Annotated in this window: 49 protein-coding genes; 46 read left to right on the forward strand and 3 right to left on the reverse strand. The window is 65.5% G+C overall.

Annotated elements, in window-relative coordinates; all coding sequences use genetic code 11:
• Positions 1 to 372: 372 nt before the first annotated feature.
• The 19 genes from B2246_RS22480 to B2246_RS22570 all read left to right on the forward strand — a co-directional run bounded on the left by B2246_RS22480 (position 373) and on the right by B2246_RS22570 (position 23,365).
• A complete protein-coding gene (locus tag B2246_RS22480; protein WP_286881256.1) occupies positions 373 to 834 on the forward strand; it encodes a TadE/TadG family type IV pilus assembly protein in 462 nt (153 codons plus the stop codon).
• Positions 835 to 908: 74 nt separating this feature from the next.
• Positions 909 to 1,868 carry a Flp pilus assembly protein CpaB gene (cpaB, locus tag B2246_RS22485; RefSeq protein ID WP_286881255.1) on the forward strand — a complete coding sequence of 320 codons (960 nt, stop codon included), beginning with the start codon at positions 909 to 911 and terminating at the stop codon, positions 1,866 to 1,868.
• Between the two features lie 13 nt (positions 1,869 to 1,881).
• Positions 1,882 to 3,303 carry a type II and III secretion system protein family protein gene (locus tag B2246_RS22490; protein WP_286881253.1) on the forward strand — a complete coding sequence of 474 codons (1,422 nt, stop codon included), beginning with the start codon at positions 1,882 to 1,884 and terminating at the stop codon, positions 3,301 to 3,303.
• An 11-nt stretch (positions 3,304 to 3,314) separates the two neighbouring features.
• Complete coding sequence (locus B2246_RS22495) at positions 3,315 to 4,553, forward strand: pilus assembly protein (protein ID WP_286881252.1); 1,239 nt, start codon at positions 3,315 to 3,317, stop codon at positions 4,551 to 4,553.
• Between the two features lies 1 nt (position 4,554).
• On the forward strand, positions 4,555 to 5,871 hold the full coding sequence (locus B2246_RS22500; RefSeq protein WP_008648144.1) for a CpaF family protein: 1,317 nt from the start codon (positions 4,555 to 4,557) through the stop codon (positions 5,869 to 5,871).
• Positions 5,864 to 6,790: a type II secretion system F family protein gene (locus B2246_RS22505; RefSeq protein WP_286881259.1), complete on the forward strand. Its 927-nt coding sequence runs from the start codon at positions 5,864 to 5,866 to the stop codon at positions 6,788 to 6,790. The genes B2246_RS22500 and B2246_RS22505 overlap by 8 nt, the downstream gene beginning before the upstream one ends.
• Before the next feature lie 9 nt (positions 6,791 to 6,799).
• Positions 6,800 to 7,894 carry a type II secretion system F family protein gene (locus B2246_RS22510; protein ID WP_035880676.1) on the forward strand — a complete coding sequence of 365 codons (1,095 nt, stop codon included), beginning with the start codon at positions 6,800 to 6,802 and terminating at the stop codon, positions 7,892 to 7,894.
• Positions 7,895 to 8,716 (forward strand): tetratricopeptide repeat protein, encoded by an 822-nt coding sequence (locus tag B2246_RS22515; protein WP_035880678.1) that lies wholly within the window; start codon positions 7,895 to 7,897, stop codon positions 8,714 to 8,716. It abuts the gene before it with no gap.
• A complete protein-coding gene (locus tag B2246_RS22520; RefSeq protein ID WP_286881251.1) occupies positions 8,713 to 9,081 on the forward strand; it encodes a DUF3613 domain-containing protein in 369 nt (122 codons plus the stop codon). Before B2246_RS22515 ends, B2246_RS22520 begins: the two co-directional genes overlap by 4 nt.
• A gap of 8 nt (positions 9,082 to 9,089) precedes the next feature.
• Positions 9,090 to 10,817, forward strand: a complete 1,728-nt coding sequence (locus B2246_RS22525) for a TadG family pilus assembly protein (protein WP_008646425.1) — start codon at positions 9,090 to 9,092, stop codon at positions 10,815 to 10,817.
• 11 nt (positions 10,818 to 10,828) lie between these two features.
• Positions 10,829 to 12,190, forward strand: coding sequence for a sigma 54-interacting transcriptional regulator (locus B2246_RS22530; RefSeq protein ID WP_286881250.1), 1,362 nt, complete (start codon positions 10,829 to 10,831; stop codon positions 12,188 to 12,190).
• Positions 12,191 to 12,286: 96 nt separating this feature from the next.
• A complete protein-coding gene (locus B2246_RS22535; RefSeq protein ID WP_286881249.1) occupies positions 12,287 to 13,432 on the forward strand; it encodes an exonuclease SbcCD subunit D in 1,146 nt (381 codons plus the stop codon).
• Positions 13,429 to 16,482 carry an AAA family ATPase gene (locus tag B2246_RS22540; RefSeq protein ID WP_286881248.1) on the forward strand — a complete coding sequence of 1,018 codons (3,054 nt, stop codon included), beginning with the start codon at positions 13,429 to 13,431 and terminating at the stop codon, positions 16,480 to 16,482. Before B2246_RS22535 ends, B2246_RS22540 begins: the two co-directional genes overlap by 4 nt.
• A gap of 250 nt (positions 16,483 to 16,732) precedes the next feature.
• Positions 16,733 to 18,169 (forward strand): M20/M25/M40 family metallo-hydrolase, encoded by a 1,437-nt coding sequence (locus tag B2246_RS22545; RefSeq protein ID WP_008645346.1) that lies wholly within the window; start codon positions 16,733 to 16,735, stop codon positions 18,167 to 18,169.
• Positions 18,170 to 18,669: 500 nt separating this feature from the next.
• The gene (locus tag B2246_RS22550) at positions 18,670 to 19,359 is read left to right on the forward strand and encodes a 3-oxoacid CoA-transferase subunit A (protein WP_008645347.1); all 690 of its coding nucleotides are present in this window, start codon (positions 18,670 to 18,672) and stop codon (positions 19,357 to 19,359) included.
• A gap of 28 nt (positions 19,360 to 19,387) precedes the next feature.
• The gene (locus tag B2246_RS22555; protein ID WP_008645348.1) at positions 19,388 to 20,035 is read left to right on the forward strand and encodes a 3-oxoacid CoA-transferase subunit B; all 648 of its coding nucleotides are present in this window, start codon (positions 19,388 to 19,390) and stop codon (positions 20,033 to 20,035) included.
• Positions 20,036 to 20,063: 28 nt separating this feature from the next.
• Positions 20,064 to 21,266, forward strand: a complete 1,203-nt coding sequence (pcaF, locus tag B2246_RS22560) for a 3-oxoadipyl-CoA thiolase (RefSeq protein ID WP_008645349.1) — start codon at positions 20,064 to 20,066, stop codon at positions 21,264 to 21,266.
• Positions 21,267 to 21,525: 259 nt separating this feature from the next.
• A complete protein-coding gene (locus B2246_RS22565; RefSeq protein WP_008645350.1) occupies positions 21,526 to 22,257 on the forward strand; it encodes an SDR family NAD(P)-dependent oxidoreductase in 732 nt (243 codons plus the stop codon).
• 103 nt (positions 22,258 to 22,360) lie between these two features.
• A complete protein-coding gene (locus B2246_RS22570) occupies positions 22,361 to 23,365 on the forward strand; it encodes a Bug family tripartite tricarboxylate transporter substrate binding protein (RefSeq protein ID WP_008645351.1) in 1,005 nt (334 codons plus the stop codon).
• Between the two features lie 195 nt (positions 23,366 to 23,560).
• On the opposite strand, the gene B2246_RS22575 is transcribed toward B2246_RS22570, so the two are convergent.
• Complete coding sequence (locus tag B2246_RS22575) at positions 23,561 to 23,770, reverse strand: hypothetical protein (protein WP_008645352.1); 210 nt, start codon at positions 23,768 to 23,770, stop codon at positions 23,561 to 23,563.
• Positions 23,771 to 24,094: 324 nt separating this feature from the next.
• Here B2246_RS22575 and B2246_RS22580 point away from each other — a divergent pair, with 324 nt between their 5' ends.
• Positions 24,095 to 24,664: a PadR family transcriptional regulator gene (locus B2246_RS22580; protein WP_035880765.1), complete on the forward strand. Its 570-nt coding sequence runs from the start codon at positions 24,095 to 24,097 to the stop codon at positions 24,662 to 24,664.
• Positions 24,665 to 24,697: 33 nt separating this feature from the next.
• On the opposite strand, the gene B2246_RS22585 is transcribed toward B2246_RS22580, so the two are convergent.
• Positions 24,698 to 25,687: an NAD(P)H-dependent flavin oxidoreductase gene (locus B2246_RS22585; RefSeq protein WP_008645355.1), complete on the reverse strand. Its 990-nt coding sequence runs from the start codon at positions 25,685 to 25,687 to the stop codon at positions 24,698 to 24,700.
• A gap of 180 nt (positions 25,688 to 25,867) precedes the next feature.
• Between B2246_RS22585 and B2246_RS22590 the strand changes: the two genes are divergently transcribed.
• Positions 25,868 to 26,944 carry a tyrosine-type recombinase/integrase gene (locus B2246_RS22590; protein ID WP_035880699.1) on the forward strand — a complete coding sequence of 359 codons (1,077 nt, stop codon included), beginning with the start codon at positions 25,868 to 25,870 and terminating at the stop codon, positions 26,942 to 26,944.
• A gap of 92 nt (positions 26,945 to 27,036) precedes the next feature.
• The gene (gene galE / locus B2246_RS22595; RefSeq protein ID WP_186426724.1) at positions 27,037 to 28,056 is read left to right on the forward strand and encodes a UDP-glucose 4-epimerase GalE; all 1,020 of its coding nucleotides are present in this window, start codon (positions 27,037 to 27,039) and stop codon (positions 28,054 to 28,056) included.
• Positions 28,057 to 28,256: 200 nt separating this feature from the next.
• Here the strand turns inward: galE and B2246_RS22600 are convergent, their stop codons facing one another.
• Positions 28,257 to 28,565, reverse strand: a complete 309-nt coding sequence (locus tag B2246_RS22600) for an H-NS family nucleoid-associated regulatory protein (protein ID WP_008645358.1) — start codon at positions 28,563 to 28,565, stop codon at positions 28,257 to 28,259.
• Between the two features lie 550 nt (positions 28,566 to 29,115).
• Here B2246_RS22600 and B2246_RS22605 point away from each other — a divergent pair.
• The 24 genes from B2246_RS22605 to B2246_RS22720 all read left to right on the forward strand — a co-directional run bounded on the left by B2246_RS22605 (position 29,116) and on the right by B2246_RS22720 (position 57,656).
• Entirely contained in the window at positions 29,116 to 30,921 is a 1,806-nt protein-coding gene (locus tag B2246_RS22605; RefSeq protein ID WP_035880703.1) for a methyl-accepting chemotaxis protein, read from the forward strand.
• Positions 30,922 to 31,057: 136 nt separating this feature from the next.
• Entirely contained in the window at positions 31,058 to 33,040 is a 1,983-nt protein-coding gene (locus tag B2246_RS22610) for an EAL domain-containing protein (RefSeq protein WP_035880704.1), read from the forward strand.
• 159 nt (positions 33,041 to 33,199) lie between these two features.
• Positions 33,200 to 33,583, forward strand: a complete 384-nt coding sequence (locus B2246_RS22615) for a response regulator (RefSeq protein ID WP_008645726.1) — start codon at positions 33,200 to 33,202, stop codon at positions 33,581 to 33,583.
• A 150-nt stretch (positions 33,584 to 33,733) separates the two neighbouring features.
• Positions 33,734 to 34,222: a chemotaxis protein CheW gene (locus B2246_RS22620; protein ID WP_008645727.1), complete on the forward strand. Its 489-nt coding sequence runs from the start codon at positions 33,734 to 33,736 to the stop codon at positions 34,220 to 34,222.
• 118 nt (positions 34,223 to 34,340) lie between these two features.
• A complete protein-coding gene (locus B2246_RS22625) occupies positions 34,341 to 35,999 on the forward strand; it encodes a methyl-accepting chemotaxis protein (protein ID WP_286881237.1) in 1,659 nt (552 codons plus the stop codon).
• Between the two features lie 38 nt (positions 36,000 to 36,037).
• On the forward strand, positions 36,038 to 37,879 hold the full coding sequence (locus B2246_RS22630) for a methyl-accepting chemotaxis protein (protein ID WP_186426725.1): 1,842 nt from the start codon (positions 36,038 to 36,040) through the stop codon (positions 37,877 to 37,879).
• A 108-nt stretch (positions 37,880 to 37,987) separates the two neighbouring features.
• Positions 37,988 to 38,740: a DUF4088 domain-containing protein gene (locus tag B2246_RS22635; RefSeq protein ID WP_011518207.1), complete on the forward strand. Its 753-nt coding sequence runs from the start codon at positions 37,988 to 37,990 to the stop codon at positions 38,738 to 38,740.
• A 399-nt stretch (positions 38,741 to 39,139) separates the two neighbouring features.
• Entirely contained in the window at positions 39,140 to 39,457 is a 318-nt protein-coding gene (gene flhD / locus B2246_RS22640) for a flagellar transcriptional regulator FlhD (RefSeq protein ID WP_008647543.1), read from the forward strand.
• On the forward strand, positions 39,454 to 40,059 hold the full coding sequence (gene flhC / locus B2246_RS22645) for a flagellar transcriptional regulator FlhC (protein ID WP_008647544.1): 606 nt from the start codon (positions 39,454 to 39,456) through the stop codon (positions 40,057 to 40,059). Before flhD ends, flhC begins: the two co-directional genes overlap by 4 nt.
• 122 nt (positions 40,060 to 40,181) lie before the next feature.
• The gene (gene motA, locus B2246_RS22650; RefSeq protein WP_008647547.1) at positions 40,182 to 41,045 is read left to right on the forward strand and encodes a flagellar motor stator protein MotA; all 864 of its coding nucleotides are present in this window, start codon (positions 40,182 to 40,184) and stop codon (positions 41,043 to 41,045) included.
• A gap of 13 nt (positions 41,046 to 41,058) precedes the next feature.
• Positions 41,059 to 42,051 (forward strand): flagellar motor protein MotB, encoded by a 993-nt coding sequence (gene motB / locus B2246_RS22655; RefSeq protein ID WP_186426726.1) that lies wholly within the window; start codon positions 41,059 to 41,061, stop codon positions 42,049 to 42,051.
• A gap of 60 nt (positions 42,052 to 42,111) precedes the next feature.
• Entirely contained in the window at positions 42,112 to 44,121 is a 2,010-nt protein-coding gene (gene cheA / locus B2246_RS22660; RefSeq protein ID WP_035880711.1) for a chemotaxis protein CheA, read from the forward strand.
• 24 nt (positions 44,122 to 44,145) lie between these two features.
• The gene (locus B2246_RS22665) at positions 44,146 to 44,640 is read left to right on the forward strand and encodes a chemotaxis protein CheW (protein WP_008641041.1); all 495 of its coding nucleotides are present in this window, start codon (positions 44,146 to 44,148) and stop codon (positions 44,638 to 44,640) included.
• Between the two features lie 63 nt (positions 44,641 to 44,703).
• On the forward strand, positions 44,704 to 45,615 hold the full coding sequence (locus tag B2246_RS22670) for a CheR family methyltransferase (protein WP_011518212.1): 912 nt from the start codon (positions 44,704 to 44,706) through the stop codon (positions 45,613 to 45,615).
• Positions 45,612 to 46,274, forward strand: coding sequence for a chemoreceptor glutamine deamidase CheD (gene cheD / locus B2246_RS22675; protein ID WP_369799849.1), 663 nt, complete (start codon positions 45,612 to 45,614; stop codon positions 46,272 to 46,274). Before B2246_RS22670 ends, cheD begins: the two co-directional genes overlap by 4 nt.
• Before the next feature lie 67 nt (positions 46,275 to 46,341).
• Positions 46,342 to 47,415, forward strand: coding sequence for a protein-glutamate methylesterase/protein-glutamine glutaminase (locus B2246_RS22680; protein ID WP_008641055.1), 1,074 nt, complete (start codon positions 46,342 to 46,344; stop codon positions 47,413 to 47,415).
• 72 nt (positions 47,416 to 47,487) lie between these two features.
• Positions 47,488 to 47,874, forward strand: coding sequence for a chemotaxis response regulator CheY (gene cheY, locus B2246_RS22685; protein WP_008641058.1), 387 nt, complete (start codon positions 47,488 to 47,490; stop codon positions 47,872 to 47,874).
• Between the two features lie 12 nt (positions 47,875 to 47,886).
• On the forward strand, positions 47,887 to 48,522 hold the full coding sequence (gene cheZ, locus B2246_RS22690; RefSeq protein WP_011518216.1) for a protein phosphatase CheZ: 636 nt from the start codon (positions 47,887 to 47,889) through the stop codon (positions 48,520 to 48,522).
• A gap of 123 nt (positions 48,523 to 48,645) precedes the next feature.
• On the forward strand, positions 48,646 to 49,992 hold the full coding sequence (locus B2246_RS22695; protein ID WP_286881224.1) for a M20/M25/M40 family metallo-hydrolase: 1,347 nt from the start codon (positions 48,646 to 48,648) through the stop codon (positions 49,990 to 49,992).
• 112 nt (positions 49,993 to 50,104) lie between these two features.
• Complete coding sequence (locus B2246_RS22700; RefSeq protein WP_286881222.1) at positions 50,105 to 50,836, forward strand: YceH family protein; 732 nt, start codon at positions 50,105 to 50,107, stop codon at positions 50,834 to 50,836.
• Between the two features lie 278 nt (positions 50,837 to 51,114).
• The gene (gene flhB / locus B2246_RS22705) at positions 51,115 to 52,257 is read left to right on the forward strand and encodes a flagellar biosynthesis protein FlhB (RefSeq protein ID WP_035880719.1); all 1,143 of its coding nucleotides are present in this window, start codon (positions 51,115 to 51,117) and stop codon (positions 52,255 to 52,257) included.
• Positions 52,254 to 54,341, forward strand: coding sequence for a flagellar biosynthesis protein FlhA (gene flhA / locus B2246_RS22710; protein WP_286881220.1), 2,088 nt, complete (start codon positions 52,254 to 52,256; stop codon positions 54,339 to 54,341). The genes flhB and flhA overlap by 4 nt, the downstream gene beginning before the upstream one ends.
• 9 nt (positions 54,342 to 54,350) lie before the next feature.
• On the forward strand, positions 54,351 to 56,828 hold the full coding sequence (flhF, locus tag B2246_RS22715; RefSeq protein WP_286881218.1) for a flagellar biosynthesis protein FlhF: 2,478 nt from the start codon (positions 54,351 to 54,353) through the stop codon (positions 56,826 to 56,828).
• A 12-nt stretch (positions 56,829 to 56,840) separates the two neighbouring features.
• Complete coding sequence (locus B2246_RS22720; protein ID WP_286881216.1) at positions 56,841 to 57,656, forward strand: MinD/ParA family ATP-binding protein; 816 nt, start codon at positions 56,841 to 56,843, stop codon at positions 57,654 to 57,656.
• The last annotated feature ends 15 nt before the right edge of the window (positions 57,657 to 57,671 follow it).

The raw sequence follows: 57,671 nt of genomic DNA on the forward strand, positions 1-57,671 counted from the left end.
TCGTGGAACAGGGGCAAGGTCAGTTGGCCCCTGACGCAATAACGCCATTGCCGCCGCTGGCCGGTTGACCAGCGGAATCCGACTTATCGAATCGCACGTATATACCGTGCCAGCCTGAATGCTGGCCGCGGCGGGACGCTTGCGCCCTGACGGCGCGGTTCGGTGCCTGGCCTCTGACGAGGATGAAGTGGTAGCGCCGCACTGGCCGCGGGTCGTACATGGACGGCTGGGGAATAAGTAGCAGGAGTGGTGCCAAGTCGCGCAATGCAGCACGAGAAGAACGGCCGCGGCCGGTGCCGGCAGTCATGCCGGTACCGGTCCCGTGGCCCCTTGGCGCCGGCATGCTGGCGTGCAGAAAATACCGGGTGAAGCATGCACTTAACGGGGAATGCGTACCGGCGTCGCGCGAAAGGCATCGCGGCGCTTGAGTTCGCCATTGTTGCACCGTTGCTCCTGACGCTCGTGCTGGGTATCACGTACTACGGCACGGTGTTCGTCTTGCAGCAGGCGCTGACGCTCGCGGCCGAAGAAGGCGCGCGGGCTGCCTTGCGTTATCCGCTCACCTCGACCGGAGGCACCACCGCCTCCACGCTTGATCTTCGCGTTGCCGCCGCCGCGCAGACCGCGCGCGCGATGCTGCCGACGTCGATGTCCTCGCTGATCTCGTCCGCGAACGTCGCCCAGCCCGTGACGTGCGCGTCCCCGTCCGGCACGCAGTGCGTGCAGGTGACGCTGAGCCTGCCAACCCGATCGATCCTGCCATCGGTGCCAATGGTTCCTGTGCCGGCCGTGCTGACCGGTTCGGCGATGGTCCAGCTATCTCCCGACATCTGAGCCCAGAGATCTGACATCCCCATGAACGACGGCCCGCATTTCATCCATCGACGCAACCCGAGACAAGGCTTGGCATGAGCAGCAAACAGATACGGATCGTGGCGATTGTCCTGCTCGTGCTCGCCGGTTTGCTGGCATTGCTGGCGCTGCAGGCGGCACGCCACACGGCCGCGCCGGCACCCGCGCAGGGCGTGGTGGCCACGCACGCCGTGGTCGTGACCACGCGCGCGGTGCCGGCAGGCAAGCCGCTGCCGGCGGACGCACTCCAGGTCCTGCAGTTGCCGATCGAACCGGGTGGCGCGTACCAGGACGTCGCACGTGTTGCCGGCCAGGTGCCGCTGGTCAACCTTGGCGCCAACGTGCCGGTGCTTGAAAGCGAATTGCTGGCCGGGCTGGCCCGTCAGATTCCCGATGGCGAGCGCGCGATGGCGGTGGCCGTGGATGAAGTGATCGGCGTCGGCAATCAGGTACAGCCTGGCGACTTTGTCGATGTCTTCGTGGTCCTGCGGCGCGATAGCCAGGAGATTCCTGAAAGCCAGACGCGGATGTTGTTGTCGCGCCTGCGCGTGCTGGCGTACGGCAACGGTGCGGTGAATGAAGCGCCGAAGCAGCAGGGCGAGCAGATGATGGCACGCCGCGAAGGCGCGAAAACGGCGGTGCTGTCGGTGCCGCTGGAGCAGGTTGGCACGTTGGTCATGGCGCAGCAGGCTGGCCGCCTGATGCTCGCGCTACGTAATCCGACTGACGAGGCGATGCCCAGCGATGGCATGTTCGCGGACCCGCCGGGGGTGCTGCAGGCCCGCGCGGGCGTGCCACCCGAAGCCCAGCGCGCGCCGGTGGACAAGGCTGTGGCGGGTGTGAGCCTCGCCGGGCTGGTCGGCGAACCGCGCGCGCCCCAAACGCCCGCGCCAGCGATGCGGCCTGCCGTGCTTCCCGCAGGACTCCCGGGGATGGTAGCCACCGCACGACGCGATCCCCAGAGCGAAGGCAATGGCGTGGAAATGATCCGCGCCGGCAAGCGAGCGATCGAATAACGGACGACACGGTATGCCGAAAAAGTTGAAACACCGTGTTCTGGCGCGACTGGTCGCGCTGACGATGCTGGCGCTGGCCGCGGCGCCGCTATCGCAAACGGATGCACAAGCAGCGACACAAGCGGCGACACAAGCGATGTCGCAGCCGTCAGGTTCCTTCGACACCGCAGGCTCGCGCACGTTGCGCCTGCTCGCTGGTGCGCAACAGGAAATCCGGCCCGGACAGGCGCTGGAGCGCGTGGCGGTGGGCAACCCCGAGGTGGCCGATGCGCTGCTGCTCAAACATCGGGGTGGTCCTGCTACGGTGCTCGTGGTGGCCCGCAAGCCCGGCGTCACCGACCTCAAGATCTGGAGCCGCGATGTTGCGCCGGTCAGCTACACGGTGCGCGTGGATGCGGTGCGGCCCGATCCCGGTGGCGCCAGCGTTGATCTTTCTTCCGCCGGGGCTTCGATCAGCGGCGAGTCTCCTGATGCCCCAGCCGCCGCGCATACGCTGATGGCGGCGCGCGCCGCCGTCTCCAGTGCGGATGGCAAGAGCGCAGGCGTTGTAGTCGATCGCTCGACGGTGCCGGTCTCCGGCACGGTGCAGGTCGACGTCAAGGTGGTGGAGATCAGCAAGACCGTTCTCAAGGAAATCGGCCTGAACTTCTATCGCGACAACGGCGGCTTCGCATTTGGCACCTTCAGCCCGTCGTCGCTGACCAAGGCCACGTTCACGCCGGGCGTTGGCACTGTGGTGGACTCGGTGTCGCCAATCAGCAGCGCTTTCAACCTGATCGCCGGCTCGGTGTCCAAGGGCATCTTCGCCAACCTGAGCCTGATGGAAGCCAACGGCCTGGTCCGCGTGCTGGCCGAGCCGAGCCTGGTGGCGTTGTCCGGGCAGAGCGCGAGCTTCCTGGCTGGCGGAGAGATTCCGATTCCGGTGCCGCAGGCGCTGGGGACCACGACGATCCAGTACAAGCCGTTCGGTATCGGGCTTACGGTATCGCCGACGGTGATGTCGCGTGAGCGCATCGCGCTCAAGGTGGCGCCCGAGGCCAGCGATCTCGATCCTTCGCGTGGCATCGTACTGAACGGCGCCACGGTGCCGGCCATCGTCACGCGGCGCGCCGACACCACGATCGAACTCGGTGACGGCGAGAGCTTCGTGATCGGCGGCCTGGTGAGCCGCAACACGGTCAGCAATGTCAGCAAGGTCCCGTTCCTGGGCGATCTGCCGGTGATCGGCAGCTTCTTCAAGAACCTGAACTTCCATCAGGAAGATCGCGAACTGATGATCGTGGTCACGCCGCACCTGATCAAGCCCCTGGCCAAGGATTCTCCCGCAGCGGCCGGCGCGTCCCAGGACGGCCGCACCAGCGCCAACCCCAACGTCTGGGGCCGCTACATGCTGGGCGAGTACGCGGACCAGAGCCTGCCAGGGTTCTCGAGATAGGCGGACCAACGATGGAACGAAACACATCTGTGGATCATTTCCTGCTCAACACCACGCGCGAGGACGTCCGGCACTGGTTGGGCCACGCGCTGGGCGCCGTTGGTACGCTGGTCGCCGAGGCCGATTCGCAGGATTCCTTCGTCGAGAAGATCGGCACATTGCGGCCCGGCCTGGTATTGCTCGACTTCACGCAGTCGCGCGCGATCGACTCGGCGCGGCTGGCCGAGCAGATCGCGCGGCTGTTTCCGCAGTTGCCGCTCGTCGCGGTGGGTCACGCAGGCGAGCCCGAGGCGTTGCTCGCCGCCTTGCGTGCCGGCGTGCGCGACTTCATCGACCTTGGTGGCGCGCCCGACCATGCGGCGTCCGTGGCCCGCCAGTTGATGGTGCCGCGCGTGCAGGTGCGGCCGGTCGCGGCAACGCGGCGCGACGGCAAGATCGTCGCGCTGCTCGGCGCGCGTCCGGGCGTGGGCGTCACCAGCCTGGCCGTGAATCTCGCGGCGGCCGCACGCCGCGGCGCGCAGGCCGAGGTGCTGCTGCTCGATCTGGGATTGCCGGCACGCGACGGCGCCCTCTATTCCAACGTCTCGCCCGAGTTCCATTTTGTCGAAGCGGTGCGCAACCTGCGGCGCTTCGACCAGGTGTTCGTCGATACCGCCATCGTGCGGCATGCCAATGGCATGTCGGTGCTGCCGCTGCCAGCCAGTCTGGCGGAGATGCGCGACATCTCGTTTTCCGAGGCCATGGCGCTGCTGGACCGGCTGCGCGAGTTCTTCGATCTCCAGGTGGTGGACCTTGGCGGGTTCTCGAACGCCGAGTTCATGGCGCAGATCGTCAAGGCTGCCGATACCGTGGTGCTGGTGGCCGAGCAGAGCGTCGGTGCGATCGTCTCCGCGGCAGAGCTGCTGCAGGAGCTGAAGAAGCGCGAGGTCGAGCGCGATGACCTGCATCTGCTGGTATCGCGCTTCGACGCCGAACTCGGGGTCGATGCGGAACAGATCGCCGAGCGGATCGGCGTGGCCTCGGTGGGCGTGCTGCCCGAGCGGCGCGCCGCGCTGTTGCAGGCCGGGAATCGTGGCGTCGTGCTGGCCGACCAATCGCCGGCGGACCCCTATGTGCGCGCTATCGGCGTGCTGTTGGAACGACTGGGATTCCGCGAAGGGCAGGTGCCCGAGCGCAGCGTCCTGGCCCGGATCAAGGAAAAGTTGCCCCAGATGCTGCGCCCGGTGCGCGCCGCAAGGGTAGGAAACTGACATGACCGACGCAATCGAATTCTCGGACAACGCTGCCGCCCCGTTTCCTGTTTCGCAGGAGTTTCACAATATCAAGGAGGCCGCGCACGAACACCTGCTCACGCGCATCGAGGAGCTTGGCGCGGAGTTCGGACGCTGGTCGCGCGTGGCCATCCAGCGTTTTGTCGATCTGGAGCTGGAGAGCTTCACGCGCCTGCGCCGCATTCCGATCAACGAAGCGGAGCTACGTCAGATTTCCGAGGCGCTGACCAACGAGCTGGCGGGCTTCGGGCCGATCGAGGATCTGCTCAATGACCCGGCGGTGGAAGATATTCTCGTCAACGGCCACATGGACGTCTACGTGTCGCGCCACGGCGTGCTGGAGCGGATTCCCGTGCGCTTTGCCGATGGCGGGCACTTGCTGCGCATCGTGCGGCGGATCCTGGCGCCGATTGGCCGCCGCCTGGACGAATCGAATCCGATGGTCGACGCGCGTCTGCCAGACGGTGGCCGTATCAACGTGATCATCCCGCCGCTGGCGCTGGAAGGTCCGGTCGTCTCGATCCGGAAGTTCCGCAAGGATCCGCTGACACCGCTCGATCTGCAGGAGCTCGGCACGATGAGCCCGGAGATTACCGAGCTGCTTGACGCCGCTGTGCGCGCGCGCTGCAACATCCTCGTGAGCGGTGGCACCAGTTCAGGCAAGACGTCGCTGCTCAACGCGCTGGCCACGTTCATCCCGTCCACCGAACGCGTGATCACGATCGAGGACACGGCCGAACTGGCGCTCAATCACCCGCACGTGGTCCGGCTCGAGAGTCGCCCCGGCGGATTCGAAGGTACCGGCACCGTGACGATCCGCGACCTGCTGCGCAACAGCCTGCGGATGCGTCCAGACCGCATCATCGTGGGCGAAGTGCGCGGCGGCGAAGTGCTGGAAATGCTGCAGGCGATGAGCACGGGCCACGACGGCTCGATGGGCACGATCCACGCCAGCAGTCCGCGCGAATGCCTGTACCGGCTGGAAATGCTGGCCGGGTTCGCGGGCTTCCAGGGCAGCGAAGTCAGCCTGCGCCGCCAGATCGCCAATGCGATCGACTTTATCGTGCAGATCGGCCGGCTGTCGAATGGCCGGCGCCGCATCCTGTCGATCACGGAAGTGACCGGACTGGGCGACAACATCATTTCCACGCAGGAGCTTTACCGGCACGAGCCGGTGCAGAACCCGGATGGCACCGAAAGCGACCGCTGGCAGTCGCTTGGCATCCTGCCGCATTCGCCCAAGCTGGCGCGGATGCGGCCGGCCAACTTCGCGCTGGATGACCGCTTTGATCTCTAGCGCCAGCCTCTTCATTGCCGCGCTCGCCATGATCATGGTCGGGCTGGGCCTGCTGATGCTCGCCGCCGCACGAAGCCGGTCGCGCGCCGAGGACGCCCGCGCGCACCTGACCGCGCAGACGGAGCAGGTACGCGCGCGCTACGCAACGGTCAGCGACCCCACGCCGCAATCGGCCACGCGCGATCTGCGCCGACGCTGGGACGACCTGATGCGGCGGGCGGACCTGAAGCCCACGCGCCGCACGTATCTGGTCGTGAGCGTGCCGATGACGCTGGCCGTGCTGGGTGGCGCCATCGTGGGTGGTGGCATCGGCGCGGGGGCCATGCTGGTCATGGTACTGATGCTGCTGTGCTTCTTCGTCTGGCTGCGTATCCGTCGGATCAAGGAAAAGATGCTGCGCCAGTTGCCCGGCTTCCTCGATGGCGTGGTGCGACTGATGACCATTGGCAGCAGCGTGCCAGCCGCTTTCCAGAACTCGGTGGCCAACACCGAACCGCCGCTGCGCCAGTGCCTGGTGCAGGTAATTCACTTGCAGCGCGCGGGCAAGGAGCTCGATCAGGCCGTGCTGCAGATGGGCCGGGCCTACGACCTCGACGAACTCGTGATCGTGTCGTCGGTGCTGCGACTCTCGCAGCGCTATGGCGGCCGCGCCGACGTGGTGATGGAACGCACCGCCACCTTCATGCGCGATCGTGAAGAGGCGCAACGCGAGTTGATGGCGCTCTCGGCGGAGACACGTATGTCGGCGTGGGTGCTGGGCCTGCTGCCGCTAATCGTGGGTGGCGGCATGTTCGTTTTCAACGCGGGCTACATCCTGCTGATGTGGCGTGACCCGGGCGGCAAGGCGATGCTGCTGACGGCGGCCGGGCTTGAGGTGGCAGGCGCGTTCCTGCTCTACCGGCTCGCCCGGTCGATCTAGAGGCCCGCCATGGACGTGTTCACACTGATCTCGATCAGCCTGCTTGTCGGCGCAGTGGCGATGATCCTGCTGGCGTGGCCGCTGCTGCAGCAATGGCGGCAGCGGCGCGCCGCCACACGCACGATCGACGAGGCGCTGGTGCGGCAGGCCACCCAGCGGGCCGCGGGTGCCGCCGCGCAGGCCGGTGCCGCACCGGCGACGCAACCGGCCCAGCAGATGTCGCCACGCGCCGCAGCGGCAGCCGCCGCCACGGCAGCGGCCACGGCCACGACGCAGGGTGCGAGCCCGGCGCCGGGTGTCGCCGACACGCAGCGCGGATCGATCGGCGCGCAGCTTGGCGGGCGCTTCAGCGAACGCTTTAACCAGCACTGGCTCGAATCGCGCCTGGGCAAGGCCGCGGTGAGTGCCGAGGAGCAGCAGTTGCTGGAGCAGTGCGGCTTCTACGGCGTCAGGCCACGCGCCGTGTTCGGTGCGTTGCGCCTGCTGGTGCCGGGCATCCTGGCGGCGCTGGCGTTCGCGTGGAAGCTCGACGTGTCGCTGGCCAGCGCCCTGGCATGGGCGTTTGCAGCGTTTGCGGGCGGCTTCCTGCTGGCGAAGACCCTGTTGCGGCGGCGCGCGGCCCAACGGCTGCGCAGCGTGGCCGACGAGCTTCCGATCCTGATCGACATGCTGCGCCTGCTGCAGGGCGTGGGATTGTCGATCGACCAGAGCCTGCAGATCATCGTGACCGAGTTCGGCAGCATGCTGCAGGTGCTTGGCCCCGAGCTGCAGCGCTCCAACCAGCAGTTCGCGTCGGGCCGCTCACGCGAGCAGACGCTGCTGCGCATCGGCAAGCTGTTCGACGATGAAGATCTCAAGGGCCTGATCACCTTGCTGACGCAGGTGGACCGCCACGGCGGCGCGGTGCAGGAGCCGTTGCGCCAGTTCGGCGAGCGGCTGCAGATCGCGCGCAAGGCGCGCATGAAGGACAAGATCGGCAGGCTGACGGTCAAGATGACCGGTGTGATGGTGGTCAGCCTGCTGCCCGTGTTGCTGATCCTGACGGCAGGCCCGGGGTTCCTGGGTGTGATGCGCATGTTGGCGCAGATGAATGGAGGCAGTTGAATGAAGACCGTGATGTCGCCTTGGTCGCCCTGGTCGCCCCGGACCCTCTTGCCAGCGTCACTGGCCATGCCGTTGGCAGCCGCTCTGCTGCTGGCCGGATGCGCGTCCACGCCGAACACCGCGGAGGTGATGGCGCAGCAGGCCGATGCGCAGATCGAACTGGCGAAGCTGCGCGACAAGGAGGCCCGCGCCGAATACAACGATCAGTCCGTCTATCTGGGGCTGATCAACCGGATGCAGACGGAGGGCATGTACTTCGCGTCGCTGGCGCATATCGACGCCTTCCAGCAGAAGTTCGGCAGCAATCCATCGCTGCTGGCGATGCGGGCCGATGCCCTGCGTGAGACCGGTCAGGATGATGCGGCCCTGCAGGCGTACCGTGATCTGCTCGGGACCGATCGCGCCGCGCGGGCGCATCACGGCATTGGCCTTGTGATCGGCAGACAGGGAGACTTCATGCGTGCCGCCGGTGAACTGCGCCAGGCGGTGTCGATGGAGCCGGTGAACCCGCAGTTCTCGAGCGATCTTGGCTACGCGCTGATGCGAGGCGGTGCACTGCAGGAGGCCCGCGTGCCGGTCATGCAGGCGCTGGAACTGGATGCCGCCAATCCGCGCGTGATCAGCAATGCGGTGGTGTGGTTGTGGGCGTCCGGCAAGCGCGCCGAAGCCAACGCCATGATGCAGCGTGCCGCGATGCAGGAGCCGACGCGATCGGCCATCCGCAAGGAGGCGGATCGGGTCAGTCGGGCCGTGCAGGTCCGCGAAAAGACCGCGCCGCATGGCGCGCAGGCCGTGGCGCTCAACGCAGGAGTCAAACCATGACGAGGAATCGTTCCAGACTGAAGGGCGCTGCGTGTACGGTGGCTATCGCCGCGATGCTGTTGGGGGTGGCCGGAGCCGCCTGGGCGCAATCCGCGCAATCCGCGCAAGCCGTCGAGCCGCCGCCGTCCCCGACGTTTCACCCGAACGACGTGCCGGTAGGGGACACCACGCGGATGCTGCTCGAGGTCCAGCGCAACGGCTCGCAGGCCGGGCCGCAGCAGTCGATGACCGGCGAAGAGGCGGCCATCGGCTATGCGCGCTATATGCGGAGCTTCCAGTACCCGTTGCCCGAATTCTTCAGCAGCCAGTCGACCGGCAGCGCATTGCGTGGCAGCACGGGCAGCCCGGCGCCGGTGGGGCAGTAGGCATCGCGATGCGTCACGTCACGTCCGGCTCGATCCACCCACGCCAGCGCGGTGCCGTCAGTCTGATGGCCGCGCTGCTGATTGCCGCGATTGGCGTCGCGGCGCTGGTGTCGCTCGACGTCGGCTTCGTGTTCTACACGCAGCGGCAGTTGCAGAAGCTGGTGGACGTGGCGGCGCTGTCCGGCGCGCAGCAATTGAAGAGCGCTGACGATCAGGCGACGACCAATGCCAACGTGCTGTCAAGCGTGACGTCCGCCGCGGCGCAGAACGGCTACGCCAAGGCCGTGGCGAATGATTGCAACACGGCAGTGGCTGGCGCGGCGGACGGCGTGCGGGCGTGCCTTGGGTTGTGGGACCCCGGCAACCCTGCCAATGGCGACAGCACGCGGCACTTCAATCCGGGCTATCCGGCCACAACGGTGTCGGCCAATGCGGTGCGCGTGCAGGCCACGTTGACGGTACCGCTGCTGTTCATGTTCCAGGGAGGCCAGTCGCGGCAGCTACACGCTGAGGCGATTGCCGCCGCGAGTCCGCCCGCCGCGTCGTTCACGCTGGGCAGCGGCCTGCTCAGGCTCTCGTCGGGTAACGGCCTGCTGGGGCTGCTGCTGGGCAACTCGGTCAATCTGTCGGTGGCGGACTGGAGCGGACTGGTAGGCGCGAACGTGACGCTCGAGCAGTTGCGTTTGCGGGCGGGTGTGGGCACGGTCGACCAGTTGCTGAACACTTCGCTCTCGATCCAGGACTTCTATGCGCTTGTGCTGGGCGCGGCGGGGCAATCGGCGCTGCTCAACGCGGCGCTTGGCAGCCCCACGACACAGCTTGGCCTGAATGGCATCGGCACCAAGGTGACGCTGGGCCAGATGCTCGACCTGGGCGTGCTGACACCGGCGGCTTCGTCGGCGGCGGAGGCGGCGCTCAATGTGGCAACGTTGCTGACCACGGCCGCCTATGTCGCGCGCGGGACGAGCGCGGTGGACCTGAGTACGCTCAACGTGAAGACTGCGCTTGGATCGATTGCCGGCTCGATGTACATCATCCAGCCGCCGAAGGTGGCCGTGGGGCCGGCCAAGCAGTATCCGGATGGAACGTGGAAGACCACTGCGACGACCGCGCAGCTTGGCCTGAAACTGGCTGCGCAGGTCTCTGTGCCGCTGGTGGTGGCCAACATCAATCTGAATCTGCCGTTGTGGCTGCAGATCGCGCAGGCCAAGGGAGATCTGACGCATATCCAGTGCGCGGCTGCCGTTCCGGACCGGCGGGCGACGATCAATGTGTCCACCAACGCCGTGATGGCGTGCCTGGGCAACCCCGGCGGCACAGGCTGTTCCGGCGGCCCGCTTACCATCGCCGACGTCCAGTTGTCGGCGGTCGGACTGTTCCCGATTGCCGATGCGAAGATGACCGGACAACCGATCTCGCAGTCCGGCCTCGCCGGTGCGGGCAACAGCTTCGTACTCGCACCGGGTGGTTACGTGGCCGCATCGTCGAGCACAGTGATCGGCGATACCGTGACCAACGTGATCAACGGCCTCAATCCAACGCTCGATGTCAGCCTGCTGCAACTTCAACTGCTGAGCATTTCCCCGGGCTGGCTGCTGCAACAGGTGCTGAATCCATTGCTCACGCTGATCAACCAACTCGTCAATACCCTGACGAGCCTGCTCGGCATCAGCCTTGCCAACGCCGACTTGTGGCTCAACGGCGTCGACTGCAACAACACGGAACTCGTGTACTGAACTGAACGATCATGAAAGCAGACCGCTGGGCCTACGAGAGCCTTGAAGTCTATGTGTGGGAAGGCAAGTACGAGATCGCCGATCGCGTCGCGCGCTTTCTGATGCCACTGGGCGCCGAAGTCGTTCGCGCGGGCGCGCTCGATGCGCTGCCGTCCGAGCCACGGGTCAAGCCCAGCATCGCCATCATCAGTGTGTCGGCGATCGGCTCCGCCAAGTTCACGCTGGATTGGGAAGCCGCGCACGGCATGCCGGTGATCTGGGTCGGCGCCCCCGACCGCGAGAGCGATCCCGGCCGGTTCCCGACCGAGTACGCCTACATCCTGCCCCACGATTTCACCGGCGCCGATCTGCGCACGCAGATCGCCAAGCTGATGCCGCAATTGATGGCGGCCGCCGAGGCGCGCCCCGATGTGGCCGATCTCGTCGCCGGGTCCGCGGCAATGCAGTCGCTGCTGGAGCAGGTCGATACCTTCGCCAATTTCGACAGCAACGTGATGCTCTATGGCGAGACCGGCGCGGGCAAGGAACGCATCGCGCGGCTCTTTCACGATCGCAACGCGACGTATGGCAAGGGACCGTTCGTGGCGGTCAACTGCGGCGCGATTCCCGATGGGCTGTTCGAATCGCAGTTCTTCGGTCACGCCAAGGGCGCGTTCACCGGCGCGATGTTCGCGCATCGTGGCTTCTTCGAACAGGCCACCGGCGGCACGCTGTTCCTTGATGAGATCGGCGACTTGCCGCTGTTCCAGCAGGTCAAGCTGCTGCGCGTGCTGGAGGAGAACGCGGTGACACGGCTCGGCTCCGCCATGGCGGTCAAGCTGGACTTCCGGCTGGTGGCCGCCACCAACAAGGATCTGCGCGAAGCCGTGACGCAAGGCCGCTTCCGCGCGGATTTGTACTTCCGGCTGGCCGTGATCGAACTGCGGCTGCCCAGCCTCGAGGACCGTGGCCCTGCGGACAAGATCGGCCTGCTGCAATCGTTCATGCGCCACATGATCGGCGCCGCCTACGATGCGCTGCCGCCGATGCCAGACTGGCTCAAGGGCGCCGTGGGCTCCGCGTTCTTCGTTGGTAACGTGCGCGAACTGCGCAACCTGGCCGAGCGCATCGGCATCACGGTCCAGCAGCGCGGCGAATGGGACGAGGCGCGCATCCGGCCGCTGTTTCGCTCGCTGCGCCCAGGCGCGTTCGATGGCACCGAGCGGGCCGACCCGCGCGGTGACGCGGAGGAGCGCCGCCGCATCATTGCCGCGCTCGATGCCAACAGCTGGCGACGCCAGGACACGGCGACGTGCCTCGGCATCAGCCGCAAGGTGCTGTGGGAAAAAATGCGCAAGTTCCAGATCGAGGACAGCGAGGCGGAGCCGGTCTGAGTGGTGTCCACGTACCGTTCGGTGGCCGCGACGTTATGATGCGGGACCGCACGGTATCTGCCGTGCTCTTGGCGCCACTGTGCCGAAGGACCCGAATTGCGTTTTCTCCACACCGCCGACTGGCATCTTGGTCGGCTCTTCCACGCCCGTAGCCTGATCGAGGATCAGTCTCATGTGCTCGACCAGTTCGTCGCGCTGGTGCGCGACCTGCGCCCCGACGCCGTGCTGATTGCCGGCGACGTGTACGACCGCGCGGTGCCGCCGCCGGAGGCCGTGGCGCTGCTCGACGATGTGCTGGCGCGTATCGTGGTGGATGCGGGCGTGCCCGTGGTGATGATCGCGGGCAATCACGACAGCGCCCAGCGCCTCGGCTTCGGCGCGCGCCTGCTGGCCGCGCGGGGTCTGCACGTGGCGGGGCGCACGGGTCCGGAAACGTCCTGCGTGACGCTGCACGATGCGCACGGCGAGGTGCGCATCTACGCCTTGCCCTATGCCGAACCGGCAGCGGTGCGCGACGCGCTCGGCGCCGACTTGCCGACGCACGAAGCCGCATTGAACGCCCAGCTCGACGCCATCCGCGCCACGCATCCCGCAGGCGTCCGTTCTGTGGCCGTGGCCCATGCCTTCGTGGTGGGCGGCGCGGTCAGCGAATCAGAGCGCCCACTGAGCGTGGGAGGTAGCGGTGCCGTGGCCGCGGACGTGTTCCACGGCTTCGATTTCGTGGCATTGGGACATCTGCATCGTCCGCAATGCATCGGCGATAGGATTCACTACTCGGGGTCGCTGCTCAAGTATTCGCTGTCGGAAGCCGAACACCTCAAGACGGTATCGCTGATCGAACTTGACGCCGAGGGTGGCGTCCGGATCGAGGCGATACCGCTGCGACCGTTGCGCGACCTGCGCGTGCTGACCGGCACGCTGGCCGGCTTGCTCGAGGCGGGCGCCACCGACCCGAGCCGGGACGACTACGTCCATGCGGTGCTGACCGACGCGGGCGCGTTGCTGGACCCGATGGCGCGACTGCGCCAGGTCTATCCGAACGCACTGGCGATCGAGCGCGCGGTGCTGGCGCGTAGTGGTCAGGCCGGGGAAGCGGGGCGCAAGCTGCGGGAACTGGATACAGCCAGCCTGTTCGCAAACTTTTTCCGCGAGGTGGCTGACACAGACCTCGACGGTGATCAGCGCCGCGCGCTCGACGATCTATTGGCAGTCATGCAGGCATCGGAAAGGGAGTCGGCATGAAACCGCTTTACCTGAAACTGCAGGCCTTCGGCCCGTTCGCCGCCACGGAGACGATTGACTTCACGCGGCTCGGCGACCAGGCGTTCTTCCTGATTCACGGCCCCACGGGCGCGGGCAAGACCACGCTGCTCGATGCCATCTGCTTCGCGCTCTATGGCGATACATCGGGTGGCGAGCGCAGCGCGCAGGACATGCGCAGCGCCAATGCGGATCCAGCCCTGCGGACCGAGGTCACCCTCGAGTTCTCGCTTGGGGCGACACGCTATCGCGTGACGCGTTCTCCGACGCAGGACCGCCCGAGCCCGCGTGCGGCAGGCGGCTTCGTCAAGGAGACTGCGAAGGCGCAGCTCGATGCCCAGGTGGACGGTGAGTGGAAAAGCCACGCCAGCCAGCCGGTCCGCGTGACCGACGCGGTGCGGGTTCTGCTCGGCTTCGACAGCGCGCAGTTCCGGCAGGTGATCGTGCTGCCACAGGGACGTTTCCGCGAATTGCTGACGGCGGACTCGAAGGCGCGGCAGTCGATCCTCGAGCGTCTGTTCCAGACCGAGCTCTACCGCCGCGTCGAGGAACTGCTCAAGGAGCAGGCCGCGAGCATTCGCCGCGAAGCCGAGGAGATCTCGGTACGACGCAAGACCTTGCTGGACCAGTATCAGTTGCCCTCCGAGCTGGCGCTTGACGAACGTATCGCCGCGCATCGGGAGACGTTGACCGAACTGGAACGGCGCGAAGCGCTGGCGCGAGCGAGTAGCGACGCGGCGCAGGCGTCCTTGCGCAAGGGCGAGCTGGAGAGCACGCAGATCAAGGCCTGGAAAGAGGCGGAGGGCGCCTATGCCCTGCTGTCGGCCCGCGTGCCGGCGGTCGACACGGACCGCGCGCGCCTGCAGGCCGCGCGACGCGCGGCACAGGTGACGCCGGTTGCGCAACTGCTCGAGGTTGCCAGGCAGGATCAGACGGCCGCACTCGCTGCGAATGCCGCCGCCGGGACACGCGTGGCAAGCGCCAGTCGGGCCGCAGATATCGCAACGGGCGCGCTGCGTGCGGAACAGGCGCGTGGCGAAGCGCGTTTGGCCGCGCAGCGCACCGTGGCGAAACTGGAGGCGATTCTCCCGCAGGCACGCAGGCTTGGCGTGCTGCGCAACGGCGTGGCGCTGGCGAGTACCGGACTGGCCGCTGCAGAGGTGGCGCTTGCCGCCAAGGCGAAGGCGCGCGATGCCGCCGTGGCGGCGGCGAAGACGCTGGAAGGCGAGCTTGAGCTTGCGCGGCGCGACGGTGCAAATGCGCAGGCCCTGCAGCTTCAGCTTGGACTGGCGCGCGAACGCGCGACGCGCGTGGCACGTTGCCGGCAGCTCGATGCCGACCTTGGGCCCTTGCGCGAATCGCTGGCCTCAGCGGAAGCCGGCGCCAGCCGGGCGATGCAGACGCGCGACGCCGCGCGCGTCGCGATGCGTCAGGCGGAATCGGACTGGCGCTTTGGCCAGGCAGCACGCCTTGCCGCTGGCGTGAAGCGTGGCGAACCCTGCCCCGTCTGCGGTGGCAAGGACCACCCTGCGCTGGCGCAGCAGACGCTGGTGCTGGTGACCGACGAGGACCTCGATACCACGCGGGCCGCCTTGCAACATGCCGACGAGGCGTTGGCCGACGCGCAGGCCGTGCGGCAAAAGGCCGAGGCAAACGTCGCCCAATGTCAGGTGCGTCTGGCGGATCTGCGTGAAGGCGCAGGCGATGTGTCCGACGCGGGCGTGCAGGCGCTCGATCAGGAGATCCAGACGCTGACCGCCAGCGGCGCGAGGGCCGAGGCGGCGGCAACCCGCGCGGAACGGCTCGCGGCCCAGACCGTACAGGCACGTCAGGCGCAGGAGTCTGCCGAAGCCGCCGTACAGGCGGCCGATGGCGCATTGCGCACGGCGATGCATGAGCACGCTCAGCTAGATGGCGAGTGGCGTGCCGCGAGTGCGCAGGTGCCGGAGGATTCGCGCGACCCCGACGTCGTGGCCGCATCGCTCAAAGCCGCGCAGCGCGAAGCCGGCGCACTGGAAGCCGCATTGCAGGCGGCCCAGGGCGCCGAGCGCGATGCGGTGGCGCTGCTGGCCGGTGCGAATGCGGCACTGGCCGCCGCGCGCGAAGCCACTACCCGTGCCGAGGAACGGGCCGCGCAACGCGAAGCCGCCTTCGTGGACGCACTTGCCACTGCCGGATTCGCCGGAGCGGACGACTACCGCGCCGCATCCCTGGCTGACGATGCCACGTGCGTGCTCGACGACGCCGTGCGTGCGTTCGATGTCGATCTGGCTCGCGCCGCGGAATGGCGCCAACGCACGGCGGAAATCGGTCAGGCGCTACAGACGCCGGACATGCCTGCGCTTCTGGCGGCACGCGATGCGGTGGCTGTGCAGCTTGAAGCGGCGATCCGGCAGCGCAGCGAACTGGCCGCGGTGCGCGATGCGCTGTTGCAGTGCAAGGGCCTGCTCGACTCGCTGGCCGCCGAAGGACGCGACGTCGAGACGCGCTACGCCGTGCTCGGCCGCCTGTCGGAAGTGGCGAACGGCAATAATCCGCGCCGCATGACGTTCCAGCGTTTCGTGCTGGCCACGTTGCTCGATGAGGTGCTGGAAGCCGCGTCGCTACGGCTGCTGCGCATGAGCCGGGGCCGCTACGCGCTGCAACGTGTGCGAGAGCAGGGCGATCAGCGCGTGGCCGGTGGCCTTGACCTCGAAGTGTTCGATCACGATACCGGCGGCACGCGCCCGGCCAATACGCTGTCGGGCGGCGAAGGCTTCCTGGCATCGCTGTCGCTGGCGCTGGGTCTGGCCGATGTGGTGCAGTCGCGCGCGGGTGGCATCCAGCTCGATACGCTGTTCGTTGACGAAGGCTTCGGCACGCTCGATCCGGAAAGTCTCGACTTCGCGATTCGCACGCTGCTCGATCTTCAGCAGGCCGGACGGCTGGTCGGCATCATCTCGCACGTAACCGAACTGCGTGAGCGGATCGACGTGCGGCTCGAGGTCCGGCCCGGCGTGGCGGGCAGTCAGGCCGTGTTGCGCCTGCCCTGAGCCGGGGTCCCGGGCCCCGGGTCCTCGGCGCCGGAGCGCGCGGTGGAAGGCGCGCGAGCGCAATTCCACGCGCGCGCCACTTGGGAGATACCCCAAATCGCGACGCGGACGCCACGTGCCTAGAATATTCGGCGAGCACTTAATAAAACGCAGTTCCGCCTATCGGAACTTCGAGGGAGGGGAGGCTGCGACGAATCCGTCTGGCCTTTTTCCTTCCTGCTCGATCCCATAACGAATATTCGGAGGTGTCGTGCGTTTCCATCGTCGTCCTGAAGCTGTTCGCGCCCTGGTGGCCGCGGTGCTCGTGACCTGCGCCGCAGGGGCCATTGCCCAGAGCCTGCCCGCCAGCAAGGCGCCCCCCGCCACGCTCACGCCTGACCAGCAGCGCTTTCACGATATCTACAAGGAACTGGTCGAAATCAACACGACGCATTCGGCCGGGGACAGTACCCGGGCGGCGCGCGCGATGGAGAAGCGACTGGTGGAGGCGGGCTTCTCCGCGTCGGATATCCAGGTGTTCGAGCCGTTTCCGCGCAAGGGCAATCTGGTGATGCGCTTCAAGGGCACCGGCGCCAGGCAGCCGGTTCTGCTGCTGGCGCATATCGACGTCGTGGAGGCCAAGCGCGAGGACTGGAAGACCGACCCCTTCCAGCTTCAGGAGACCAACGGCTACTTCACCGCGCGTGGCTCCATCGACGACAAGGCGATGGCGTCGGCGTTCGTGTCGGTGCTGGGACAGTTGAAGCAGGAAGGCTTCAAGCCGTCGCGCGACATCATCCTGGCGCTCACGTCCGACGAGGAGCGCGGCGACGTGCCCAGCAATGGCGCCGACTGGCTGGTGAAGAACAAGCCTGAACTGCTGAAGGCCGAGTTCGGCATCAACGAGGGCGGCGGCGGCGAGCTGCGCGACGGCAAGCCGGTGCTGCACCGCGTTCAGGTGGCCGAGAAGATGTACACGACCTACGAACTGGAAGTGCGCGACGTGGGTGGGCATAGCTCGGTGCCGACCAAGTCCAATCCTGTGTACGCGATGTCCGAGGCGCTGAGCCGCCTGGGTGCGTACCAGTTCCCGGTCAAGATGGCCGACGTGACGCAGACCTACTTCGCGCGCAGCGCTCCGCTGGCGAAGGGGCAACTCGCCGAGGACATGCGCGAGGTCGGGACGGGCCGTCCGAGCCAGGCGGCGATCGACCGGCTGTCGGCCATTCCGTTCTACAACGCGCAGCTTCGTACCACCTGCGTGGCGACCATGGTCAATGCCGGGCACGCCGAGAACGCGTTGCCGCAATCGGCCAAGGCCATCGTCAACTGTCGCATCCTGCCGCATGACGATCCGGCCGACATCGACCGCCAGCTCAAGTCGGCAATCGGTAACGACAAGATCAGCGTGCGATACATCAACAAGCCGCTGGCCAGCCCGGCCTCTCCGCTAGACGGCGCGCTGATGAAGGAAGTCGATGCGCTGACCAAGCAGATGTGGGATGTGCCGGTGATTCCGGCCATGAGCACGGGCGCAACCGACAGCCGCTTCATGCGCAATGCCGGTATCCGGATGTACGGTGTTTCCGGCCTGTTCACCGAACCGTCGGACATGCGCGCGCATGGTCTGGACGAGCGCATCGAGATTGCGCGCCTGTACGATGGCCGTGAGTTTCTCTACCGTCTGGTGAAGCGGTTGTCGGAATAATTTAGTAAAACTGCGATTCCGCAAGGCATCGGCGGGCGTTGCGCACTACCATGCGTGGTAGCTGTGCATCGCCCGCCGTACCTTTGGTTCAAGCCGGTTTCAGCCCGCCTCTGGTCGTGTATGACGCTGCCAGCCGGGCTGGCCGATTATCGCCCGAGACGTGGCCCCCTGCCTTGACCCTGTTTTGGCGACAGGTGTAACCTTTGTTCATTCTGCGAATTGGAGTTCGTATAGCGAACTTCATGGGAATCCGGTGAACAAAGCAGGAAGTTTCTGACGTTCGCTGGTATTCGCAGCAAGCATCTGCATGAAGCCGCAGCAAGATGGCTGACAAAACAACTGCAAGATTGTTGGACTGTCCTTGACGGACCACCGCGCACGGAGCGCGGGGACATCAGACAGGACGCCCGTCCAGCCACTGCCGGAGACAGCTTTGCGTGCCGCGCCCCTTTGCGGCCGGTCCCGGTATGCGCGCCGGACCCTTCCATACTGGAACGCAAGTGATCAACAAGCTATATGACTCGGTGGAATCGGCAATGGCCGACATCCACGATGGCGCCACGATCCTGATTGGCGGTTTCGGCCTGGCCGGCATGCCGGCGGAGCTGATCGACGCGCTGATCGCCCAGGGCGCGCGCGACCTGACCATCGTCAACAACAACGCCGGCAATGGCGACACGGGCCTGGCAGCGCTGCTCAAGGCCAAGCGTGTCCGCAAGATCATTTGCTCGTTCCCGCGCCAGGCGGACTCCTACGTATTCGACTCGCTGTTCCACGCCGGTGAAATCGAGCTGGAACTCGTGCCCCAGGGCAACCTGGCCGAGCGCATCCGCGCGGCCGGCGCCGGCATCGGTGGTTTCTTCACGCGCACGGCCTACGGCACGCCGCTGGCCGAAGGCAAGGAAACGCGCATCATCGACGGCCAGGGCTATGTCTTCGAAAAGCCGATCCACGCTGACTTCGCGCTGATCAAGGCCGAGACCGCCGACCGCTGGGGCAATCTGGTCTATCGCAAGACCGCCCGCAACTTCGGCCCGATCATGGCCATGGCTGCCAAGTGCCCGATCGTGCAGGTCAGCAACGTAGTGGAACTGGGCGAGCTGGACCCCGAGCACATCATCACGCCGGGTCTGTTCGTCAAGCGCGTGGTCAAGGTTGCAAGCGCCGCCAAGCCGGCCAGCGCGGCCTGATCCGAATCGAGCGAAGAAGGAGAAACACATGCAACGCCTGACCCGCGACCAAATGGCCGCCCGCGTGGCCAAAGACATTCCGGACGGTGCCGTGGTGAACCTCGGCATCGGCCTGCCCACCCTGGTCGGCAATCAACTGCCGGCCGACCGTGAAATCCTGCTGCACAGCGAGAACGGCCTGCTCGGCATGGGCCCCGCTCCCGCGCCGGGTGAGGAAGACGGCGACCTGATCAACGCTGGCAAGCAGCCGGTGACGATCAAGCCGGGTGGCTCGTATTTCCACCACGCCGATTCGTTCGCGATGATGCGTGGCGGCCACCTCGACTTCTGCGTGCTGGGGGCGTTCCAGGTCTCGGAGAAGGGTGACCTGGCCAACTGGCATACCGGCGCGCCGGGCGCCATCCCCGCCGTCGGCGGTGCGATGGACCTGGCCATCGGCGCCAAGCAGGTGTTCGTGATGATGGAGCACCTGACCAAGCAGGGCGAAAGCAAGATCGTGTCCCAGTGCACCTATCCGCTGACCGGCATCGGCTGCGTCACGCGTGTCTACACGGACCTGGCCACGATCGATGTGACGCCGGACGGCCTGGTTGCCCGCGATCTCGTGGACGGCCTGTCGTTCGACGAACTGCAACGCCTGACCGGCGTGCCTCTCAAGCAGGCCGTAGCCGCCTGACCCACCACCAAGACGAGCGAGACAGAACATGAGCGAAGCATTCATCGTTGACGCCATCCGTACCCCCATCGGCCGTTACGCCGGCAGCCTGTCCGGCGTGCGCGCGGACGACCTGGGCGCCGTGCCCCTGAAGGCCCTGATGGCCCGTAACGCCAGCGTGGACTGGTCGGCGATCGACGACGTGATCTTTGGCAACGCCAACCAGGCCGGCGAAGACAACCGCAACGTGGCGCGCATGTCGGCCCTGCTGGCTGGCCTGCCGGACGCCGTTCCCGGCGCGACGATCAACCGCCTGTGCGGTTCGGGCATGGACGCCACCGGCACCGCCGCCCGCGCCATCAAGGCTGGTGAAGCCAACCTGATGATTTCCGGCGGCGTGGAAAGCATGAGCCGCGCCCCGTTCGTCATGGGCAAGGCCACCTCGGCCTTCTCGCGTGACGCGCAGATCTTCGACACGACCATCGGCTGGCGTTTCATCAACCCGGCGATGCGCGCCGCCTACGGCGTGGACTCGATGCCCGAGACCGCCGAGAACGTGGCGACCGACTACAAGATCGGCCGTGAAGACCAGGATCTGATGGCGCTGCGCAGCCAGGAGAAGGCATCGCGCGCGCAGGCCGACGGCACGCTGGCGCAGGAAATCACCCCGGTGACGATTCCGCAGAAGAAGGGCGACGCCATCGTGGTCGACCGCGACGAACATCCGCGTGCCACGAGCATGGAAGCGCTGGCCAAGCTGCGCGGCGTGGTGCGTCCGGACGGCACGGTGACCGCCGGTAACGCTTCGGGCGTGAACGACGGCGCGTGCGCGCTGCTGCTGGCCAGCGAAGCGGGCCTGAAGCAGCACGGTCTGAAGCCGCGCGCCCGCATCGTTGGCATGGCAACGGCCGGCGTGGCACCGCGCGTGATGGGTATCGGCCCGGCACCGGCCACGCAGAAGCTGATGAAGCAACTGGGTATGACGCTGGACCAGATCGACGTGATCGAACTGAACGAAGCGTTCGCCGCGCAAGGCCTGGCCGTGCTGCGTCAACTGGGCATCGCCGACGATGACAAGCGCGTGAACCCGAACGGCGGCGCCATCGCACTGGGCCACCCGCTCGGCATGAGCGGCGCGCGTCTGGTGACGACCGCGATGTACCAACTGGAGCGCACTGGTGGCCGCTTCGCGCTGTGCACGATGTGCATCGGCGTGGGCCAGGGCATCGCCATGGTGATCGAGCGCGTTTGATGGCTTGATGCATCACCACTGGCCGATGCCAGTGGTGATGCGCTCCCTTCTCCCGCGCAAGTGGGAGAGGGGAGTTACCGAAGCAGAACCGTAGAAGTTTCAGTTTCCCTTGCTTCCCGTCGTTAATTCATGCGGGAAGTTTCAGTGGTGTCTCTTCCCCAACGAGGTAGAGCATCGCGGCCAGGCCGACGGGCTCGCCGGCTTCGCCGCATTTTTTCTGATTTGACCGGCCGCTTGCGTGCCGGTGCGGAGTACCGAGATGTCCCTTCCTGTTGCCACCCTGGTCACTGGCGCCAGTTCCGGAATCGGCCGAGCCATTGCGGAAATGCTGCTCGCCGATGGTGTGACGCGTGTCATCAACGTCGACTATGCAGCGCCGACGTGGTCGCACCCGAACATGACCTTCTTCCAGGCTGACCTGACCAATGCCGATGCCACGCGCGCGGTGGCGGAGCAGGTGACGTCTCAGTTCGCCGTGACGCGGCTCGTCAACAATGCCGGCGCCACGCGCCCCGGCACGGCTGACACGGCCACGGCGGAAGATCTCGATTACGTCGTGGGCCTGACCCTGCAGGCCACGATGCTGCTGACACAGGCCTGCCTGCCCGCGATGCGCGCGGCGGGGTTTGGCCGCATTGTCAACATGGCCTCGCGCGCGGCGCTGGGCAAGCCCGAACGCGTGGTGTATTCCGCGGCCAAGGCTGGGCTGGTTGGCATGACCCGAACGCTGGCGATGGAGCTGGGCGGCGACGGCATCACCGTCAACGCCGTGGCACCGGGTCCCATCGCCACCGAGCTGTTCCGCCGGAGCAATCCGGAGGGCAGCGAACAGACACGGCGCATTCTGGCAAGCATCGCCGTGAAACGCATGGGAACGCCGGAAGACGTGGCGCGTGCCTCGCTGTTCTTCCTTGCACCCGAGAATGGTTTCGTGACGGGACAGGTCCTGTACGTCTGCGGCGGAACCACGCTGGGTGTGGCACCCGTATAAGAAAGTGCCCGCCCCCCAGGCACGGGGCGGAATAGCGGTTCAAAGCATTACGTCCGCGGTAAGCCAGTTGGCTAGCGGACGTGCATCACTCCTGGAGCACAAGATGAGTATCACCAAGCAAACGTCGAAGGCGCGCAGACGCCTGCTGGCCGTAGGCGTGGCACTGGCAACTGGTTTTGCCGCCATGACCGGCGCCCAAGCGCAGGGCACCTATCCGACCAAGCCGATCACCATGATCGTGCCGTTCTCGGCAGGTGGCACCACCGATATCCTGGCCCGCATCGTCGGCCTGCAACTGGGCAAGGCGCTCGGCCAGCCCGTCGTGATCGACAACCGTCCGGGCGCGGGCGGCAACATCGGCGCATCGCTGGCCGCGAAGGCGCCGGGCGATGGCTACACGCTGTTCATGGGCACCATCGGCACGCATTCGATCAACCAGTCGCTGTACTCGAAGCTGCCGTACGACCCGGTCAAGGACTTCGCGCCGATCACGCGCGTGGCCATGGTGCCGAACATCGTCGTGGTGAACCCGAAGGTGCCGGTCAACAACATCAAGGAACTGATCGCCTACGTGAAGGCCAACCCGGACAAGCTGTCGTATGGCTCGTCGGGCAGCGGCTCGTCGATGCACCTGTCGGGCGAACTGTTCAACTCGATGACGGGCCTGCATATCCAGCACATCCCGTACAAGGGTAGCGCTCCGGCCGTGAACGACCTGCTGGGCAACCAGATCGGCCTGATGTTCGACAACATGCCGTCGTCGTACCCGCACGTGAAGGCCGGCAAGCTGCGCGCCATCGCCGTGACCTCGGCCAAGCGCTCGCCGGCACTGCCGAACGTGCCGACCGTGGCCGAGTCGGGCGTGCCCGGCTATGAAGCCACGTCGTGGTTCGCGCTGTACGCCACGGGTGGCACGCCGCAGGCCGTCGTCGATCGCCTGAACGCCGAAGTGGTGAAGATCCTTGCCATGCCGGAAGTGAAGAAGCAGATGGCCGAGCAGGGTGCCGAACCGCATCCGGAAAAGCCGGCTGAACTGGCTGCCTTCATGAAGTCCGAGGCCGCCAAGTGGGCCAAGGTGGTGAAGGCTTCTGGCGCGACCGTGGACTGATCTCCCGGATCGACCCAGGTCGCCGAAGACCGGCCAGCAGGCATCACGCCTGCTGGCCGGTTTTTTTTGGTGGGAATCCTCTTCAGAAAAGAAAAGCCCGCGACGTTCGTCGCGGGCTGAATCCCAGGTCCTTGGCGGACAGGAGGAGACAATCGACAGACTTGCGGTGACTGCAATCTCACCGCAGCAAAGGCATCAGGTCAGGCTGTACTTGACGACCTGTTCTTCCACACCCACGAAGCGCACCAGCTGCCGCAGGCCGCTGGCGTATTCCTTGATGTGGTGGCCCTCCGGGGTATCGGGGAGCCGGTAATAGAACGGCGCCGTTCCGGCGCGCGCGCGGGCGACAGGCTTCGTCGCCTCGGCTGCGGCTGTGCCGGCGGTCGCATCCGGTCTTGCGTTCATGGACAACTCCCGGGTAGCGCATGGCGCGGAACGTTGGGCCGGTAGAAGGGCACGCGCATGCGGGGTGGCAATGTCTGGAATGTATTGCAGATTATCGGGAAATGCCATTTCGATTTTTTTACATCAGTATCGTAATAATTGACTAAATTGTCATGAATGCGAGTATTTGTGCCGTCACTTGCACATGACGGGTTTCGCCGCGCATCTCAGTGGATATCGGCATGACGTGACGTGACTTGCGCGTTACCATAGCGCCACCTGACCATTTCACTGAACTTGGTCAGCATCATCCATGCCAGCGATCGCGTCGCACCTATCGGCCGAATGTCCACCCAACACGCTCTCCTGATATCCCTGATCGAAAAGCCATCCTCGGGCTACGATCTCGCGCGCCGGTTCGACAAGTCGATCGGTTATTTCTGGCACGCCACTCACCAGCAGATCTATCGGGAGCTGGGGCGGATGGCCGAATTGGGCTGGATTGCCTCGGACGAGCCGGAAGTCACCGTCGACGGCGACGGGGCGGAGAAGAAAGGCCGCAAGAAGGTCTACCGGGTGTTGCCCGCCGGGCACGACGAACTGGTGCGATGGGTGCTTGCGCCCGGTCAGGGGCTGGACCAGCGCGAGGAGATTTTGGTCAAGCTGCGTGCTGATGCCGCGATCGGGCCGCTCGGCCTGGACAAGGAAATGGGGCGACTGATTGCACTGCACGAGGCGCGGCTGGAAACATACCGGGGGATCGAGCGCAAGGATTTCTCCGGCACGCTCGACCGCCGGCAGCAGATCCAGTACGCATTGCTCCAGCGCGGCATCCAGTTTCAGGAAAACTGGCTTGCATGGGGCAGGTCGCTGCTGCCGCTGCTCACTGGCACGGCCAGTGGCAGCAAGGACTGACGACGGGCGCCGTCAGTCTTCAGGCTTCAAACTTCAGGCCAGATCCACGGCACGTGCCGCGCCGGCCGGCGCGGCCAAGCCCAGACGGCGGCGTGCGAGCGCGTACTCTTCCACGAAGCGGCGCACCAGCTCGGCGGCCGGCACCACGCGCTTGATGGCGCCGACACCTTGGCCAGCGCCCCAGATGTCCTTCCAGGCTTTGGCGCTGCCCGATCCGAAATTCATCTTCGACGCATCTGAAGTCGGCAGCGCTGCCGGGTCCAGACCCGCGCGGACGATGCTCTCGCGCAGGTAGTTGCCGTGCACGCCCGTGAACAGGTTCGAGTAGACGATATCGTCGGCGGAGCTGTCGACGATCATCTGCTTGTACGCATCCTGAGCATTGGCTTCGAGCGTGGCGATGAAAGCCGAGCCGATATAGCCCAGATCGGCGCCGGCAGCCTGAGCGGCCAGCACGGCATCGCCGCTGGCAATCGCGCCCGACAGCAGCAGCGGACCGTCGAACCATTCGCGGATCTCATGCAGCAGCGCGAACGGCGACAGCGTGCCGGCGTGGCCGCCCGCGCCAGCCGCCACGGCGATCAGCCCGTCGGCGCCCTTCTCGATGGCCTTGCGTGCGAACGTGTTGTTGATCACGTCGTGCAGCACGATGCCACCATAGGAGTGCACGGCCTCGTTGACTTCGACACGCGCGCCCAGCGAGGTGATGACGATGGGCACCTTGTAGCGCACGCACATTTCCAGGTCGTGCTCGAGCCGGTCATTGGACTTGTGCACGATCTGGTTGACCGCGAACGGCGCGGCCGGGCGGTCGGGGTGCTTGGCGTTGTGCTCGCCGAGTTCGGTGGTGATCCGGTCCAGCCATTCCTCCAGCTTTTCCGCCGGCCGCGCATTCAACGCGGGGAACGATCCGACCACGCCGGCCTTGCACTGGGCGATCACGAGATCGGGATTGGAAATGATGAACAGCGGCGAGCAGACAGCCGGTAGCGACAGGTTCTGCAGCAGGGCGGGAAGGGCCATGACGGATCTCTCGTTCAGCGGTTGAGGTGAATTTATGCAACTGGTTGCATAGTGGGTGCCAAGGTATCACGCGATGACTCCCCTGTGCAACTGCCGGAGGGCTACGATCGCGGGATCCAGTGGCCCTTTGTCTACAATGAGAACGTTGCTTTGCATACTCAGAGCGGGAGAGCGTTGGTCATGACCCAGGCAAGTGCCGATTTCGTTACGGCGGACGGCGAAACGCCGGCAACCTCCGGCGATCTGTTCGATGCCGACCTCAACGCCTGGCGAAAGCACCCGGACCGCGCCTTCGACGGCTGGCTTGCGCGACACGGTTTTCGCCACGGCACCGCCGTGGTCTATCGGGCGATGTGGGGCAAGCTGCTGCGCTGGTCATGTGAGCAAGGACTGACACCGCTGACGTGGTCGGCCGCACAGATTGGCGCGTTCCTGGACGCCCAGAATCTGCACAAGCGTCACCGCTACCGTTACGCGCGGCTGATCGAACGCGTTTTCCATCATCTGTCCCAGTTGCAGCAGAACCTGCACAACCCGGCCAGTCAGGCCGTCAAGTCGCACCTCGCCGAAGGCGAGAACGACCCGACCGCCTTTCTGTTACCTGGCGAGCGCGACCTGCTGGTGGCCCGCATTCTGGCCCCGGCGCCCGAGCCGGCTGCCGGGGCCGCCCGCCCGGACAGCCAGGCCATCTCGCCAAAGCAATGGAAACGCGCCCGTGATGTCGCGCTTCTCGCAGTCCTGCTGGGTGGCGGACTCAAGGTGGCGGAGGCGCGGGCGCTGCGCGTGGAGGCGATCGAGGGCTTGGGTGGCGGCGCGATGGCGATCCGCATGGTCCGGACGGACAACGGGCGGGCGTACACCGTTCCCTTGTTCGGGTTTGTCCACGCGCCGCTGCGCCACTGGCTGGACGTTCGGGCGGCAGCGGAGACGTTAGGCGATCTCGTGTTCCCGGCCATGACCAACGGCCGTGCCATGCACGCGGCATCGGTGTATCGCCGTGTCGAGATCCTGCTGGAAGAGGCTGGCGTGCTGGCGGGCCGCAGCGAACGGGCGTCGCCCCAGACACTGCGGAATACCTGTGGTGCCATGCACTTCGATGCGGGAACGCCGCCGGCGGCGGTGGCCCAGTTGCTGGGGATGCGCGATATGGAGTCTGGCTGGCGGCTGCGGGCAGCCTATGAGGCGTGGCAGGCTCGCACCGGGCTTCCGGTCATGGGCAGGCCCCTTTCGCGCCCGAACGGTGGAAGCGGCGCATGATACATATCGCAGCCGTAATGACGCACGGTTATGATGGCAGCCCACTCGGTGAGCGAGCGACGTGAATCCAATCCAGATCCTTGAAGATTTCCATGGCTGAGACCCTATTGCTGACCGGCGCGACCGGATATATCGCCTCCCACACATGGGTGGCGTTGCATGAAGCAGGCTACAACGTGATCGGGCTCGATAATCTCTGCAATAGCAGCGCCGAGGTCGTGAACCGGCTGGCGAAGATTACCGGCGCAACACCGCATTTTGTGGAAGGCGACGTGCGCGACCGCGCACTGCTGGACCGCCTGTTCGCCGAGCACAAGATCAACGGCGCCATCCATTTTGCCGCCCTGAAAGCGGTGGGGGAGTCGGTCAGCAAACCGCTTGAGTATTACGGAAACAACCTTGAGGGTTTGATCACATTGTGCTCGGCGATGCAGTCGGCGGGTGTCAGGCAATTGGTGTTCAGTTCCTCGGCCACGGTGTACGGCAATCCCCATGCGATGCCGATTCTCGAGAATTTCCCGCTATCGGCCACCAATCCGTACGGCCAGACCAAACTGATGGGGGAGCAGATCCTGCGTGATCTGGAAATTTCCGATCCGGAATGGAAAATCGCCTTCCTGCGTTATTTCAATCCGGTAGGCGCACATGAGAGCGGAACGATTGGCGAGGATCCGGGCGGCATTCCGAACAATCTGATGCCCTATGTGGCGCAGGTGGCCGCCGGGCGGCGCGAAAAGCTGAGTGTGTATGGCGGTGACTACCCGACGCCCGATGGCACCGGGGTGCGGGACTATATCCACGTCTGCGATCTGGCCGATGGCCATGTGGCAGCGCTGGCGTACCTAGGCAAGAACCCGCGCGGCATGACCGTGAATCTTGGCACGGGCCGTGGATACAGTGTTCTGGAAGTTGTGAAAGCCTACGAACGGGCCAGTGGGCGGCCGATACCCTACGAAATCGTCGCGCGCCGGCCCGGCGATATCGCGGAATGCTATGCCGATCCGGGTCTTGCCCGTACGCTGCTTGGCTGGAGCGCCCGCCACGACCTCGACCGCATGTGCGAGGACTCCTGGCGCTGGCAGTCGTTGAACCCGGTGGGGTTCGCGGCTTAGCGGCGCTATCAAGATGATTCTGGCGTCGTTGCGCGGCCTTGCCGTACGACTTGTACTGTCTGCGGCCGCGCGTCTAGCCAGAACCGCTTCGCTTCATCTTGATATCACCTCTTAGCGGCGACTGCCCTGATGGACACGCGGCAAAAAAGAAACCGGGCATAGCGCCCGGTTTCTTTTTATCTGCCGATCGGCTGGATTGCTCAGCGGATCAGGAAATCTTCCATCGACTTGCCATTGGCCAGCGCCTGAGTCAGCCAGCCCGGGCGCTTGCCGCGGCCCGTCCAGGTATTGCCGGCGCTGTCACGGTAACGAACCGGCACCTTGCGGCTGACGGCCTTCTTGCCGGCCACCGCCTTGCCACCAAATCCGAGGTCTTCGGCGGTCAGGCCATATTGGTCGATTTTCTCGCGAATATCGGCGATCACCGAGGCTTGCTCGCGTGCCTTGATCTCTTCGGCCTGCTTCTGCAGTTCGCTGATTTTCTGAACGATTTCCTGATAGGTCGCCATTTGTATCCTCGGGTTTTAGTGTTGGTCCGTGAATTGACGAAGGGAATTATAACGGCGTATTTCGCCGCTGCAAATCCCCTGACTTTGATTTCGGAGAAATCTGCAAAAAGTCCCAAATTAGAATAATCCCTGAACTTTCGGGTTGGCATGTGGTCCGCGCGATGATCTCCGGCGGCGCCAGCCCAAGCCACATGCCACACTAAAACCCGTGAATCTACGGTGCTCAGGGCAGTGCTCCATTCAATAGTGGCGATATTGCCGGGTGATCGCGCATGGACAGGGAATTCAGCGGGCACTGAATCAGGCGCGCCGCGAGTTTTTACATTTATCAAATGAAAGCTATTTGAAAGTAAGTGCCGAAGGTGCCACGAGATAATTCTGATTGATCTCACGTGGCGTAACCGGCATTTTGTCAACGTTGGGGGCCGACGCCTCAAGGAAGCTCACGGGATGGCCGTTATCGAAGCCTGAGCGGGGCGACGCGCGGTATCGCTCCGCCGGGACCGGAGCAGGGGTGTCTTCGGGTTATCCCCCCAATGATCAGCACATCATGTCTTTCCACCAGAATATCCAGATCAAGACCCTTCTACGGGGCGCAATGGCCTTGCTTACGGCGAACCTCCTGCTGGTCGGCGGCGCCGGTCTGCTAGGTATTTCCCAATCCAACGGCGCCCTCAAGGAGACGTACTCCAACCAGTTGGCGTCGTCACAGGCGCTGTCCGAGGCGATGCTCGGCACCACCCGCCTGCGCCTGGCGCTCGATCGCGGTGTGATGCGGGGGAGCGAGAACGATGACCTGAAGAAACACGTCGACCGCGCCAATGTCTTCATCGAGTCATCCGACAAGGGTTGGAAGACCTATATGTCGCTGCCTCAGAACGACGATGAGAAGGCGCTGGCCGGCGAACTGGCGGCCAAGCGGCAGGCGTTCTTCGAGACCGGCGTCAAGCCGCTTGAGCAGGCCATGGTGGCCGGCAACCATGACGAGGCGCTGCGTCTGGCGCGCGATGTGCTGCCAGACCTGCAGCGCGGCATGTCCGCCGCGCACGAGAAGCTCGAGAAATTCCAGTTCGATACCGGCAAGGCCAACTTCGAAGGCGCGCAGTCGCGCTATGAGACGACTCGCGCGATGTCGCTGGCGCTGATCGCGCTCGGCATCCTGGTTGCGGTATTCGCTACCGTGATGCTTCACCGCGCCATCGTCCGCCCGGTACAGGAAGCGCTCGACGTGTTCGAGCGCATGACGCGCGGCGACCTGACATCGCGTATCTCCAGCATGTCGAAGAACGAGATCGGTCGCATGATGCAGGCGCTGGCCACCATGCAGGAGAGCATCGCGGGCATCGTCGCCGAAGTTCGCGGCGGCACCGATTCGATGGCGTCGGCTACGCAGCAGATCTCCGCTGGCAACACGGATCTGTCGCAGCGTACCGAGGAACAGGCCGCATCGCTCGAGCAGACCGCGGCCAGCATGGAAGAACTGACCACCGTCGTGCGACAGAACGCCGACAATGCGCGCCAGGCAGGCGCCCTGGCCGGCGAGGCTTCGGAAATCGCCATGAAGGGTGGCGACGTGGTCGGCCGTGTGGTGGACACCATGAACGAGATCAACGGCGCCTCGCGCAAGGTGGTCGACATCATTGGCGTGATCGAGGGCATCGCATTCCAGACCAATATCCTGGCGCTGAATGCGGCGGTGGAAGCCGCGCGCGCTGGCGAGCAGGGACGCGGCTTCGCGGTCGTGGCCGGAGAGGTGCGCAGCCTCGCGCAGCGCAGCGCCAATGCCGCGAAGGAGATCGAGTCGTTGATCAACGAATCCGGCCAGCGCGTGGAAAGCGGCACCCGGCTTGTTGCCGAAGCGGGCCAGACCATGGGCGAGATCGTACATGCCGTGCGCCGCGTGACGGACATCATGAACGAAATCAGCGCCGCGTCGCAGGAGCAGACCACCGGCATCGAGCAGGTCAACCAGGCCGTGGCGCAGATGGACCAGGTCACGCAGCAGAACGCGGCCCTGGTGGAAGAAGCGGCGGCAGCGGCTGGCGCGCTGGAAGAACAGGCACAGAAGCTCAAGGGCGTGGTGTCGGTGTTCACGCTGGCTGCCGATGGCGGCAACGCGCGCGCCAATGCCGGTGCCCAACGTGCCATGCATTCGCTCGCGACGTCGCCGGTAACCGCACCGGTAACCGCACCGGCAATGGCACGCAGCGCCGAACGCGCGTCGCCGCCCGCGATGCTCCCGGCCAACCGCCGGCCGCCCGTGGCGCGCACGCCAGCCGAAAGCCGGCCACTGCGCCCGTCGGCGAACCAGCCGGCCGCGGCAGCCACGGCTGACGACGACTGGGCAACCTTCTGATTAACGCCGTCAACCAGCAAGGACACATCGACGCTAGATTTACGAGGCATTTGCGAAGTGCCATGATGCGGGGCGCGCGCCCGGCGCGCATCATGGCGCTTTCGGTGCCACAGTATTTCCCATTCCTGTCGCCCCCATGATCGCCACGAGTTCCAGCCTCCTGCTGCTCGCAGCCTTGCTCGGCATTGCCGCGGCAGTGGGCGTGCGCGCCGCCAAAACCGAAGGCGGGCCAGGGCGCAAGGCCATGTGGTCGATGACGTGGCCGGCCGCGCTGATGTCGCACGGGATGCTCGGCATGCCTCTTTGGGTGACATTGGCATCCGGCACGCTGACCGCCGCCAACGATGGCGCGCGGATGGCGGCCACGTTTGCGGCATCGCTGGTGGCCAGCCTGGCTACGTCGCATCTGATCGGGCCGCCGGTTCACTGGCTGCAACAGGGCGCGCGTGGCTGGCGCGTGGCGGTTGCCGCCGCGATGCTGGCTGGCGCCGGCCTGGTCGCCGTGGCCGGCGCGCGGCTGGGGCGTGCCTGTGGCGGCACCGTCATGACGGCGCGGGCCTGTATCGACACGGCCGACTTCTCGGAAGCCAGCTTCCTGGCATGCGGGATCGCATTGCTGTGCGTGGCGATGTTCGCCATGCATCGCGCCCAGGCGCGCGGATGGCTCCCGGGGCAGGCCGAGCTGGCAATGCACGACGACGTCGCCGATGACCATGCCACGATGCCTATGCTTCGGGCCGGTGACGGACGCGTTTCGCGCCGCGGGCCGGGCCGCATTCCCGGCCTGACGATCCGGCCTTCCGGCAGTGGCCTGTCACCGGTCGGCGAATACAGCGTCAGCACCGACCTGCCAGACCGAACCGCCTTCGCCCGCTGGCTCGATCAAAGCATCGCCCATGCGCGTCTGGCAGAGACAGGGTGCGCGGTGCTGCTGATCCATATTGCCGACTATCGCGAGGTCGACGAGGTTTTCGAGGTTCGTGCCGATGACATCCTGGCGCAGGACGCGGGCGCGCTCGCTCAGGCCGCGCTGGAGCCGCACGACTTCCTGGCACGGCTGGCGCGCGACGAGTTCGCCGTTGGCGTGCCCAATCTGGTGCATCACAGCCGCGCGCATGACCTTGGCTCTCGCGTGCTCGGGTCCCTGGCCGAATTCGTGGCGGCACGCGGCCTGCAGATGCAGATCGGCGTGAACATCGGGATCGCGATTTATCCGCGCGATGCGGCCACATCCGAAGGGTTGATGCAGGCAGCGCGCGTGAGTCTGTCGGAAGCGCGCGAAAGCGGTTCGAACCAGGTGCGCGTGTTCAACTCGGCAGCGGGGGAGCGCGCGCGCCGCACGCGCGTGATCCGGCGCGACCTCTGGCCCGCCATTCAGGACGACGGCCTGTCGCTGATGTTCCAGCCGAAGTTCGACGTGAAAACGCGCCAGGTGGTGGGCGCCGAAGCGCTCTGCCGCTGGCGGCATCCCACGCTGGGCGCGGTCAGTCCGGCCGAGTTCATCATGGTGGCCGAGCAGTCGGGCCAGATCGACAAGCTCGACGACTGGGTGATCTCGCGGGTCTGCGGGCAGGTGCGGAGCTGGCAGGACGCTGGGCTGCCGGTGGTGCCGGTGGCGATCAACGTTTCCGGGACGCGTTTCGCGAGCCGCAATTTTCCGCGCTATCTGCTTGAACATATCCACCAGCACGACATCCCGCCTTCCGCGATCACGCTGGAGATCACCGAGACCGCCGCGATGAAGGACATCGCCAAGTCGCTGGAAACGCTGGCGGAGCTGCAATCGCTCGGCATCCAGGTGGCGCTCGACGATTTCGGTAGCGGTTACTCGAGCCTCGGTTATCTGAAACGGCTGCGCGTGGGCACCCTCAAGATCGATCGCACGCTGATCGGCGGGCTCGATGCCGATCCGCAGGGTCGCGCCATCGTCGGCTCGATGGTGGCGCTGGCGCACGAGTTGCGGATGAAAGTGGTGGCGGAGGGCGTCGAATCGGCCTCGCAGCTGGAGATCCTGCACGGCATGGGCTGCGACGAAGTGCAGGGCTACCTGCTGGCCGTTCCGCTCGACTCGCCCGGGTTTGCCGACGTATTGCACGCGGCACGGCCATTGGCAGTCTAGCGGTCACGCTTCGCGAATCGGCGCTAAAGACCGGCCGCATCGCGCCGATATGCCAATGAAAGGGCGTGCCGCGCGTATCGCGTTCGCCCAAAGCCGGCACGTCCGCCGCCGGCGGTCTTGACGTGTCATTGGCGGACTCACCCGAACCCGGAGTCCCCGATGTCTCTCCTGAGCATTCTTGTCGTCGATGATTCACCATCCCTGCGCCGGATGACCAGCGCCTGTCTGCGTGCCGGCGGCTACGGGGTGACCGAGGCGTCGGATGGCAAGGAGGCGTATGAGGTCGCGCGGGAGGGCAACTTCGACATGCTGGTGACCGACCAGGTCATGCCGGTCATGGATGGCTTGTCCCTGATCCGCGCGTTGCGCGCCATGCCGGACTACGCCACGGTGCCAATGCTGATGCTGTCGACAGAGTATGACGATGCCATCCTCGAACGCGCCCGTGAGGCCGGCGCATCGGGGTTCCTGGCCAAGCCGTTCGACCCCGAGGAACTCATGGCGTCGGTCGACGCGCTGCTGGGCCCTCCCAACGTAGGGTGAATTTCACGCAAAGTCGCCCTTCATTCACCCCGCTGCCTGCCGTAATTACTAGAGGGCGATACTCGATGCCCGGTTTCAGGGGCCGCCATGCGCGGTACCGGCAAGGGCACGCCAGCCCGGCAACGATCAACCATGCCAGCGGGGGCAACCATGAACATCAGCACCAACAGGACGGACGGCTCGGGAGAGGAATTCCTGGCGTTCCGGCTCGGTCGCGAAGAGTACGGTATCGACATCCTGAAGGTTCAGGAGATTCGCGGATACGAAACGGTGACGCAGATCGCCAATGCTCCCGCGTATCTGAAGGGCGTGATCAACCTGCGCGGCACGATCGTCCCGATCATCGACCTGCGCATCAAGTTCAACCAGGCCCAGATCAGCTACGACCAGTACACCGTCGTGATCATCGTCGACATCCATGAGCGGACCACCGGCATCGTGGTCGATGGCGTGTCCGACGTGCTGACGCTAGCCCCGGCCCAGATCAAGCAGGCACCGACCCTGTCGGGCGGCGTCGAAACCGACTATATCCGTGGCATCGGCTCGCTCGAGGGCCGCATGCTGATCCTGGCGGACATCGAAAAGCTGATGAACGTCGACGATCTCGCGGCCATCGAAGCCGCGGCTGGCGCCGCCTGAGCGGCGCTAGCGGCCCGAGCGCTCCGCGACGGGTCGTATTTCGCCCCACGCGCGTCCTGCCGGGCGTGGCGTGGGCCGACCGCACACCGCGGTCAACGCCCCCAAAGCAGTCAGAGCCATGCGCAACAACCAGCCAGTCACCCAGCGGGAGCATCCGCTACCCCCGGACGTCTACCTGATCTCGCGAACCGACCTCAAGGGTCGTATCACGTTCGCCAACCGGGCGTTCGTCGAGGTGAGCGGATTCACGTCCGACGAGTTGCTTGGCGCTGCCCACAATCTCGTGCGACATCCCGACATGCCGCCCGAGGCCTTTGCCGATCTCTGGGATTCGCTGCAGGCGGGCAAGTCATGGGTGGGCATCGTGAAGAATCGCTGCAAGAACGGCGATCACTACTGGGTGCAGGCCACGGTCACGCCGACACGCATCGGCGACCGCATCGTCGGCTATACGTCGGTGCGATCGATGGCCAGTCGCGAACAGATCGGCGCGGCCGACGCCGCATATCGGCGTTTCCGTGAGAACCGGGCCGGCGGCCTGGCGATCCGCGATGGCGCCGTGGTGCGTACCGGCCCGGCAGGCCTGATCGGCCGCATGACGCGGATTACCCTGAAGCGACGCATCCTCTGGGCCCAGCTTGCGGGGCTGGTGTGGTTCCTGGCGGCCATCGCCGGCGTGCACTGGCTGGCAGAGGAGCAAGCCGCGCAACTCTGGCCGTGGCTGTGGGGCGCATTCGGATTCGCGGTGCTCTCCTCGTTCATGGCGGGTTCGATGCTGGTGTCGCGTGTCGAGCGTCCGGTGCGCGAGATGCTGGATTTCGCACTGCGCATGGGCGCGGGCGATCTGACGAGCAACTTCGAACACCGGTCAGCTGACGAAGTCGGCGAACTGTCGCGTGCCATGCGCACGATGCAGCGCAGCCTGCAGTCGGTGGTCAACGATATCCAGGGCGGCATGGCCAGCATTTCGGCCGCCACGCATCAGGTGGCCGCCGGTAACAACGATCTGTCGCAGCGTACCGAGCAGCAGGCCGCGTCGCTCGAGGAAACGGCTTCGAGCATGGAGCAGCTGACCAGCACGGTCCGGCAGAACGCCGACAACGCGCATCAGGCCACGCGGCTGGCGGCCGATGCCTCCGAGACGGCCGTGCGCGGTGGCGAGGCGGTGGGGCGCGTGGTCCAGACGATGGACGAGATCAACGCGGCCTCGCGCAAGATCGTCGACATCATCGGCGTGATCGAGGGCATCGCATTCCAGACCAACATCCTGGCGCTGAACGCGGCGGTGGAAGCCGCGCGCGCGGCCGAGCAGGGCCGCGGCTTCGCGGTGGTGGCCGGCGAGGTGCGCAGCCTGGCGCAGCGCAGCGCCAATGCGGCCAAGGAGATCAAGGGTCTGATCGGCAATACCGTGGCGCGCGTGGAAAGCGGCGCGGAGCAGGTGGGTCAGGCCGGCGCCACGATGGACGAGATCGTGCAGGCGGTGAAGCGCGTGACCGACATCATGGGTGAGATCAGTTCGGCATCAGCGGAACAGAGCGCAGGCATCGAGCAGGTGAATGAGGCGGTGACGCAGATGGACGATGTGACGCAGCAGAACGCTGCGCTGGTGGAGCAGGCCGCTGCCGCGGCGGGCTCGCTCGAAGAACAGGCCGAGCGCCTGCGGGAGTCGATCTCCACGTTCCGCGTGAGTATGCAGGCCGAGGTCCGGCCGCCGCGCAAGCGACGGGTGGCGACGATGAGTGAAACGGGGAAAGAAGCCGGCCTGGTCAACGCCTGAGCTTCGGGTCTATTCAAATGGAAGGAGGGGGTAGTTCTATGCAGTGGTTCAATCAACTACGCGTGACAACCAGGCTGATTGCTGGCTTCCTGGTTGTATCCGTCATCGGCGCCATCATTGGCTTGCTAGGCGTCGTCAACATGGGGCGCATGACGGAATGGACCGGCAAGATCTACAACAGTGACCTGCAGGCGCTCAAGGCGGTCCAGGACGGCAACATCAACCTGGTCTATGCCAGCCGCGCGCAGATCGCGCTGCTGTCCGCGTCGACGATGGGCGAGCGTGCCACCGAGCGGGAGCAGATCGAGAAGTCGCTTAGCGCGTTGGAGACCCGCGTCAAGTCGACCAAGGATTCCTTCACGCAACCGGAAGGCCAGGCGTTGTACAAGCAGTACGAGACGCTGCTGCCGCCGTTCCGCGAGCGGATGCAGAAGTACGTCGAACTGGTCGGCAAGCAGCCACTGGACACCTCGCAGTTCGAAAGCACCGTGTTTACCGAGAGCGCCGAGCTTCTCAAGGACAGCCGCGCGCTTGAAGACCTCCTGCTCAAGATGGTGAAGCGCCGCGACGAGCGCGCCAAGGCCAACATGGATGAATCGACCAGCGTCTATAACCACTCGCGCGTGCTGATGCTGGCGCTGGTGCTGGGCGGCCTGGCGGTGTCGGTGCTGCTGGGTGGATTCCTGGCACGCCAGCTTTCGCGCCAGCTCGGTGGCGAGCCGGGCTATGCCGCGGCTATCGCGGCGCGTATCGCGGAGGGCGACTTCTCGGACGCCGTGAACCTGCGTGCCGGCGACCGGACCAGCCTGCTACATGCCATGGACCAAATGCAGCAGCAACTCTCGCAGATGGTGCGTGACTTCAAGGTGTCTGCCGAATCGATCGGCTCGGCATCGAGCGAGATCGCAGCCGGCAACAACGACCTTTCGCAACGCACGGAACAGCAGGCAGCCTCGCTGGAGGAAACGGCCTCGAGCATGGAGCAGCTGACCAGCACCGTGCGCCAGAACGCCGATAACGCGCGCCAGGCCAGCGGGCTGGCCGCCAATGCGTCGGAGACGGCTGTCCGCGGCGGCGAGGTGGTGGGCCGCGTGGTGCAGACGATGGGCGAGATTAACGACGCGTCGCGCAAGATCGTCGACATCATCGGCGTGATCGAGGGCATTGCGTTCCAGACCAACATCCTGGCGCTGAACGCCGCCGTGGAAGCCGCGCGGGCGGGCGAGCAGGGCCGAGGCTTTGCCGTGGTGGCCGGCGAAGTGCGCAGCCTGGCGCAACGCAGCGCCAACGCCGCGAAGGAAATCAAGACGCTGATCGACAACTCCGTGGCGCAGGTGGATACGGGCGCCGCGCTGGTGTCGCAGGCCGGCACGACGATGGATGAGATCGTGCAGGCCGTGAAGCGTGTGACCGACATCATGGGCGAGATCAGCGCGGCCTCTGCCGAGCAGAGTTCGGGCATCGAGCAGGTCAACCAGGCCGTGTCGCAGATGGACGAAGTCACCCAGCAGAACGCGGCGCTGGTCGAGCAGGCCGCCGCTGCCGCAGGTTCGCTGCAGGATCAGGCCAGCCGCCTGATGGCGTCGGTGTCGGGCTTCCGTCTGTCCCACGGCGATGACGCCGTGCCGGCACTGGCTGCCCCGGCGCCAGCCGCGCGTCCGGTCGCACGGCCGTCGGGCGCGAAACGCCTGCCTGCCCCGGCGCGCCCGGTCAGGAAGACGGCTGCCAAGGCCGCGGGCACTGCGCTTGCCGCCACATCGGTTGCCGCCGCTGGTGTTGAGGAATCGGCCGAAGCTGCCGATAGCCAGTTGAAGCGCCCGGCAATTTCCGCGAGCACGGCGACCAGCGCCTCCGACAACGGCGACTGGAGCGCTTTCTGACCAGACTTCCGGTAGCCGCTCTGCGGCGCCGCAAGGAAGGATGACGCACGTCCCGGCGCCAGGTATCGAGCCAGCCCGCGCCGGGGCGCTTTTTCGTCCAACGACACCATGAACACCGACATCAGCCTGTCCCTGTCGGCCGAAGCATCCGCGCGGCTGCGCGCGGACTTCGATGCCTTCGTAAAGGTCTCCACGGGCCTCGATGCCCAGTTCATCCCACCTGCATTCGATGACTTCCTGCGTGCGCGACTGATGCAGCAGGATGGTCCGCTGACCGAGCGCGCCGTAATGCGCCTGCTGGCCAGTGGCGAGTATGGATGGGCCAAGAAGGTCTTCGACAAGCAGCTACCCAATGCGCTGGCCGCGTTGATGCGCGATGCGCAACGCTTCGGCTTTGGCCTGGCCGTGCAGCCCGATTGGACGCCGCAGCAGCGCGTCGAGCACGCGCGCCAGTGGGCCACGCAGATTCTCTCCGAGGCAGGTGCTGACGCCGCCTTCACCGAGGCGCTGGCCGCGCAGATATCGGCCAGCGCCGTCGATATTCGCACATTGGAAGAACGCATGAAGACGCCTGCGTGGCGGGTTGCCGATGGTCTTCGGCAGCGCGCGTACGACGTCATGTACGGATTGCAGACGGAGCAGAGCGAAGCGCTGGGGCGCAGCAAGGTTGGAGAGTTGCGCGTCTTGCTGGGCCTGGCGCTGGAGTACGGCTCCATCGGCGCCGAAGAGGCTGCTCGCGTGCTGGAACAGGTGGAGCGCGCGTGTCCGCATTTGTTCAGGGAGGCGCCCGACGATGTATTTGCCCGCTTGGCAGCATGGTTGCGGCGCGTCTTTAGTCAAGGCGCGCTTGTTCGTCAATAGTGGAATTCGGCAGTCGATCAGTCAGTCAGTGACGTGTGCTGCGCAAAATTAGAGTGTCTCTTCGGTTGGCTGGCCGTAACAACATTGATGTAAATCAGAAGACAGTTCTAAAGCCTGTTACAAAATTCGCGGCCTTTGTCTGATCTGTACGACATTTGTCTCCCCCCAACTCAAGTAGGGATTGGCATACGAGGCGGAAAGCCGATATAAACGTAACAGTTTCACTTACACTCTGTAACATCTGTAACGTTTCAGAGAGACGGTGTTACCAGGCGCAGTTACTTTCGTAGTACGTCGTACCCATCGCACACGCACCTTAACGATCTGGTCGCCGGCAAGCAGCATCTGCCGGTAAGCGCCGGACAAGCGGTCGAGGGTTTTTTTGGTAGCGGGGAAAAATTGGAAAGCAGTGAAGTTCTCCAGGAGATCCGGGAGGTCAATCTCGCCTATCTTCTGCTCGCGCAACGACTGGTGCGCGAAAACCAGGTGGAAGCCATGTTCAGGCTTGGCGTCAGCAAGGAAATTGCTGAGATCCTCGCCAAACTGACCTCGGCGCAACTCGTCAAGCTGGCAGCATCGAACATGGTGCTGTGCCGTTTCCGCTTCGACGATCACGCGCTGCTTTCCACACTCACACACACGGCCAAGAGCCATGATATGCAGCAGATCCACGCTGCTATCCTGCTGGCCCGGCAACCTGTGGAGTCGCTCAATTGACCGCACTCCTCCAGGCCTCGCCAGCCCGCAGCTTCACGGCCACCCCCCTCCCCAACCGCAAGAGCGTCCTGCAGGACGCGAACCAGACGCAGCTCGCCATCGAGCTGATCGGCCTGGGCGCGCGACTGCAGGTGCTTGAAGCCGAGACCACGCTCTCGCGCGACCGGTTGATCCGCCTGTACAAGGAGCTCCGTGGCGCATCGCCGCCCAAGGGCATGCTCCCGTTCTCCACGGACTGGTTCACCACCTGGCTGCCGAACATCCATTCGTCGCTGTTCTTCTCCGCGTACCAGTTCATGGTGCAGGAAGGCGAGACGTCTGGCATTCGCGCAGTCGTGGCGGCCTATCGCCTGTATCTCGAGCATGTTTCTCTGCTCGGCGGCGAAATCGTCTTAAGTTTCACCCGTGCCTGGACGTTAGTACGGTTTTTCGAGAGCAACATGCTGCAGCTTTCCTCGTGCACCTGTTGCGGTGGACAGTTCGTCACGCACGCTTATGAGCCGCACACGAACTTCGTGTGCAGCCTGTGCCGTCCGCCGTCACGCGCCGGAAAGGTGAAGAAGCTCTCGAAGGACGCCGCAGCCGCGCAGACCGAAGCCTGATCCATCTGGCCCAACGTCCGCGCAGGAGGTGGGCCCTGGGTTGGTGAGCGGTGACCCCTCTCGCCCGCGCGGGATGCCCCCGATGCGTGCCTGACGCGTGTTTTTCAGACGGGGATCCGATCGTGCTTGTAGTTCTTGGCTATGTCGTCGTAGTCGTGGCGGTGCTGGGCGGTTACGCCCTCACCGGCGGCCACATGGGCGCGCTTTATCAACCGGCGGAGCTCATCATCATCGGCGGTGCCGCGGTTGGCGCATTCATCAGCTCCAACAGCGGCAAGGCCATCAAGGCCACGATGAAGGCCATGCCCTCGCTGCTGAAGGGCTCCAAGTACAAGAAGGAACTGTACCTGGACGTGATGGCGCTACTGTACGTGCTGCTGTCCAAGGCACGCCGCGAGGGCATCCTGTTCCTCGAAAAGGAAATCGCCGATCCGGCATCGAGCAGTGTCTTCAGTCAGTACCCGCGCATCCTGGCCGACGCCAAGATGATGGAATTCCTGACTGACTATCTGCGCATGATGGTCAACGGCAACATGAACGCGTTCGAGATCGAGGCGCTCATGGATCACGAAATCGAAACCGTCCGCCATGAAGCCGAGATTCCGGCCCATGCGCTCTCGCGCGTCGGCGACGGCCTGCCCGCCTTCGGCATCGTGGCGGCGGTGATGGGCGTGGTGCACGCGCTGGCTTCCGCGGACCTGCCTCCGGCCGAACTCGGCGCCCTGATCGCCAACGCGATGGTGGGTACGTTCCTTGGCATTCTGCTGGCCTACGGCTTCGTGTCGCCGCTGGCATCGCGTGTCGAACACCAGGTGTCCGAGAGCATCAAGATGTACGAATGCATCAAGGTCACGCTGCTGGCGTCGCTCAATGGTTACGCACCGCTGGTGGCGGTGGAGTTCGGCCGCAAGGTGCTGTACTCCACGGTACGTCCGTCGTTCCTCGAGCTCGACGACCATGTCCGCGAAGTCAAGAGCCTGACCTGACGGGAGAGCAGTCATGAGCAGCGCCCAGGACCTGCGTCCGATCGTCATCAAGAAGGCGAAATCGCATGCCAAGCCGCATGGCAACCACAGCTGGAAGATCGCCTACGCCGACTTCATGACGGCCATGATGGCGCTCTTCCTGGTGCTGTGGCTGCTGAGTTCCTCATCGCCAAAGGTTCTCGTCGGCGTGGCCGAGTATTTCCGCACGCCGCTCAAGGTGGCGATTGCCGGCGGCGACAAGAGCAGCCTTTCGACGAGCGTGATTCCCGGCGGCGGCAAGGACGTGATGGCCAAGGATGGCGAGATCATGAAGGCGCAGACCAACGATCCGGCCGCGGATGCCCAGCGCCGCCGCGACCAGATCGAGAGCGAGCGGCTGCGCGGTCTGAAGAAGCGTCTGGAACAGATTATCGAGAACAACCCGGTACTGCGCCAGTTCCGCCCGCAACTGCTGCTCGACATCACCAGCGAAGGTCTGCGCATCCAGATTCTCGATACGCAGAACCGTCCGATGTTCCGCACCGGCAGCGCGGCGGTCGAGCCGTACATGCGCACGATCCTGCGCGAGATCGGCCCGGTGCTCAACGAGCTGCCGAACAAGGTCAGTCTTTCCGGTCATACCGACTCGGCCAAATACATGATGGGCCAGCGTGCCTACAGCAACTGGGAACTGTCTGCTGACCGCGCCAACGCGTCGCGGCAGGAACTGGTTGCAGGCGGCATGGAGGAAGGCAAGTTGCTACGCGTGCTGGGTCTGGCGGACACGATGCCGCTGGAGAAGAACGATCCGCTGGCACCGGTGAACCGCCGTATCAGCATCGTTGTGCTCAACCAGCGCGCCCAGGCCCAGTTCGAGGCCGAGAACGCCAGCGCCGCCGATGTCACGGTGCAGACTCAGAAGGGCCAGGCGGCACAGGACGTGCAGGCGCAGTTGGGGAGCGCTTCGGCGCCCGCGGCCAAGCCTGGCGGCGCGGGAGAAAGCAAAGGCAAGGGCAAGGGGGAATGACGCGTGCCGCCTGAACAGGGCGGCGCATCTTCCAGGGCAATCTAGCGAGTCAGGACCATCATGTCTGTCGATATCGATATCACGCAGTTCTACCAGACCTTCTTCGAGGAGGCGGAGGAACTGCTCGTACAAATGGAGCAGCTGCTGCTCGAGGTGGATATCGAATCCCCCGATGCGGAAGCGCTCAACGCGATCTTCCGTGCCGCGCATTCGATCAAGGGCGGCGCCGCGACGTTCGGCTTCACGGCGCTGACCGAAACCACGCACATCTTCGAGAATCTGCTGGACCGCACGCGTCGGAGGGAACTAGCTCTCTCGCGCGTCATCATCGACACCTTTCTGGAAACCAAGGACGTGTTGCACGATCAGCTCAACGCCTACCGTAACGGCACCGAACCCGATCCGGAAACGCTGGCGCGCATTTGCGCCGTGCTGCAGCAACTGGCCCAGGAAGCCAGCGGCGAGGCGGCTCCCGCGCCCGCCGCTACGCCGGTAGCCGCATCCGCGCCCGCTGCCGCACCGGCTGGCGGCAATCTCAAGGTGAGCCTGATCAAGGTATCGGCCGCCGACCAGGCCCTGCTGCGCGAGGAGCTTGCCAACCTGGGCGAGATCACCGGTCAGCAGGAATCGGACGGCGACCTGATCATCTGGCTGAACAGCCAGTGCAGCGCCGACGACATCATCGCGGTCTGCTGCTTCGTGATCGACGAGAAGCAGATCGCCGTGGAAGCGGTAACGCCAGGCGAGACACCGGCGGCACCGGTCGCCGCGCCGACGCCCGCGCCCGTGGCCGCGCCGGCAGCCGTCGCGCCTGTCGCGCCCGCCGCCGCACCGGTGGCTGCCAAGGAGAAAGAGAAGGCCAAGCCCGCGGCCGCGCACACCCCGGATGCCGGTTCGATCCGCGTGCCGACCGAGAAGGTCGACCAGATCATCAACCTCGTGGGCGAACTCGTCATTACCCAGTCGATGCTGGCGCAGACCGCGTCGTCACTGGACCCGGTGCTGTTCGACCGCCTGTTCTCAGGCATGGGCCAGCTCGAGCGCAATGCGCGCGATCTGCAGGAAGCGGTGATGTCCATCCGGATGATGCCGATGGACTACGTGTTCTCGCGCTTCCCGCGTCTGGTGCGCGACATGATGGGCAAGCTCGGCAAGCAGATCGATCTGGTCACGTTCGGCAAGGCAACGGAACTGGACAAGGGCCTGATCGAGCGGATCATCGATCCGCTGACCCATCTGGTGCGAAACAGTCTCGATCACGGCATCGAAACACCAGAGAAGCGTATTGCCTCCGGCAAGGAGCCGACCGGACAACTGATCCTCTCCGCGCAGCACGCAGGTGGCAACATCGTCATCGAGGTGAGCGATGACGGCGCCGGCCTGAACCGCGAGCGCATCCTGGCCAAGGCGATGCAGAACGGCCTGCCGGTCTCCGAGAACATGCCCGACGACGAAGTCTGGCAGCTTATCTTCGCGCCGGGCTTTTCCACGGCCGAAGTCATTACCGATGTCTCCGGCCGGGGCGTTGGCATGGACGTGGTCAAGCGGAACATCCAGGAGATGGGCGGCCACGTGGAGATCAGCTCGCGCGCCGGGCTGGGCACCACCACCCGCATCGTGCTGCCGCTGACGCTGGCGATTCTGGACGGCATGTCGGTACGTACTGGCGAAGAAACCTTCATCCTGCCGCTGAACTGCGTGATGGAGTCGCTGCAGCCGATGGCCGACGACGTGCACACCGCGGCCAACGGCGAGCGGGTGATGAACGTGCGCGGCGAATACCTGCCGCTGCTGGAACTGCACAAGGTCTTCAACGTGGCCAACGCCGTGCAGGAGCCCACGCAGGGTATTGCCGTGATCCTGGCGGCCGAAGGCAAGCGCTTCGCGTTGCTGGTGGACCAGTTGATCGGGCAGCACCAGGTGGTGCTCAAGAACCTCGAGACCAACTATCGCAAGGTGCCGTGCATTTCCGCCGCCACCATCCTCGGCGACGGCAGCGTGGCCCTGATCGTGGACGTCGGCGCGCTGCAGCGCACTGGTGTGCGCCGCCAGGCCCCGATGGCCGCGTAGTAATCGACACCAAGGAGAACGGACATGGCCGGCATCGGACATATCGATACCCAGGGCAGCGAAGCCTCGGGTCAGGAGTACCTGGTCTTTACGCTGGGGACGGAAGAATATGGCATCGACATCCTCAAGGTGCAGGAGATCCGCAGCTACGAGACGGTGACGCGCATCGCCAACGCGCCAGACTTCCTCAAGGGCGTGACCAACCTGCGCGGCGTGATCGTGCCGATCGTCGACCTGCGCCTGAAGTTCAAGCTCGGCAACGTGCGCTATGACCACCAGACCGTGGTGATCATCCTGAACGTGGCCGGCCGCGTGGTTGGCATCGTCGTCGACGGCGTATCGGACGTGCTGACGCTCACCGGCGATGACATCAAGCCCGCGCCGGAGTTCGGCGTGTCGGTCTCCAACGAACATCTGACCGGGCTGGGTTCGGTGGAAGGCCGGATGCTGATCCTGATCGACATCGAACGCATGATGACCAGCCCAGAGATGGAATTGATCGAGGCCGAGCTCGCCTGATGCTTGCCGGCACGTCCGGCAGCCCGCATCGCCGACTCCCCGGTACCTTGAAGGACATACACCATGACGCCGCTCCGTTCTTCCTCCAGCGCCATCAGGAAGCCAGGCGCGGCTATGACGCCCGGTGCGCCCGTGCTGGCGCCATTGCGCGATGAGATGCGCGACTTTCTGCTGACCGAGCGCGACTTCGAGAAGATCCGCGCGCTGATTCACAAGCGCGCGGGCATCTCGCTTGGCAGCCACAAGCGGGAGATGGTCTACAGCCGGTTGGCCCGGCGGTTGCGCACACTGCAGCTTGCGGACTTCAGCACCTATCTCGCGCAGCTCGAAGCCGACGAGCGTTCGTCGGAGTGGGAGTACTTCACCAACGCGCTGACAACGAACCTGACGTCGTTTTTTCGCGAGGCTCATCACTTTCCGCTGCTGGCCGAGCACGCCAAGAAAATCGGGCGACCCTACAGCGTCTGGTGCGCCGCGGCGTCGACCGGCGAGGAGCCGTACTCGATCGCCATCACGCTGGCGGAAGCGCTGGGCGAACGCGCGGGCACGGTGCTGGCCACGGACATCGACACCCAGGTGCTGGCCAAGGCGCGCAGCGGCATCTATACCGCCGAGCAGGTATCGCGGCTGTCGCAGGAACGGCTCAAGCGTTTCTTCCTGAAGGGCACCGGCGCGCGGGCCGGGTCGGTCAAGGTCAAGCCGGAGCTTGCCGCGACGGTCACCTTCGAGCCGCTGAACCTGCTGGCGCCGGATTGGGGCTTGCGCGAGAAGTTCGATGCGATCTTCTGCCGCAACGTGATGATCTATTTCGACAAGCCGACGCAGGGCCAGATTCTCGAACGGTTCGCGCCGCTGCTCAAGCCAAACGGCCTGCTGTTCGCGGGGCACTCGGAGAACTTCTCGTACGTCACCCGCGCATTCCAGTTGCGCGGGCAGACCGTGTACGAGCTGACGAACAAGAGCGGAGCTGCATGATGCGCGGCACGCCCCAGATGCCGGAGGCCATCGCCACCCGGAAGTACTTTGACCGCGAATTCGACCGGCAGGCCATCAAGCTGTTGCCCAACGAGTACTACGTGACCGCCGAGGACGTCGTACTCACGACCGTCCTGGGATCGTGCGTGTCCGCGTGCATTCGTGACGAAGTGGCCGGTGTCGGCGGCATGAACCATTTCATGCTGCCCGACGACGAGAACGCCGGCGCCGACCGGATGCTCTCTACGTCGATGCGCTACGGCTGCTACGCGCTCGAAGTGCTTATCAATGAACTGCTGAAGATGGGCGCGCGTCGCGAACGGCTGGAGGCCAAAGTATTTGGGGGTGGCGCGGTACTGGCCAACATGACGACCCTAAATATCGGGGATCGGAATGCCGATTTCGTACTGAAGTACCTGCGCACGGAAGAAGTGCGCGTGGCCGCGCAGGATCTGCGCGGACCGCACGCGCGACGTGTCAGCTACTTTCCACGTACCGGCCTTGCACTGGTCCGCCGGCTGACGCGCCAGGACGATACCGTAGGCGTCGAACGCGAGGAACGTGCCCTGGCACGGGCGCTGTCCACGTCGACGAAGGCACCCGCGCGAGGCGCCGTGGAACTGTTCACGCGACAGACCACGGCCAGGATCCCGACCTGATGTCGGGCGCGCGGGACGTACAAGACGCGTCATACACGAAATACACGCAAGAGACGTAGAGACCAACATGACTGCCGCGAAGATCAAGGTGCTGTGCGTGGACGATTCCGCGCTGATACGCAGCCTGATGTCGGAAATCATCAACAGCCAGCCGGACATGGAGGTGGTAGGTACCGCCCCGGATCCGCTGGTGGCGCGCGACCTGATCAAGCGCGTCAATCCGGACGTGCTGACGCTGGACGTAGAAATGCCGCGCATGGACGGCCTGGATTTTCTTGAGCGCCTGATGCGCCTGCGGCCGATGCCGGTGCTCATGGTGTCGTCGCTGACCGAGCGCGGGTCCGAGATCACGATGCGCGCGCTGGAACTCGGCGCCGTGGACTTCGTGACCAAGCCGAAGCTCGGTATCCGTGAAGGCCTGCTGGACTACACGCAGACAATCGCGGACAAGATCCGCGCCGCATCGCGCGCCCGCGTGCGTGCGCGTGCGGAGCAGAGCGCTGGCGCGGCGCCCGTCGCGCCGATGCTGCGCGCGCCGCTGTTGTCGACGGAAAAGCTGATCATCGTCGGGGCTTCCACGGGTGGTACCGAGGCGATCAAGGATTTCCTGACGCCGCTACCGCCCGATTCTCCGGCGGTCATGATCGTCCAGCACATGCCGGCGGGTTTCACGAAGTCGTTCGCGCACCGCCTGAACGGCCTGTGCCGCATCACGGTCAAGGAAGCCGAGCATGGCGAGCGTGTGCTGCCAGGCTATGCGTACATCGCGCCCGGCGATTCGCACATGCTGCTGGCACGTAGCGGCGCGAACTACGTGGCGCACCTGTCCCAGGAAGCGCCGGTCAATCGGCACCGACCGTCCGTGGATGTGCTGTTCGATTCCGCCGCGATTCACGGTGGCAAGAACGTCACGGGCGTGATCCTGACCGGCATGGGCAAGGACGGCGCGCGCGGCATGTTGCGAATGCGCGAGGCAGGCGCCTACAACCTGGCGCAGGACGAGCAATCCTGCATCGTGTTTGGTATGCCGAAGGAAGCCATCGCGGCCGGCGGTGTGCATGAAGTGGTGCCCCTGCACCAGATGAGCCAGCGCGTCATGGCGCACCTGGCTACGTTTGGCGCGCGGGCGCAGCGCGTATAGCGCGCGAGAGGTCAGATAAGCAGCAATCATCCGGATGGCATGGCCATCCGCAACCGTTTTGGAGCCGTAACAGTGGACAAGAACATCAAGATTCTCGTGGTCGACGATTTCCCGACCATGCGCCGGATCATCCGCAACCTGCTCAAGGAGCTTGGTTTCACCAACGTGGACGAAGCCGAGGACGGCGCAGCCGGCCTGGAGAAGGTCAAGGATGGCAGCTTCCAGTTCGTGGTTTCGGACTGGAACATGCCGAACATGGATGGCCTGACCATGTTGCAGACGATCCGCGCGACGCCCGAGATCGCCAAGACGCCGGTGCTGATGGTGACGGCTGAAGCCAAGAAGGAGAACATCATCGCCGCCGCGCAGGCAGGCGCCAATGGCTACGTGGTCAAGCCGTTTACCGCCGCCACGCTCGACGAGAAGATCACCAAGATCTTCGAGAAAATGGGTCAATAAGAGGGACGCGACATGTCGACGACTCCGACTTTCAGCAACGAAGCGGCCGAGCAGATCATCCATCGCATCGGCAACCTGACCCGGATGCTGCGCGACAACATGCGGGAGCTGGGGCTCGACAAGGAAATCGAGCGCGCCGCCCAGGCCATTCCCGACGCGCGCGACCGTCTGAGCTACATCGCCGCCATGACCGAGCAGGCTGCCGAGCGTTCGCTCACGGCCGTGGAACTGGCGCAGCCGCTGCAGGAAGAACTCGAGGCCAAGGCCACCGCGCTGGACAAGCGCTGGGGCGAGTGGTTCGAGCAACCCGTGGAGTTGGGCGACGCCCGCGCGCTGGTGCTCGACACGCGCGAGTTCCTGACCGAGGTTCCGGAGAAGACCAAGGCCACCGGCAGCCATCTGCTCGAGATCATGATGGCCCAGGACTTCCAGGACCTGACGGGCCAGGTGATCAAGAAGATGATGGACATGATCCGCACGCTGGAGCAGGAACTGCTGCAGGTGCTGATCGACAACGTGCCGGCCGATCGGCGCGTGGAGGCGCCCCCTTCCCTGATCAATGGTCCGCAGATCAATCCCGAAGGCAAGGCCGATGTGGTGTCGGACCAGTCGCAGGTGGACGATCTGCTGGCGAGCCTTGGCTTCTGAGGCCGTTTGGCGATAGGCTTCCGCTCTCCCGCATCGCGGGAGAGCGGCGCTTCAGCGCACCTTCGCATTCACTGGCACAATCGCAGCAAACACGGTTTCTCCCCCTGCCAGAGGATTGCCCCCATGCCTGCTCGCTGTACCGTTGTTGCCCTCGCAGCCGCCGCACTTGCCGGAATTGCCCACGCGCAGACGCTGCCCCTCCCACAGGTCTCCCCAGCGGTAGACACTGCCTACACCAAACTCGAAGCATCCCCGGTCCACAAGAAGCTGATGACGGACGTCCGCGCCGATGACGCGCGCGCGCTGACCGAACTGAAGACCATGACCGAGATTCCCGCGCCGCCCTTCAAGGAGCGCGCGCGCGCCGAGTACTTCGTCTCGCGGCTCAAGGCGCTTGGCCTGGCCGATGCCCATATTGATGCCGAAGGCAATGCGGTCGGGATCCGCAAGGGCGTGGGCAATGGCCCGAAACTGCTGATTTCCGCCCACCTCGATACGGTCTTCCCGGAAGGCACCGATGTCACCGTCAAGGCGCGTGACGGCAAGCTATACGCCCCCGGTATCGGCGACGACACGCGCGGACTCGCTGTGCTGTTGTCCTGGCTGAAGGTGCTCAACGAAAACAATGTGCGGACGGTTGGCGATCTGGTCTTCGTGGGCAACGTCGGCGAGGAAGAACTTGGCAACCTGCGCGGCATGAAGGCGGTGTTCCGCGAGCATCCCGATATCGACGGCATGGTCGGCATCGAACCCGGCACCGGCGATCGCGTGCTGACGCAGGGCACCGGCAGCCATCGCTACGAAGTGACCTTCCGCGGTCCCGGCGGTCACAGCTTTGGCGCGTTTGGCCTGCCCAGCGCCATTCATGCCATGGGGCGCGCTATCAGCAAGATCAGCGATGTGCGCACGCCATCCGATCCCAAGACCACGTTCACGGTCGGCACGGTTTCCGGCGGGACGTCGGTCAACGCGATCGCGGGCGATGCGCGCATGGCGGTCGATATCCGTTCGAACGGCACGCCGGCGCTGCTGGAAACCGAAAAGCACATCATGGATGCGATTGCAGCCGGGGTTGCGGACGAGAATCGTCGCTGGGCGCCAGCCACGGGCCAAGACATCACGTTCCAGACGAAGCTGATTGGCGATCGCCCGGCCGGGCAGACGCCGACCGACTCGGTGATCGTACAATCGGCTGTCCGCGTGATTCACGCCAACAGCAAGGAGGCGCCAACCCTGCGGGGCGGCAGCACCGACGCCAACGTGCCGATGGCGCTGGGCATTCCGGCCATCATCATTGGCAGCGGCGGAAAATCGGGCGGCGCACACTCGCGTGGCGAGTGGTTTGATCCCACCAATGCCTGGGAAGGCGCGCAATGGGGCCTGACCACCGTGCTGGGTCTGGTCGGCGTGGACGGCGTGGATGCACCGCTGCTGGCACGGCGCCGGGGCAATCCGCCAATCACACGGTAAAGGGCTACGGGGGCTGCGGGGGCGGCGCGGGCTCCGCCAGCTTCGGGCGAGGTTGCGCCAGCCGCCCGCTTGCGCTTCAATGGTCGCCTTGCCGACCTAGCCGTAGCCCGAAATGACCGATACCCCCGACACTCCAGACACCCCCATGGCCACCGGGGCTTCGTCCCGCCCGCCACTGCGCGCCCTGACCCCGCTCGAAGGCCGTGTGGTGGCGGTGCTGCTCGAAAAGCAGTTCACCGTTCCCGATACCTATCCGTTGTCACTCAATGCGCTGGCCGCCGGTTGCAACCAGAAGACCGCGCGATCGCCGGTGATGAGCGTCGGCGAGGACGAGATCCTGACCGCCATCGATGGCCTCAAATCGCTGAGCCTCGTGTTCGAAGGCAGCAGCAGCCGGGTGCCCCGCTTCGAGCAGAACCTTGCCCGTGTGCTTGGCGTGCCGAGCCAGTCCGCGGCGTTGCTGTCCACGCTGCTGCTGCGCGGGCCGCAGACGGCGGCGGAACTGCGCCTGAACACGGCGCGGCTGCACGCCTTTGCCGATATCTCCTCGGTCGAGGCGTTCCTGGACGAGCTGGCCGAACGCGATCCCGCCCTGGTCGTGAAGCTGCCCCGTGGCCCGGGGGAGCGCGAACACCGCTGGATGCACCTGCTATGCGGCGAAGTCAGTCTGGCCGAAGCGCCGGGCCCACGCGCGAGCGCGAGCATCGAGATCGCGCCGTCGGAGCTGGAGGCGCTCCGGATCAGCCATCGCGAGCTGGAAGACAAGGTGGCGCGCCTGCAGGCGCTGGTTGAGGAAATGGCCGAACAACTGGGCATCTCCATCGACCCGGAGCGCCTGTCCTGAGTCCGCGCGCCTTGCGATGCGGCGTCGCCCGACGCTGAATCGTGCTGCATCGCAAAGGCGGCATCATGCCGCCGGATGCCATCCGGACAGTGCGCGATCGCGGCATTTTGGGACGCTCCCCCTAAAGATCGGCCCCCCGGGGACCGTTAACGCCGCTGCCCCCTCCATTCCTGAAACAGGGACCTGTTTCCCCGCCTTTTCCTCCCAATGCTTCCCGGCCGGGGATTTGATAATCCTCGGTGACGAAGTGCCGTCCGCGCTTCGCGCCTGGAGCGTCCATGTCCGAGGAAAGCGATCTCGAGAAAACCGAACCCGCCACAGCCCGGCGCCTTGAAAAGGCGCGTGAAGAGGGGCAGGTGGTGCGTTCGCGCGAGCTCGGCACGTTCGTGATGCTGATGACCGGCGTGATCGGCCTTTGGAGCACGGGCGGCGTGCTGGGCCGCAAGCTCGATGCCGTGATGCATGCCGGCCTCGCATTCGAGCCGGCCACGGCCTTCGACACGAATCGCATGTTGTCCCAGTTCGCCGCCATTGTCTGGGACGCCCTGCTGGCATTCCTGCCGCTTCTGCTGATGTTCGGCGTCGCGGCATTGGTGACGCCGCTGGCCCTGGGCGGCTGGATGTTCTCGACCAAGTCGTTCTCGCCCGATTTCTCGCGCATGTCGCCGATCGCCGGCCTCGGCCGGTTGTTCTCTGCGCATTCGCTGGTGGAACTGGCCAAGGCCATCGCCAAGTCGCTACTGGTAGGTGGCGTGGGCGCCTGGATGATCTGGCGCAAGCTGCCGGAGGCCATCGCGCTGATGGACGCGCCGATCCAGGAAGCACTGCTGCACATGATGGAACTGGTGCTGTATGTCAGCGGCGTGGTGGCGGGATCGCTGATCCTGGTGGCCGCACTGGACGTGCCCTGGCAGCTCTATACGTTCCACAAGAAGCTCCGCATGACCAAGGAAGAGATCAAGCAGGAGATGAAGGAAACCGACGGCGATCCGCACATCAAGGCGCGTATCCGCCAGCAGCAGCGTGCCATTGCGCGCCGCCGCATGATGGCCGAAGTGCCCAAGGCCGACGTGGTGGTGACCAACCCCACGCACTACGCCGTGGCGCTGCGCTACGAGGAAGGCCGCATGGGCGCGCCGCGCGTGGTGGCCAAGGGTGCCGACGAAGTGGCCGCGCGGATTCGCGAACTGGCCGCGGAACACCGCGTGCCGATGCTGTCGGCGCCGCCGCTGGCACGTGCGCTGCATCGCCACGTCGAGCTGGGTCACGAGATCCCGGCCGGCCTGTACACCGCCGTGGCCGAGGTCCTGGCCTGGGTCTATCAACTGAAGAACTGGCACTACAGCTACGGTCCGCAGCCCGATGGGCCCGCGGATCTGGTGGTGCCGGATGAACTTGCCGTACCGGAAAGCCGCGCATGAACGCACTGACGAACATCCTCAACCTGCCGGGCCTGCGCTCTGGTGCCCAGATGAAGGCGCTCGCGGGGCCGGTGCTGATCATCATGATCCTCGGCATGATGATCCTGCCGTTGCCCGCGTTTGTGCTGGACCTGCTGTTTACGTTCAACATTGCGCTGTCGATCATGGTGCTGCTGGTCGGCATGTACACGCAGCGTCCGCTCGACTTCGCGGCGTTCCCGGCGGTCCTGCTGTTCTCCACGCTGCTGCGCCTGTCGCTGAACGTTGCCTCCACGCGCGTGGTGCTGCTCGAAGGGCATACCGGCCCGGACGCCGCCGGCAAGGTGATCGAAGCCTTCGGCCACTTCCTGGTGGGCGGCAATTTCGCGGTCGGTATCGTGGTGTTCGCCATCCTGGTGGTGATCAACTTCATGGTGATCACCAAGGGCGCGGGCCGCATCGCCGAGGTGGGCGCGCGCTTCATGCTGGACGCGATGCCGGGCAAGCAGATGGCGATCGACGCGGACTTGAACGCCGGCCTGATCAATGAAGAGGGCGCGCGCAAGCGTCGTGCCGAGGTGGCGCAGGAGTCCGATTTCTACGGCGCGATGGATGGTGCGTCGAAGTTCGTGCGTGGCGATGCCATCGCGGGCCTGCTGGTCATGTTCATCAACGTCGTGGCCGGCATGGTCGTGGGCATGGTGCAGCACGACCTGGACTTTGGCACTGCGGTGCATAACTACACGCTGCTGACGATCGGCGACGGCCTCGTGGCGCAGATTCCGGCGCTGGTGATCTCCACGGCCGCCGGTGTCATCGTCTCGCGGGTGTCGAACGAGCAGGACGTCGGTCAGCAGCTGACCGGCCAGCTCTTCTCGAATCCGCGCGTGTTGTTCATCACGGCCGCCATTATCGGCATGATGGGCATCATCCCGGGAATGCCGCATTTCGCGTTCTTGCTGCTGGCTGCCGGGCTGATCTGGCTCGGTCGGTACATGTTGCGCCGCGAGGCCACGGCAGCAGAAACGAAGTCGAACGACGCGCGCGCGCCCGCCGCGCCGGCCGAGGCCGCCGAAGCGTCGTGGGAAGACGTCACGATGGTCGATCCGCTTGGCATGGAGGTGGGCTATCGCCTGATCACGCTGGTGGACCGCGCCCAGAACGGCGAGTTGCTGGGCCGTATCAAGAGCATCCGCAAGAAGATCGCGCAGGACATCGGCTTTCTCGTGCCGGTGGTCCATATCCGCGACAACCTGGAACTGAAGCCGACCGCCTATCGCATCACGCTCAAGGGTGTGGAGATTGGCAGTGGCGAAGCCAATCCGGGCCAGTGGATGGCGATCAACCCGGGCCAGGTCACCGGTACGCTGCCCGGCGCGGCTACGCGCGATCCGGCCTTCGGCCTGCCCGCCGTGTGGATCGACGCTGCCCTCAAGGAGCAGGCGCAGGCGTATGGCTACACCGTGGTCGACGCCAGCACCGTGGTGGCCACCCACCTGAACCACCTGATCCAGATGCACGCATCCGAGCTGCTGGGTCGCCAGGAAGTGCAGTCGCTGCTGGACCGCATCGCCAAGGAATCGCCCAAGCTTACCGAAGACCTGGTGCCGAAGACGATCACGCTGACTGGCCTGCAGAAGGTGTTGCAGAGCCTGTTGGACGAAGGCGTGGCGATCCGCGACATGCGCACGATCCTCGATGTCATCGCCGAACACGCGCCGAAGGTCAGCGATCCGGCCGAGTTGACCACGCTCGTGCGCGTGGCGCTGGGCCGCGCGATCACGCAGCAGCTTTTCCCCAACAACGCCGACCTGCAGGTCATTGGCCTCGATGCCGGCCTGGAGCGCGTGCTGTCGCAGGCGCTGGCCAATGGCGGCGGCATCGAGCCGGGTCTGGCCGATGCGGTGCTGCAGCAGGCGCAGGGTGCGGTGGTGCGCCAGGAGCAACTGGGTCTCGATCCGGTCCTGCTGGTGCCGTCGCCGCTGCGTCCGCTGATGGCGCGCTTCCTGCGCCGCACCCTGCCGCAGTTGAAGGTGTTGTCGCATGCCGAAGTACCGGACAACCGCAATATCCGCATCACCGCCATGATCGGCGGCGCAGCGTAAGGACTGAACATGAGCGTGGCAAAGTTTGTGGCGGCCAACGGCCGCGAAGCGATGCGCAAAGTGCGCGAGGCGATGGGCCCGGATGCCGTGGTGCTGTCGAACCGGACCATCGATGGTGGCGTGGAAATCGTCGCGATGCGCGACACCGATCTTGGTGCGGTGAACGCCAACGCGCAGCCCTATGTGTCGCCCTCGCCAGCCGCATCCCAGATCCTTGAGACCGCCCCGGTGCAAATCGGGCCGATCGCCATCGCGGCGGCCAATGCCGTCGACGGGCAGGCGACCCGGGCGGATGACGGCGTCATTGGTGATCTGCGTGGCGAGCTTGCGTCGATGCGTTCGATGCTCGAGCGCCAGTTTGCGGGCCTGTCCAGCGGCGCCGGCAATGTGGCCGTGGGCGATCCGCTGCGCGAGTCGCTGTTCGAGTGGATGGTGAACGCGGGCTTCTCTGGCCAGTTGTCACGTACGTTGATCTCCCGTCTGCCTGTGGGTACCGATCGTCCGGCCGCCATGTCGTGGATTCGGCAGGAAATCGCGAAGAAGGTGCCTGTGCTGTCCAACGAGGACGCACTGTTCGATCAGGGCGGCGTGCTGGCGCTGATCGGACCGACCGGCGTGGGCAAGACCACCACTACGGCCAAGCTGGCCGCCCGCTACGTGCTGCGCCACGGCGCCGATCGCCTGGCCTTGCTGACGACTGACCGCTTCCGGATCGGCGCGCACGAGCAGCTTCGCATCTACGGCGACATTCTGGGCGTGCCCGTGCACGCGGTGAAGGACGCCGCGGACCTGCGTTTCGCGCTATCGGCGATGAAGGACAAGCATCTGGTCATCATCGACACCGTTGGCATGAGCCAGCGCGATCGCAGCCTGTCCGACCAGATCGCGATGCTGGCTGGCGTGCAGGCGCCGATGCAGCGCGTGCTGCTGCTCAACGGCGCCGCGCATGGCGATACGCTCAATGAAGTCGTGCACGCCTATCGGCACGACGCTGCCGGCGACGCTGGTGGCATCGACGGCTGCATTATCAGCAAGCTCGATGAAGCGACGCATCTCGGTTCCGTGCTCGATGTGGTGATCCGCCATCGCTTGCCGGTTTTCTATGCTTCCACTGGCCAGCGTGTGCCGGAACATCTTGAACTTGCGCAGGCCAGCACGCTGGTGGAACGCGCGTTCATGACGCCGCGTCGTGGCTCGCTGTTCAATGACACCGACATGGCACGCCGCCATGCCGCTGCAGCGGACGCCGCAACGCCGCGCCAGGTCGAGCGCAATGGCGCCGATGACATGCTGCGTTCGTTGACTGACAGCGCTAATGCCGTGGGCACGTGCGTGGAAGAGTTGAACGCCGCGGGCTACGGCTTCGACGTCGCGCGCCAGCTCTGGCAACAGCGCGGCGCCGGTGCCGTGGGCTTGCGGCAGATGGGCCAGCAGGCGCGCATGGCCATGTGCCGGGACGCCAGCCGGGCCTGCGAGCGCTATGTGCTCGCCGTATCGCAGAATTTTACGCAGCCGGTGCAAGGTCGTCGCGCGCCGCAGTTGATGCAATGCACCCTGTGGCTTGCCGACCGGGACGGGATGCCGCTGGCCGGTACCACCGCGCCGGTTGGCCGTACGCGGCAGTCGATGTCAGAAGCGGACGCCGATGCCGAAGCCGAGACCGTGCGCGCCACGCTGTCGGCGGCCCGTACCGTCGTCAACCTGAATGCATCGGTGCCATCGGCCGCCGTGATTGCGCGCTGGCATCAACTTGGCGAGCGCTGGGTGGCGGGTACGCGCAAGACCGCGCGTGTGATCACGGGTGGCGCCGCCAGCAAACTCGATGCCATCGCCGACACGCTGACGTTTCATGCGATTGGCGACACGACCTGGCGCGATCGCGACGCTGTGCACTGGGTTGGTCACTGCGCCGTGCGGATTCCGGAAGGGACGATTCGTGCGGCGGGACGCGCTCGCGACAACACGGCAGAGGCCGGTACCGAAGCCTGCCTCGTTGTCTCCCGCATGGCGGACCGTGATACCGGCGAAACGCTGGCGGTCGAGTACGTGCTGTGCGACGTGGCGCTGACCGATGACGCCGCGCAGGTCGCTCGCTGGATGCAATGGGCGAACGCCGCGGACGAGCAGTTCCGCACGCTGCGTCATGCCGCCGAGCACTTCGCGCAGGACGGCGATGCGTCGGACAGTCAGGGGGCCAGCATGGTGTCGCTCCAGCTCGGGCTGACCACGCTGCGCCTGCAGCACACCCCCACCGCAACTGCACCGGCGTTCCTGTCGCGCCTGGCTGGCCGCGCCGCGACACGTGCAAATGCGCCGGTGCCAGGCGCCGTGCTCAACGAGGGCATGGGTCGCCTGCTGGCGCTGCTGGATGTGCTGGAGAACTATCCGGGACGTACCGCCTCGCCTGCGCCCGTCGGTGATATCACTGCCGACGCGGCAATGCAGGCGACAGCCGGACTGCCGCAGTTGGCAGTCGCAGGGGAGTAAGCCTTGAACGTCATGGGTTCCGATCAGGCAGAAAGCCTGCGCCGTCTGCTGGCGCCGCGCGTCACCCGGCGCATCGCGGTGGTTGCCGCCGATGCGGGGGCGGGCGCCACCACGGTGACGCTGGGTCTGGCCAATGCGCTGGCCATGCAGGGCGAACGTGTGCTGCTCGTCGACGAGGATCGCCATGGCGTGCGTGCCACGCGTCTGTCGGGCGCCGCGCCTGTCGCAACGCTCGCCGATGCGCTGGCCGGCCGGGTGACCGCGGCCGCTGCGATTGGCACGCGCCCTGCCAGTGGCATCGCGGTGCTGCCGGCAGGTGATATCCCAGTCGATGCCGGGAACATGGACCGCGCGCTATCCGATCTGATTCCCGACATGCGGTCGGTGCTGATCGACGCGCGCACGGATGCGACCGGCGCGCTGTCGCCTCTGGCGGCAACCGCCCACAACGTGGTGATCGTCATGCGCCCGGAGGCAACGTCGATTACCGCGGCCTACGCGCGCATCAAGCGTCTGCATCACGAATACGCATGCCGCCGCTTCCATCTGGTCGTCAATATGGCGGCCGCCGAAGCGACCGTTGCCGCGCTGGCGCGCAATCTTGCCCGTACCGCGAGCCAGTACCTCGGCGTCGAGGCTGGTCTGACCGGATACCTGCCGATCGACCCGTTGGTGGCCCGCGCATTGCAGCTTGGCCGTTGCGTGGTGGAGGCGTATCCCGCAGCGGCATCCACCAGCGCGCTGCGTCACATCGCCAGCGGTATCGGCGCATGGCCGTTGCGACACGAAACAACGCCCCAGGGAGCGGCTGTGGCCGTTCCCGCATGAAGCCAGAACAAGAAG

The organism is Cupriavidus sp. UBA2010 (assembly GCF_002335265.1).
Lineage (GTDB): Bacteria > Pseudomonadota > Gammaproteobacteria > Burkholderiales > Burkholderiaceae > Cupriavidus > Cupriavidus metallidurans.

What these genes read in the sequence shown, in the direction of transcription:
- B2246_RS22480 (WP_286881256.1), top strand. Translation starts at nt 373, where the DNA reads ATGCACTTAACGGGGAATGCGTACCGGCGTCGCGCGAAAGGCATCGCG.
- cpaB (WP_286881255.1), top strand. Translation starts at nt 909, where the DNA reads ATGAGCAGCAAACAGATACGGATCGTGGCGATTGTCCTGCTCGTGCTC.
- B2246_RS22490 (WP_286881253.1), top strand. Translation starts at nt 1,882, where the DNA reads ATGCCGAAAAAGTTGAAACACCGTGTTCTGGCGCGACTGGTCGCGCTG.
- B2246_RS22495 (WP_286881252.1), top strand. Translation starts at nt 3,315, where the DNA reads ATGGAACGAAACACATCTGTGGATCATTTCCTGCTCAACACCACGCGC.
- B2246_RS22500 (WP_008648144.1), top strand. Translation starts at nt 4,555, where the DNA reads ATGACCGACGCAATCGAATTCTCGGACAACGCTGCCGCCCCGTTTCCT.
- B2246_RS22510 (WP_035880676.1), top strand. Translation starts at nt 6,800, where the DNA reads ATGGACGTGTTCACACTGATCTCGATCAGCCTGCTTGTCGGCGCAGTG.
- B2246_RS22515 (WP_035880678.1), top strand. Translation starts at nt 7,895, where the DNA reads ATGAAGACCGTGATGTCGCCTTGGTCGCCCTGGTCGCCCCGGACCCTC.
- B2246_RS22520 (WP_286881251.1), top strand. Translation starts at nt 8,713, where the DNA reads ATGACGAGGAATCGTTCCAGACTGAAGGGCGCTGCGTGTACGGTGGCT.
- B2246_RS22525 (WP_008646425.1), top strand. Translation starts at nt 9,090, where the DNA reads ATGCGTCACGTCACGTCCGGCTCGATCCACCCACGCCAGCGCGGTGCC.
- B2246_RS22530 (WP_286881250.1), top strand. Translation starts at nt 10,829, where the DNA reads ATGAAAGCAGACCGCTGGGCCTACGAGAGCCTTGAAGTCTATGTGTGG.
- B2246_RS22540 (WP_286881248.1), top strand. Translation starts at nt 13,429, where the DNA reads ATGAAACCGCTTTACCTGAAACTGCAGGCCTTCGGCCCGTTCGCCGCC.
- B2246_RS22555 (WP_008645348.1), top strand. Translation starts at nt 19,388, where the DNA reads ATGCAACGCCTGACCCGCGACCAAATGGCCGCCCGCGTGGCCAAAGAC.
- pcaF (WP_008645349.1), top strand. Translation starts at nt 20,064, where the DNA reads ATGAGCGAAGCATTCATCGTTGACGCCATCCGTACCCCCATCGGCCGT.
- B2246_RS22565 (WP_008645350.1), top strand. Translation starts at nt 21,526, where the DNA reads ATGTCCCTTCCTGTTGCCACCCTGGTCACTGGCGCCAGTTCCGGAATC.
- B2246_RS22570 (WP_008645351.1), top strand. Translation starts at nt 22,361, where the DNA reads ATGAGTATCACCAAGCAAACGTCGAAGGCGCGCAGACGCCTGCTGGCC.
- B2246_RS22575 (WP_008645352.1), bottom strand. Translation starts at nt 23,770, where the DNA reads ATGAACGCAAGACCGGATGCGACCGCCGGCACAGCCGCAGCCGAGGCG.
- B2246_RS22580 (WP_035880765.1), top strand. Translation starts at nt 24,095, where the DNA reads ATGTCCACCCAACACGCTCTCCTGATATCCCTGATCGAAAAGCCATCC.
- B2246_RS22585 (WP_008645355.1), bottom strand. Translation starts at nt 25,687, where the DNA reads ATGGCCCTTCCCGCCCTGCTGCAGAACCTGTCGCTACCGGCTGTCTGC.
- B2246_RS22590 (WP_035880699.1), top strand. Translation starts at nt 25,868, where the DNA reads ATGACCCAGGCAAGTGCCGATTTCGTTACGGCGGACGGCGAAACGCCG.
- galE (WP_186426724.1), top strand. Translation starts at nt 27,037, where the DNA reads ATGGCTGAGACCCTATTGCTGACCGGCGCGACCGGATATATCGCCTCC.
- B2246_RS22600 (WP_008645358.1), bottom strand. Translation starts at nt 28,565, where the DNA reads ATGGCGACCTATCAGGAAATCGTTCAGAAAATCAGCGAACTGCAGAAG.
- B2246_RS22605 (WP_035880703.1), top strand. Translation starts at nt 29,116, where the DNA reads ATGTCTTTCCACCAGAATATCCAGATCAAGACCCTTCTACGGGGCGCA.
- B2246_RS22610 (WP_035880704.1), top strand. Translation starts at nt 31,058, where the DNA reads ATGATCGCCACGAGTTCCAGCCTCCTGCTGCTCGCAGCCTTGCTCGGC.
- B2246_RS22615 (WP_008645726.1), top strand. Translation starts at nt 33,200, where the DNA reads ATGTCTCTCCTGAGCATTCTTGTCGTCGATGATTCACCATCCCTGCGC.
- B2246_RS22620 (WP_008645727.1), top strand. Translation starts at nt 33,734, where the DNA reads ATGAACATCAGCACCAACAGGACGGACGGCTCGGGAGAGGAATTCCTG.
- B2246_RS22625 (WP_286881237.1), top strand. Translation starts at nt 34,341, where the DNA reads ATGCGCAACAACCAGCCAGTCACCCAGCGGGAGCATCCGCTACCCCCG.
- B2246_RS22630 (WP_186426725.1), top strand. Translation starts at nt 36,038, where the DNA reads ATGCAGTGGTTCAATCAACTACGCGTGACAACCAGGCTGATTGCTGGC.
- B2246_RS22635 (WP_011518207.1), top strand. Translation starts at nt 37,988, where the DNA reads ATGAACACCGACATCAGCCTGTCCCTGTCGGCCGAAGCATCCGCGCGG.
- motB (WP_186426726.1), top strand. Translation starts at nt 41,059, where the DNA reads ATGAGCAGCGCCCAGGACCTGCGTCCGATCGTCATCAAGAAGGCGAAA.
- cheA (WP_035880711.1), top strand. Translation starts at nt 42,112, where the DNA reads ATGTCTGTCGATATCGATATCACGCAGTTCTACCAGACCTTCTTCGAG.
- B2246_RS22665 (WP_008641041.1), top strand. Translation starts at nt 44,146, where the DNA reads ATGGCCGGCATCGGACATATCGATACCCAGGGCAGCGAAGCCTCGGGT.
- B2246_RS22670 (WP_011518212.1), top strand. Translation starts at nt 44,704, where the DNA reads ATGACGCCGCTCCGTTCTTCCTCCAGCGCCATCAGGAAGCCAGGCGCG.
- cheD (WP_369799849.1), top strand. Translation starts at nt 45,612, where the DNA reads ATGATGCGCGGCACGCCCCAGATGCCGGAGGCCATCGCCACCCGGAAG.
- B2246_RS22680 (WP_008641055.1), top strand. Translation starts at nt 46,342, where the DNA reads ATGACTGCCGCGAAGATCAAGGTGCTGTGCGTGGACGATTCCGCGCTG.
- cheZ (WP_011518216.1), top strand. Translation starts at nt 47,887, where the DNA reads ATGTCGACGACTCCGACTTTCAGCAACGAAGCGGCCGAGCAGATCATC.
- B2246_RS22695 (WP_286881224.1), top strand. Translation starts at nt 48,646, where the DNA reads ATGCCTGCTCGCTGTACCGTTGTTGCCCTCGCAGCCGCCGCACTTGCC.
- B2246_RS22700 (WP_286881222.1), top strand. Translation starts at nt 50,105, where the DNA reads ATGACCGATACCCCCGACACTCCAGACACCCCCATGGCCACCGGGGCT.
- flhB (WP_035880719.1), top strand. Translation starts at nt 51,115, where the DNA reads ATGTCCGAGGAAAGCGATCTCGAGAAAACCGAACCCGCCACAGCCCGG.
- flhA (WP_286881220.1), top strand. Translation starts at nt 52,254, where the DNA reads ATGAACGCACTGACGAACATCCTCAACCTGCCGGGCCTGCGCTCTGGT.
- flhF (WP_286881218.1), top strand. Translation starts at nt 54,351, where the DNA reads ATGAGCGTGGCAAAGTTTGTGGCGGCCAACGGCCGCGAAGCGATGCGC.
- B2246_RS22720 (WP_286881216.1), top strand. Translation starts at nt 56,841, where the DNA reads ATGGGTTCCGATCAGGCAGAAAGCCTGCGCCGTCTGCTGGCGCCGCGC.